47 protein-coding genes (2 of these 47 cut by a window edge) are annotated in these 57,671 nt (G+C 54.2%); 23 read left to right on the top strand and 24 right to left on the bottom strand.

Going from position 1 to position 57,671, the window contains the following annotated elements:
- Positions 1-989, top strand: partial view of a hypothetical protein gene (locus IPH75_09990; protein ID MBK7142399.1) — the 3' portion only. Its footprint begins 634 nt before the window's first position; 989 of the gene's 1,623 nt are visible here — the last part of the coding sequence; its start codon lies off the left edge, out of view; its stop codon occupies positions 987-989.
- A 59-nt stretch (positions 990-1,048) separates the two neighbouring features.
- On the opposite strand, the gene IPH75_09985 is transcribed toward IPH75_09990, so the two are convergent.
- The 14 genes from IPH75_09985 to IPH75_09920 form a co-directional block, all read right to left on the bottom strand.
- Positions 1,049-1,984 (bottom strand): hypothetical protein, encoded by a 936-nt coding sequence (locus IPH75_09985; GenBank protein MBK7142398.1) that lies wholly within the window; start codon positions 1,982-1,984, stop codon positions 1,049-1,051.
- Between the two features lie 129 nt (positions 1,985-2,113).
- Positions 2,114-3,310, bottom strand: coding sequence for a right-handed parallel beta-helix repeat-containing protein (locus tag IPH75_09980; GenBank protein ID MBK7142397.1), 1,197 nt, complete (start codon positions 3,308-3,310; stop codon positions 2,114-2,116).
- Between the two features lie 45 nt (positions 3,311-3,355).
- A complete protein-coding gene (locus IPH75_09975) occupies positions 3,356-4,237 on the bottom strand; it encodes a hypothetical protein (GenBank protein ID MBK7142396.1) in 882 nt (293 codons plus the stop codon).
- Positions 4,237-4,578 (bottom strand): carboxymuconolactone decarboxylase family protein, encoded by a 342-nt coding sequence (locus IPH75_09970; protein MBK7142395.1) that lies wholly within the window; start codon positions 4,576-4,578, stop codon positions 4,237-4,239. The genes IPH75_09975 and IPH75_09970 overlap by 1 nt, the downstream gene beginning before the upstream one ends.
- 183 nt (positions 4,579-4,761) lie before the next feature.
- The gene (locus tag IPH75_09965) at positions 4,762-5,337 is read right to left on the bottom strand and encodes a DUF899 family protein (GenBank protein MBK7142394.1); all 576 of its coding nucleotides are present in this window, start codon (positions 5,335-5,337) and stop codon (positions 4,762-4,764) included.
- Between the two features lie 163 nt (positions 5,338-5,500).
- Positions 5,501-6,442 (bottom strand): orotidine-5'-phosphate decarboxylase, encoded by a 942-nt coding sequence (pyrF, locus tag IPH75_09960; GenBank protein ID MBK7142393.1) that lies wholly within the window; start codon positions 6,440-6,442, stop codon positions 5,501-5,503.
- Positions 6,442-7,362 (bottom strand): dihydroorotate dehydrogenase, encoded by a 921-nt coding sequence (locus tag IPH75_09955; GenBank protein ID MBK7142392.1) that lies wholly within the window; start codon positions 7,360-7,362, stop codon positions 6,442-6,444. Before IPH75_09955 ends, pyrF begins: the two co-directional genes overlap by 1 nt.
- Positions 7,359-8,153: a dihydroorotate dehydrogenase electron transfer subunit gene (locus IPH75_09950; protein ID MBK7142391.1), complete on the bottom strand. Its 795-nt coding sequence runs from the start codon at positions 8,151-8,153 to the stop codon at positions 7,359-7,361. The genes IPH75_09955 and IPH75_09950 overlap by 4 nt, the downstream gene beginning before the upstream one ends.
- On the bottom strand, positions 8,150-10,975 hold the full coding sequence (locus IPH75_09945; protein MBK7142390.1) for a tetratricopeptide repeat protein: 2,826 nt from the start codon (positions 10,973-10,975) through the stop codon (positions 8,150-8,152). The genes IPH75_09950 and IPH75_09945 overlap by 4 nt, the downstream gene beginning before the upstream one ends.
- 60 nt (positions 10,976-11,035) lie before the next feature.
- On the bottom strand, positions 11,036-11,779 hold the full coding sequence (locus tag IPH75_09940; GenBank protein ID MBK7142389.1) for an NAD-dependent deacylase: 744 nt from the start codon (positions 11,777-11,779) through the stop codon (positions 11,036-11,038).
- 59 nt (positions 11,780-11,838) lie between these two features.
- Positions 11,839-14,013, bottom strand: coding sequence for a DUF1926 domain-containing protein (locus IPH75_09935; protein ID MBK7142388.1), 2,175 nt, complete (start codon positions 14,011-14,013; stop codon positions 11,839-11,841).
- 3 nt (positions 14,014-14,016) lie between these two features.
- Positions 14,017-14,922, bottom strand: coding sequence for an MCE family protein (locus IPH75_09930; GenBank protein ID MBK7142387.1), 906 nt, complete (start codon positions 14,920-14,922; stop codon positions 14,017-14,019).
- A 36-nt stretch (positions 14,923-14,958) separates the two neighbouring features.
- Positions 14,959-15,879, bottom strand: a complete 921-nt coding sequence (rsgA, locus tag IPH75_09925; protein ID MBK7142386.1) for a ribosome small subunit-dependent GTPase A — start codon at positions 15,877-15,879, stop codon at positions 14,959-14,961.
- Between the two features lie 65 nt (positions 15,880-15,944).
- The gene (locus tag IPH75_09920; GenBank protein MBK7142385.1) at positions 15,945-16,400 is read right to left on the bottom strand and encodes a DinB family protein; all 456 of its coding nucleotides are present in this window, start codon (positions 16,398-16,400) and stop codon (positions 15,945-15,947) included.
- A 257-nt stretch (positions 16,401-16,657) separates the two neighbouring features.
- Here IPH75_09920 and secA point away from each other — a divergent pair, with 257 nt between their 5' ends.
- The 5 genes from secA to IPH75_09895 all read left to right on the top strand — a co-directional run bounded on the left by secA (position 16,658) and on the right by IPH75_09895 (position 22,683).
- Positions 16,658-19,642, top strand: coding sequence for a preprotein translocase subunit SecA (secA, locus tag IPH75_09915; protein ID MBK7142384.1), 2,985 nt, complete (start codon positions 16,658-16,660; stop codon positions 19,640-19,642).
- A 613-nt stretch (positions 19,643-20,255) separates the two neighbouring features.
- Positions 20,256-20,663: an Rrf2 family transcriptional regulator gene (locus IPH75_09910; GenBank protein MBK7142383.1), complete on the top strand. Its 408-nt coding sequence runs from the start codon at positions 20,256-20,258 to the stop codon at positions 20,661-20,663.
- Between the two features lie 91 nt (positions 20,664-20,754).
- Positions 20,755-21,393 carry a hypothetical protein gene (locus IPH75_09905; GenBank protein ID MBK7142382.1) on the top strand — a complete coding sequence of 213 codons (639 nt, stop codon included), beginning with the start codon at positions 20,755-20,757 and terminating at the stop codon, positions 21,391-21,393.
- A gap of 17 nt (positions 21,394-21,410) precedes the next feature.
- Positions 21,411-22,037, top strand: coding sequence for a hypothetical protein (locus IPH75_09900; GenBank protein ID MBK7142381.1), 627 nt, complete (start codon positions 21,411-21,413; stop codon positions 22,035-22,037).
- A 4-nt stretch (positions 22,038-22,041) separates the two neighbouring features.
- The gene (locus IPH75_09895; GenBank protein ID MBK7142380.1) at positions 22,042-22,683 is read left to right on the top strand and encodes a hypothetical protein; all 642 of its coding nucleotides are present in this window, start codon (positions 22,042-22,044) and stop codon (positions 22,681-22,683) included.
- Here IPH75_09895 and IPH75_09890 read toward each other — a convergent pair.
- The 3 genes from IPH75_09890 to ychF all read right to left on the bottom strand — a co-directional run bounded on the left by IPH75_09890 (position 22,680) and on the right by ychF (position 27,822).
- Positions 22,680-24,242: an NAD(P)H-hydrate dehydratase gene (locus IPH75_09890; protein MBK7142379.1), complete on the bottom strand. Its 1,563-nt coding sequence runs from the start codon at positions 24,240-24,242 to the stop codon at positions 22,680-22,682. The genes IPH75_09895 and IPH75_09890 overlap by 4 nt on opposite strands.
- A gap of 13 nt (positions 24,243-24,255) precedes the next feature.
- The gene (gene lon, locus IPH75_09885) at positions 24,256-26,643 is read right to left on the bottom strand and encodes an endopeptidase La (protein ID MBK7142378.1); all 2,388 of its coding nucleotides are present in this window, start codon (positions 26,641-26,643) and stop codon (positions 24,256-24,258) included.
- 126 nt (positions 26,644-26,769) lie between these two features.
- A complete protein-coding gene (ychF, locus tag IPH75_09880) occupies positions 26,770-27,822 on the bottom strand; it encodes a redox-regulated ATPase YchF (GenBank protein ID MBK7142377.1) in 1,053 nt (350 codons plus the stop codon).
- Between the two features lie 120 nt (positions 27,823-27,942).
- Between ychF and IPH75_09875 the strand changes: the two genes are divergently transcribed.
- The 6 genes from IPH75_09875 to IPH75_09850 all read left to right on the top strand — a co-directional run bounded on the left by IPH75_09875 (position 27,943) and on the right by IPH75_09850 (position 37,943).
- Entirely contained in the window at positions 27,943-31,119 is a 3,177-nt protein-coding gene (locus tag IPH75_09875) for a M1 family metallopeptidase (GenBank protein MBK7142376.1), read from the top strand.
- A 13-nt stretch (positions 31,120-31,132) separates the two neighbouring features.
- Complete coding sequence (locus tag IPH75_09870; protein MBK7142375.1) at positions 31,133-31,621, top strand: GNAT family N-acetyltransferase; 489 nt, start codon at positions 31,133-31,135, stop codon at positions 31,619-31,621.
- A gap of 390 nt (positions 31,622-32,011) precedes the next feature.
- Positions 32,012-35,491, top strand: coding sequence for a DNA polymerase III subunit alpha (locus tag IPH75_09865; protein ID MBK7142374.1), 3,480 nt, complete (start codon positions 32,012-32,014; stop codon positions 35,489-35,491).
- Positions 35,492-35,671: 180 nt separating this feature from the next.
- Positions 35,672-36,091 (top strand): thioredoxin family protein, encoded by a 420-nt coding sequence (locus IPH75_09860; protein ID MBK7142373.1) that lies wholly within the window; start codon positions 35,672-35,674, stop codon positions 36,089-36,091.
- Between the two features lie 81 nt (positions 36,092-36,172).
- Positions 36,173-36,802: a TlpA family protein disulfide reductase gene (locus IPH75_09855; protein MBK7142372.1), complete on the top strand. Its 630-nt coding sequence runs from the start codon at positions 36,173-36,175 to the stop codon at positions 36,800-36,802.
- A 268-nt stretch (positions 36,803-37,070) separates the two neighbouring features.
- Positions 37,071-37,943 carry a hypothetical protein gene (locus tag IPH75_09850; protein ID MBK7142371.1) on the top strand — a complete coding sequence of 291 codons (873 nt, stop codon included), beginning with the start codon at positions 37,071-37,073 and terminating at the stop codon, positions 37,941-37,943.
- A gap of 302 nt (positions 37,944-38,245) precedes the next feature.
- Here the strand turns inward: IPH75_09850 and IPH75_09845 are convergent, their stop codons facing one another.
- The 6 genes from IPH75_09845 to IPH75_09820 form a co-directional block, all read right to left on the bottom strand.
- A complete protein-coding gene (locus tag IPH75_09845) occupies positions 38,246-38,743 on the bottom strand; it encodes a T9SS type A sorting domain-containing protein (protein MBK7142370.1) in 498 nt (165 codons plus the stop codon).
- A complete protein-coding gene (locus IPH75_09840) occupies positions 38,722-39,873 on the bottom strand; it encodes an FG-GAP repeat protein (GenBank protein MBK7142369.1) in 1,152 nt (383 codons plus the stop codon). The genes IPH75_09845 and IPH75_09840 overlap by 22 nt, the downstream gene beginning before the upstream one ends.
- A 69-nt stretch (positions 39,874-39,942) precedes the next feature.
- On the bottom strand, positions 39,943-40,698 hold the full coding sequence (locus IPH75_09835; protein MBK7142368.1) for an ABC transporter ATP-binding protein: 756 nt from the start codon (positions 40,696-40,698) through the stop codon (positions 39,943-39,945).
- Positions 40,699-40,700: 2 nt separating this feature from the next.
- Positions 40,701-41,684: a branched-chain amino acid ABC transporter permease gene (locus IPH75_09830; GenBank protein ID MBK7142367.1), complete on the bottom strand. Its 984-nt coding sequence runs from the start codon at positions 41,682-41,684 to the stop codon at positions 40,701-40,703.
- Entirely contained in the window at positions 41,681-42,577 is an 897-nt protein-coding gene (locus IPH75_09825; GenBank protein ID MBK7142366.1) for a branched-chain amino acid ABC transporter permease, read from the bottom strand. The genes IPH75_09830 and IPH75_09825 overlap by 4 nt, the downstream gene beginning before the upstream one ends.
- Before the next feature lie 8 nt (positions 42,578-42,585).
- A complete protein-coding gene (locus IPH75_09820; GenBank protein MBK7142365.1) occupies positions 42,586-43,719 on the bottom strand; it encodes a branched-chain amino acid ABC transporter substrate-binding protein in 1,134 nt (377 codons plus the stop codon).
- Positions 43,720-44,102: 383 nt separating this feature from the next.
- Between IPH75_09820 and IPH75_09815 the strand changes: the two genes are divergently transcribed.
- Positions 44,103-45,200 carry a beta-propeller fold lactonase family protein gene (locus tag IPH75_09815; GenBank protein ID MBK7142364.1) on the top strand — a complete coding sequence of 366 codons (1,098 nt, stop codon included), beginning with the start codon at positions 44,103-44,105 and terminating at the stop codon, positions 45,198-45,200.
- A gap of 1 nt (position 45,201) precedes the next feature.
- On the opposite strand, the gene IPH75_09810 is transcribed toward IPH75_09815, so the two are convergent.
- The gene (locus IPH75_09810) at positions 45,202-47,202 is read right to left on the bottom strand and encodes a VCBS repeat-containing protein (protein MBK7142363.1); all 2,001 of its coding nucleotides are present in this window, start codon (positions 47,200-47,202) and stop codon (positions 45,202-45,204) included.
- A 239-nt stretch (positions 47,203-47,441) separates the two neighbouring features.
- On the opposite strand from IPH75_09810, the gene IPH75_09805 reads away from it, so the two are divergent.
- The 10 genes from IPH75_09805 to folE form a co-directional block, all read left to right on the top strand.
- Positions 47,442-48,128, top strand: coding sequence for a response regulator transcription factor (locus tag IPH75_09805; protein MBK7142362.1), 687 nt, complete (start codon positions 47,442-47,444; stop codon positions 48,126-48,128).
- Between the two features lies 1 nt (position 48,129).
- Positions 48,130-49,923 carry a HAMP domain-containing protein gene (locus IPH75_09800; protein ID MBK7142361.1) on the top strand — a complete coding sequence of 598 codons (1,794 nt, stop codon included), beginning with the start codon at positions 48,130-48,132 and terminating at the stop codon, positions 49,921-49,923.
- Positions 49,924-50,253: 330 nt separating this feature from the next.
- Positions 50,254-51,537, top strand: coding sequence for a hypothetical protein (locus tag IPH75_09795; GenBank protein MBK7142360.1), 1,284 nt, complete (start codon positions 50,254-50,256; stop codon positions 51,535-51,537).
- Positions 51,538-51,560: 23 nt separating this feature from the next.
- A complete protein-coding gene (locus IPH75_09790; protein ID MBK7142359.1) occupies positions 51,561-52,412 on the top strand; it encodes a phosphate ABC transporter substrate-binding protein in 852 nt (283 codons plus the stop codon).
- Between the two features lie 186 nt (positions 52,413-52,598).
- Positions 52,599-53,495 carry a PstS family phosphate ABC transporter substrate-binding protein gene (locus IPH75_09785; protein MBK7142358.1) on the top strand — a complete coding sequence of 299 codons (897 nt, stop codon included), beginning with the start codon at positions 52,599-52,601 and terminating at the stop codon, positions 53,493-53,495.
- 11 nt (positions 53,496-53,506) lie between these two features.
- Positions 53,507-54,475 carry a phosphate ABC transporter permease subunit PstC gene (gene pstC, locus IPH75_09780; protein MBK7142357.1) on the top strand — a complete coding sequence of 323 codons (969 nt, stop codon included), beginning with the start codon at positions 53,507-53,509 and terminating at the stop codon, positions 54,473-54,475.
- Between the two features lie 119 nt (positions 54,476-54,594).
- On the top strand, positions 54,595-55,434 hold the full coding sequence (pstA, locus tag IPH75_09775) for a phosphate ABC transporter permease PstA (GenBank protein ID MBK7142356.1): 840 nt from the start codon (positions 54,595-54,597) through the stop codon (positions 55,432-55,434).
- A 76-nt stretch (positions 55,435-55,510) separates the two neighbouring features.
- Complete coding sequence (locus tag IPH75_09770; GenBank protein ID MBK7142355.1) at positions 55,511-56,254, top strand: phosphate ABC transporter ATP-binding protein; 744 nt, start codon at positions 55,511-55,513, stop codon at positions 56,252-56,254.
- An 18-nt stretch (positions 56,255-56,272) separates the two neighbouring features.
- The gene (gene phoU / locus IPH75_09765; GenBank protein MBK7142354.1) at positions 56,273-56,962 is read left to right on the top strand and encodes a phosphate signaling complex protein PhoU; all 690 of its coding nucleotides are present in this window, start codon (positions 56,273-56,275) and stop codon (positions 56,960-56,962) included.
- A 178-nt stretch (positions 56,963-57,140) separates the two neighbouring features.
- A protein-coding gene (gene folE / locus IPH75_09760) for a GTP cyclohydrolase I FolE (protein MBK7142353.1) crosses the window boundary here: on the top strand, positions 57,141-57,671 show its 5' portion. Its footprint extends 30 nt past the window's final position; only the first 531 of its 561 coding nucleotides appear in the window; it begins with the start codon at positions 57,141-57,143; its stop codon lies off the right edge, out of view.

Genomic DNA, 57,671 nt, shown 5'->3' with positions numbered 1-57,671 from the left:
TGAAGCAGTTGTATGATCTGCGCGACGGCCTCTGTCACCAGGTTGTGATTGAAAAAGGACATGTTCTTCCCGGCCAGTTGCTGGTCGGGTCAGATCATCAGGCAACCATGTTTGGTTCGGTCGGAGCGCTTGGACTAGGATGTCCCCTTGCAGAGATCCCCCCGATCTGGGCACACGGGAATGTAAGTTTGACCGTGCCGGATTCAGTGCGTGTATCGATCAATGGACGCCGCGGCAAGGCTATTTCCGCTCGGGATATCATGTTCGCACTATATCGCGATCTGCCTTCCGACGGAATTGCCGGAAAAACAATTGAGTATGGCGGCGCGGTCATTTCACAAATGACCCAGAGTGAGCGCATGGCAATCGCCGCCTATTCCTCCGAACTCGAGGTCGCCGGAGCGCTTCTTCCCTATGATGCGACGACGCGCCGTTATCTGACGGGTCGCCACTCAACGACCTACAAGCCGGTCATCCCTGACAAAAACGCCGAATATAGTGAACTGCTGCAAGTCAGTATCGACCATGTCGGCCCCTTGATCCTCACTCCCAACAAATCAGAGCGGATCAAAGCGGTCGCCGAACTGGAAGGAACCTCGGTCAGCCTGATCATTGTCGGCTCCATCTCATCCGGGCGGTTCGATGACCTGCGGGTTGTCGCAGAAATTCTTAAGGGAAAACAGGTGCATGGTGACTGTCGACTGGTGATCATGCCTGCCTCGCGATCGGTCTATCTCGAAGCCCTCAACAAAGGTCTGGTCAGAGTACTGGTCGAGGCCGGCGCGGTGATCACCGCCTCCGGCAACTCCGGTATGCTCGCCTTTGGCGGTACGCTGTCGCAGGGAGAACGGTGTCTCTCCACTACGTGTCAGAATCTTCCGACGTTTGTCAAATTGCCAAAAGCTGAGATCCTCTACTGCTCGCCGGCGACTGCGGCGGCATCAGCGCTGCATGCAGCGATCACCGACCCAACCAGATTCATCCGCTGAATCGACTGCAATAAAAAAGGCCCCGCACCGCAGGGCCTTCACTTAGAAAACTTTCCAATCTATCTAATTCTGACACTCAATGGCTGAGTCAGACCGCATTCAGAGGTCTCAGTCCAGCGAGTGGTGGCATTCTCAAAGACCGCCGTCTGCGTGCCCATGTTATAGGTGAGACTGGCTGACCACTGGCCATTAAACTGCACGGAATCGGCTTCGCTGAAACAGCCGGCATTTAAGCCACCCGACATCCTGATGCTGCCTGACGACGGACAGTCGCCCAGTTCGATCACGTTGAACATATTCAGGGCGACATTATTCCATGAGCCATCCAGATCAAACGCAAACGAACATTCGTAATTCGTTTCCAGATTCTCGACATGTCGGTTGGCCGAGCCATTCAGGGCGGCGCCGCTGTTGATCACCACATCGCCCAAACCGGCGATCTCCCCGGCTTCGCCGACGATGTTGGCTTCCTGATGGATCGAGAGCGAATCCGCGTCAACCTGATTCCATCCTTCGGCGACCCTGCCAAAGCGAAGCTCTGTCAGCAACGCCGAGTCAGGGACTGCGACGGCATCATTGCCGTGTCGGAATTGCAGAGAGTCGCGTACATACCACGCGATGATCGATTTGATCGCGTCGCTTCCATCGACATATTCGGTATCGACCTGGCTATGGACACGATACCAATAGTCGGAGTCAAAGTGATACTCCAGTGTATCGGCCGCGACCGCGCTTGCCGACCTGATATCAATCCGGCCAAGTGGCGCCTGTGCCTGTGAGCCGACAACTTCGGAGACCATGTCGAGTGCTTCGCCGATACCATCGCTCCCAAGTTCATTGGCATCGGAAAAGACCTGTTCCGCCGCTTTGTATTCAGTGGCGGTAGTATCGCCTGCTGTTTTGGCAACCGGGTCAGTTCCATTACTGCTGCATCCAACCAGGCCGACCAGCATGGTCAGCAATACGGACGTGAGGATCATTCGTGATCTGTTCATTCAATTTCCTCCGGTGAAATGACACTGTATCTGATTGTACACAGTATCGGCAGTCTGGTTGGCCAAAGTTACCGTAATATCGTAGAGTAACCAAATCCTCATAGATCCACGAAACCTATTGATCCAGAATTATTTGCGCCTTTGCGAACCACCGTAAATTCCAAGATCGGAGATACTCCCGTCAGGATCATACGTGGTCGAATCGCCACTGTTGATGGCCGGTGATTCCGGCTTGAGATGGAAATCCCCATTCCCCACAAACATCGGGTCTTTGCTTTGATTGAAGTTGTAATCGGTCTGATCCCAGATCGCCTGGTAATTACCTGCCTTGTTGTTGAAGACCAGATTATTCGTGAAAACCCACTTAGACCAATCTCCGTAAAACCAGACACCTACACAGGGGCATACCCATTCATCGCGCCATCCGTTGTCGACGATGATATTATTGACGATCCGTCCGCGGGCATCGGTCGACCAGGGAGCCACGCCGCAATTGCCGTTGTGATAAACGACGTTATTAGTCATGTCCATGAAGGATTCACCGGTTGCGATCATCCCCCAGCCAAGATTGTCATGCACCAGATTATTCCGGGCGATCACCCATGACGTTCCAAACGCGCCGATTCCTTTCCAAAAACCGGAAACATCGTTGCGATAAGCAGTGCAGGTTCCATCCCAGGTCACTCCGATCCCGGCGCCGCGACCATCCTTGATGACACAATCTGTGACGGTGACATTGGCTCCTCGATAAAGCGCGACTCCGTCCCACCCATTGTTGATGATGCCACAATGGCTGATCGTCACTTCGGAAGCCTCACGGCTGAATATCCCGCCGATCCCCACCACCACGCTATCCAGCCGGTGAGTGTTATCACGGACATCGACCTGCTCAATCCGAACCTTTGAAGAACGAATCACTATGCCGGCATCGGTGGCGTTGCCGCTGGTATCGCGGACCCCGCCGGTGATCGTCAGATTGCGGATTAGTGTTTCTTGGGAATTCTCAATATACAGCCCATAGCCGGCGTTAGTGATCAGGCGTGTTCCAGCACGATCTGACCCGACGATAGTGATCGATTTGTCTTTGATGATAAACCCATAGGTCGCGGCGACCGGCGTGCGCGGATCGAGACAGTTGCCGCAAAGCGGCTCGACAAACGAGGTCGGCTTGGCGGAGAACTCTGCCGCAGAAAGGATCAGTGTATCACCGGATTTGGCTTTGTCGATAGCGGTTTGCAGATCGGTATTGACGCGGACTGTCCGCGCGTTTACTGCGCCGGATGAAACCAGCGCGATCAGGAGAAAGAGCGGGATGTATCTTTGCATGCCGCCATCCTACCGATGGCGGCGAGGTGAATCAACTAAAATGGATCATTTCGGCATGCGCAGGCGATAGAACCCTTTATACGAGAACTCTTGGGGCGGCAATCCCTTCAATTCATCGAGGGTGAGCCAGGGATCGTTCTGATTGTCGTGGAAAAGAGGGATATAAAAGTCACATGGCGGATTTCCACCGGTGGCGATCAGGTAACGCTTATCACCCTGGTCATTCTGCAGAATGGTCAGGATCACATACACACGACCGGTTGTCCCGATCTCGGTTCGGGCGATCAGCATATCGCCGGGTCGAAGGTCCGCTTCGCTGACCGAATCGCTGTTTGTTTCCAGCGAGAGATAGTTGCTGTTGTCGGCGACCAGATTGAAAAACCGATTGTATTCGAGCGAGTCCGGCATCCGCACTTCGGATGGCTTCAGGATCAGGCGCATCCGCGAGTCATAGATCGGCGTCGAATTGAGCCAGCGCGCATAACTCATCGTATCCCCCGCTTTCGGGAGGATCTGCCATCGGTCGGCCCGCTGTTCTTTCAACAGCCACTCGAGTTGGATCTGCATCGGGATCACATAGTCGAAAAACTTGCTGGTCCGCCAGGGAAGCATGACACATCGGGATATCTCATCCGCTTCAAACGCCAGTCCCTGTCCCAGAGTCGCCACCCCTTTCAGGGAATGCCAGAGCGGCATCCGCGAAACCCAGGCCTGATATTTGGTCATCTTGGAATCAGGCATCCGCTTGAATCCGTCAGGCCAGGCAAACTCAGATTCCGCGTTGAATATCTTGGTTTTGTACAGGACGTACGGGTAATTCTTGAAAAACTTGTTCAGTTCTTCCTCAGAGACTTTGTTGGGTGTCTGCGACCAGATGGTCGAACCAACCATCAACAACAGCAGCGTTAACAAAAGTAGTTTGCGCATTATCCTTTTAATTCCTCCCAGGTCCGATAGGCCCGGCGAAGGTGTGGGATTGTGATCGATCCGCCGACCACCAATGCGATCGACATCACTTCATCAAACTCAGCATCGGTCAATCCGGCTTCTTTGACCTGGATGACGTGATAGGTGATACAGTCATCACAGCGAAGAACCAGCGAGCCGACCAGACCAAGCATCTCCTTGGTTTTGGCATCGAGCGCCCCCTTGCGGTAGACCGCTGAGTCTATCCCGAAGAATCGCTTGATGTTAAGGTCTTCTCGATTGAGCACGATCTCGTTGAGGCGTGCTCGTTCTGCCTGCCATTCTTTTACCCGCTCAGACATGATTTGCTCCCATCTTTTTTGCGTCGGAATATAGGAGAGTTGAAAGCAAGCGGCAAGTGGCGCCGTCCGTTAGCTTGGAAAGTCGCAGCCACTTCGGATATAAATCGAATGGGCTTATTCTCAACAAAACGCGGAACCGAATCCGGCTCCGCGCTCTATTTCAAATCTGAGTCGACTGAAGACCTAGTATTTGTACATCGGCTCCCAGTCGTTGACCCCTTTCGGCATCAGATCCAGCAGATGCCAGACCGAACAGTAGAGGTCTCCCGGTCCGAAATAATCGTGACAGACCCGCACGATAGAACCATCCGCATTCCGCTTGAAGGTTGAAACTCCGGGGTACGGTGATCCCTTTTCATTCGCAAATCCGAGATCCGGAAAAAAGCTGGTGCCGTGGGAGGAGTAGATCGGGAAAGTCCAGCCGCGGCCGGTCGAAAACTCCTTGACCTTCTCCGCCGAATCAGGCGTGACAACCGCAAACGGCGCACGGTTCGCCAGGTGTTGCCAGATACCATTGAATCCGTCGGCCCAGAGTGTGCAATACGCGCAGCCTCGTCCCATGTTATGGATCACCATTAGCTCATCTTTGCCGGCGAACAGATCGGAGAGCATAACCGGTTTGCCGTGCGTGTTGGTCAACACATAGTCCTTGACCGGAAGCGGTGGTTGGGCGCGACGGACCGCGAGTAGGTTTTCCCGGGCTGCCTTAAACTGCTCTTCGGCAGCCTTCAGCTCTTTCTGCTCATCACCGATCAACATGACAACCTCCTGCAACAGACTTGACAGACTCCGTCCCGATACCCGGGGCGGATAATGGATATAATAAGTATACGATAATCAGAAGAGGATGGAACCCGGAAAAGTGCTGATTCGGACCGGCTCTGACCGCGCCGCAAAGGTGCCGCGCGGTATGCTATTATGATCAATTCGGAGCCGGGTTGTTGCGTTCAGGCTGTTCGCCCGTATTCGGTTCGGGTGAAACAGCTTGCGGGGCATCTGTCGATTCGGCGGCTGGTTCGACCGGTGGCGGTGGTGCCGGCTGGTTCTGGAAGACTTTCGCCCGAAGTTGTGTCACCTGCGCATTGAGACGCTCCAGCTCCGCCCGTGCCCGCTGGGCAAAATCCTTGTCGCTCGACGCATACAACACCGAGCGCGAGACATTGATCACCGCCGGTTTGCGGAAATTGTCGCTCCCTAAAATAGCGGCTTCTTCCAGCGAGCCTCCCTGTGCTCCGACTCCGGGGATCAGGAACGGCATCTCACCGGCAACATCGCGAATCCCTTTGAGCTGATCCGGATGCGTTGCGCCGACCACCAATCCGCAATTCCCTTCTTTGTTCCAGTAGAGCACTTTTTCCGCGACATGCAGATAAAGCGGTTTCTGGTCGATCTCCAGCAACTGAAAATCCTTAGAGCCGGGGTTGGAGGTCAGGCAGAGAATGAACGCTCCCTTATCTTTGAACTCCAGAAATGGCCGCAATGAATCATACCCCATATAAGGGTTCAGCGTCACCCAGTCTGCGCGGTAGCGATCATACATCGCTTCGGCATAATACTGCGCCGTGTTGCCGATATCCCCACGTTTTCCATCCATGATGACCGGGATCTCTTCCGGGATCCGATCGCGGATCACCTTGAGTAATGACAAACCATCCGGGCCAAGCGATTCATAAAAAGCCATGTTCGGCTTGTAGGCACAGACCAGATCTGCGGTAGCATCGATGATTCGATGTGCAAAATCAAAGAGCCCCTTGGCCGAACCGGAGTATTCCGATGGCATCTTCTTGGGGTCGAGATCCAACCCGAGACAGATCATCGAACGATTTTTCTGCTGTATCTTGAGGAGATTGCGAACGGCTGACATTACCACCTCTGTACTTTACCGACCAGGTCAGCGACCGTGGCCAGTTTTCTGCGCTTCATATATGCTTTGAGCCCGGTCGCGATCTTGACCGGCGAATCGGGCTCGACAAACAGATGTGTCCCGATCTGCACGGCGGTCGCTCCGAACAACATGAACTCGACGACATCCTGCCAGGTGGCGATGCCGCCGATCCCGATGATCGGGAGTTTCACTCCACTGCGATAGACGACATCAACCATCAACAAGGCCATCGGCTTGATCGCCGGGCCGGTCAGGCCGCCGCGATTATTGGTCAAGCGTGGGCGCCAGGTCTCGATATCGGCTGAGGTTCCGAATGCCGAATTCATGATCGCCAGTGCATTGGCGCCACCAGCTTCGGCCGCCCGGGCGATCGCCGTGATATCGGTGACATTCGGGCCAAGCTTGGCGATGATCGGACGTTTGAAAACGGCGCGAACTTCTGAGACACATTTCTCGGTCATCACCGGATCAACGCCGAACTCGATCCCGCCTTTGTCAACATTCGGACAGGAGATATTCAGTTCGATCATATCGACGCGCGGTGAATCGGCCAGGCGCGCGGAAACATCAACATACTCTTTGATAGATGATCCGGCGACATTGACGATCACCTTGGTTGGCTGCGTTTCGAGCCAGGGGAGTTTGTCGGTCAAAAACGCATCGATCCCGACATTTGCCAGGCCGATAGCGTTGAGCATCCCCGAGGCGGTTTCTGCTGTGCGGGGCGGACGGTGTCCCATGCGTGGCTTCTGCGTGATCGACTTCGTCACCAGTGCTCCCAACTTTGAGAGCGGAAAGACATTTGCCAGTTCTTCGCCATATCCACAGCAACCGGAGGCGGTCATGAGCGGATTGACGAAATCAACACCGGCAATCGAGACGCGAATATCGGGAGTCATAGCTGCACCTCACCGATATTAAAGACGGGTCCTTCGACACAAACACGGACATATTCACCGGCAGTGGTTTTCACCACGCAACCGAGACAGACGCCGATACCACACGGCATTGGTGCTTCGAGTGAAAGCTGTCCGGCTGTCTGGTATTTGATCCCAAGGTCATTGGTCGCTTTCAGCATCGCTTCCGGACCGCAGCCGTACATGCGAAGGTTTTCGTCACCATGCTCCTGCAGGAACTTCTCGACCGGTTTGGTCACCAGCCCCTTGACGCCGGCCGATCCATCGTCGGTGGCGACATGCAAATTGACGCCAAGTTTTTTGATACGGGTCCGCTCAATGATATCTCCCTCCGAGCGGCCACCGTAAAAGAACTCGATCTTTTTCGGATCATATCCTCTGGCGACCATGTCGGTGGCCAGATACATCAGCGGCGGAAAGCCGACGCCGCCTGCCACCATGATCACTCGTTCATTCTTTTTGGGGAGAGCAAAAGGGACTCCCAGCGGACCGAGGATGTCGATCGACTGGTCTTTGCTGAATTGCGACAGCAGTGTCGTCCCACGTCCGAACACCTTAAAGATGATCTCTATTTCTTTCTTTTTCGGATCGATCGCAGCAACCGACATCGCGCGCCGGAAATAAACATCGGTGTGCGGCAGGCGCACATGGATGAAACTGCCGGGGCGGCATTCTTTGGCGCGAGTGTATGGTCCGAAAGTCAGGGAGAAATAATTGTGTGAGAGATCACGGTGACGGAGTAGGCGGGTTTCCTCACAGGATGGTCGAATCATTTCAAGTAATCCGGTTTTTCAACGATGTATTTGTACACGTACCAGCGTCCCCGCGGATCTTCCTGATCCTCCGGAAGAGTGATCATCTCAGACTTCCGTGTCAACTCCTTGTTGACCTCCAGCGGGTCAAACGACATGGAGCCGACGGTCAGTTCCGCACGACGATTGATTTCGTCGTGAGGCGCCGGTGATTTTAGCTCAAAATCAATCACCTTACCCGAAAAATCAAGCAAGATCTGGAAATAGACCTCAAACTGGTAACCTTCGATGCTCGAAGCTTCAGCGGGATAGTCAAATTCGATGCGAGTTTCGATAGGCTTGATATCGAGTAGGATCAATTGCTCATCTTTCGGCCCCTTGTAGATCCGCTCTTTGGGGTCGATATACCGCCCGGTCGTGTCGGCCTCGTCGGTCTTGATCGGCGTCGCAACCTGCGGATCGCCTTGCTTGATATCATCCCGTTCCGATTCTTTGACCTTGTCCGGCTGAATATACTGCTTTTTGGCGGGCGCCTTATAGGTGATCCGCTTTTCTGCCTCCTGCGCCTGCGGAGTGCCCGGGAACGAGTCGATAATCGCTTCATAGGCAAAGATCACTGAGGAATCACCAGGAGATTGATAATTCTCCAGAATATAAGCGATGTTGAAGCGCGCCTGTACGCCAAGTGACGAGTTCGGGAAACTGTCGATGATGTACTGATAGTAGTAGCGGGCCGAGTCGGCATTGCTCGAATCGATCAGGTAATTCTCGGCCAGACGATAGTAATATTCCGGATATCCCTTATCCTCAGTGGTCCCGACTTTTCCCATCAATCCAAGAATTTCCGGCGCATAGTCAGTATTAGCATAGATCCGGTATGCTTCCTGCAGGATCGAGTCTGCACCCAGTGTGTCGGTCAGATGTTCCCGGTACATGGTGCTGAGCGCCAGCATGGCGCGAGGGGCGTATGAAGTTGTGGAGTAGTCGCTGATCAACCCCTTCAGCTCCGCAATCGCCGAATCCGGCTTATTGAGCTGGAACCAATACAGTTCGGCCAATTGGAAAATGATATCCGCATCCGCTTCCAGTTTGGCGACGCGCTTGCGCTCGGCGGCAATTGAATCCGCTCTTGCCTGCTGTTCGGGCGTGGGAGCTGCTTTGGCTAGTGTTGGAGTCTGCTGCATTGCCTTCATTCGCTGTGACTGCTGCGCGATCTCTTCTGCATCGCTGGTCGCTTTTGTCGAATCTGTAAGAGTGGAATCGACTGCCCCGGAATCCGGCATCACCGCAGGCGTCAGAGAGTCAATGCTCAGGGAATCGGTCGGCACAACCGCTGGAGCGAGAGAATCAGAAGTAACGGTATCTGCATTATTCACAATACGGATCAGGGAATCAACCGAAACCGCGCTGACGGTGTCAGTCGCTTGAGCCGCATTCCTGATACTGTCTGCGATCAATGAATCCGCCAGTCGCGCCGCATTTTTGACACTGTCTGCAATCAACGAGTCCGCCAGTCGCGCCGCATTACTGACACTGTCGGCAACCAACGAATCCGCCATCCTGGTCAGGTTTTCCAGCGAATCCGCAGCTGCGTTGATGGCAATCGAGTCGACCTCATCCACCGTCTCAAACAGCGAGTCGACCGTTACCGAATCGGTCAGAGGTTCGGTGGAGTCTGCGGGCAGTGTTGTATCGCGAGTTGCGCTTGGTACGGCCGTGGAATCGCTTTTCTTCTTGAGAGCTTCTTTCCTGGCTTCTTCATCCGCCTCGCGATTCGCCTTCTGCTTCGCTTCGATCATCTGCAGTTTGGCGATATCCGCCGAGCGCTGCACCGCGTCTTTCCCCGCATCGAGACTCTGATTCCCCCTGACCGCCTTGTCATAATATTCTTTGGCTGTCGTCAGGTCGTCGTAATCAAACTGGTAGATCAGGCCAAGCTGATAGTTGGCGATAGTTGACCAGTTGTTGTTATCCGATGTACTGATGACATCTTCGTAGGTCGCTTCAGCCATCGAAAGGTCACCCAGGTATTCATATCCGGTCGCTTTGGTCAACTTGATAGCGCCGAGCGAATCATAATAGATCTGATCCTTGGCTAATTCATCCAGATAATCAAGACCGGTGTTGATCCGTTGGAGGCGATACGAGCAGACGGCCGAGCGGTGCAATGCGCGATATTTCAGATTTTTGTCCGGCTTCATCCCGAGGATCTGCAGATATGCCTTGAGAGCGTCGGAAAAAGCGAATTGATCGAAATAGCTGTCCGCCAGGTGGCTCTGGGCAGTCAATTTCTGCTGATCGTTGCCTAAAGAATCGCGGATAGAGAGAAAGAATCCGCGCGCCCGTTCCGGGTCCTTCTCTTCGGCATGATACAGCCCCAACTCCATGGCGGCATCCGCCTTGTAGGACTTGTCATAGTCTCCGGCGAAGATCTCTTCGAACAGCTCGATCGCGGCATCATGGTCGCTCAGCTTCAGTTTGGACTGCGCGAGATAGACCATCGACTGCCGGGCAAACTCGGATTCCGGAAAGTTAGCCAGCAGCTCGCGGAATCGGCGTTCTGCCTTGGAGTACTGCTGGGTATGATAGTACGAGGCCCCTACAACATAGAGCGCGTCATCGTAATACTTGGAATTCGGGTGATCTTCGAGCACCTTGAGAGACTTCTCGATCGCATTCTTGTAGCTCGACTGGCTGCCGGTGCCGGACTGCTTCCGCATCTTTTCCGCCGTGTTGAATTCCTTCTTGGCATTGTAGAAGGTGTTGTAATACACACAACCTGTCAGCCCATAGAGGAGCAGGAGCGAGAGAGCAGTGAAAAGAGTAGTTCGGCGCAGCATCATGAGATTATAAGTAGCTTCTTCCTCAGTTGTACACCCCGGACCGGTTCCGGATGCCCCAATTTACTGAACCCGTCCGACTTGCGACAGCTTTTCCACCAATTGGGGAAGTATTTCACCCGATTTCGCCGGAAAATAGTAGTCTGCCAGGGAGGTAAGCGGCGTTTCGTCCGGGTTGATCTCCACCAATATCGCCCCATGCCGCTTGGCCACAACCGGGAGGGTCGCTGCCGGGTGAACCAGAGCTGAGGTCCCGATCGAAAAGAAAATATCCGCCGCCTCGGCGGCGTCAAAGGCCGCCTGAATTGTCTCTTCGGGGAGCATTTCGCCAAACCAGACAACATCGGGGCGGATTTTCCCGCCGCAGGCTGGACATTTTGGGATGGCTGACGGCTCTATTTCGTTCTCCAACTCAATTGGACGGTTGCAGTCCGCACACTTGTTTCGCAGGATATTGCCATGGATCTCCAGCACATGGTCAGATCCGGCCATCCGATGCAGATTATCCACATTCTGAGTCACCAGGGTGAACGAAGGGAACCAACCGGCTAGTTCCACCAGCGCATAATGTCCCGCATTTGATTGTACCTGGCGAATAAGATCGCGGCGCCAGTTGTACCATTCCCAGACCAGCTTGGAGTTGGCGATGAATGCGTTCATGGTGGCGAGGTCTTCGGGGCGAAACTTGGCCCAAAGCCCTTCGTTCCCGCGGAAAGTTGGGACACCGGATTCGGCCGACATTCCGGCACCGGTTAATACAACGCCGGCACGGCTCTGCTGAATGATCGAGGCCAGTTCTTCAAGCACGAGAAGAAGATACGGCAATTCCCCCCTCCCCACAAAAGAAAAGTGGGCGACCCAGAACCCTAGAAATTGCCCGCCAGAGCTGAGCTGGCTATCTCACGAAGAACCGACTCTTTACTGCCGGCATGCAGGGTGAATTTCATCTGCATCGGCTCGGGTGAGATCGATATATGGAAGCAATTGAGAATCGTGGTTCCCTGATAGACCTTCTCGAATCCAGCCTCGGAGAGTGAGACCGTGTGTATAGGATGATGCCAGATCTCTCCGGCCCGTTGCGATTGCAGCACTACCGCCAAACCTCGCCAATCATCCACCATGCCGACACTGGAGACTTGCTGATGGCTACCGACAGAGTCAAGGAATGATTCGCTCGGACGCTGGCTGTCGATCAGGAGGTAGCGGTCATGGGCATGACCGGCTTGGAAGCTGAAACTGTTTTCAATCGCGAAATGAGTCGACACGGTTGAGCCATCGGTAGTCCGAAGCTCGTATGTGATCTCCAGTCGGTCGGCTTCTTCGAGGAAGTAGAAGTTTTTGGTCAGCCTTACCGCGTGCTGTCGTCCGTGGGAGCCAACCTTTCCGTCGCGCGTCAGAGTCACCCGTCCCGAATCTGCATCAAACTCGGCCGCGTATGCCCCGGTGGCAAAGTCTCCCAATTCTTCGACCTGCGCCGACTGGAACAGCTCAACCGAGGTTTTCTCCGCGAGGAAATGATCGATAAAACAGCGCTTCAAGTACTGGTCCTCGACAAGTATCTTCTCGAGCCCCGGCTCCTTGGCAATTACCAGGTCATGGATAGAGGCGGTCCCGTCATGCGGGGTCTCGCTCTGCGCCACTGCCAGTTTACGGTGGTACCCTTCCTTGCGTCGCGCGAGTGTATCTGTCAGGTCAAACGCATGTCTGAGAAGTCCAAGGTCGACCAGCATTCCGCCGCGATCCGGCTTAAAGACGGCGGAGAAGGCCGCAGACTCAACCAGGATCTCATCGCGACGATCCGCATCATGATCTTTGGCTGCGATCGTCACGACTCGGGTATGCGCAAGCTCCCTCAGTTTTGACTCTGCTTCCAACAGTGCGGCATAGATCGCCTGGCGAAGGTGCGGCAAGTAGAGTCCCCCGAATACGCCATGCCAATATGCGCAGTTGCACTGCGCCGCATACAATCGATCGCGCACCGGCTCCAGTTGCGCGTTCATTTCAGGATGTGCTTTATCAAAAGTCGCTAGCCGCTCGGAAACAGCCAGCATCTTCTTGTGCATCAGATTGGATTCTTCGTATTTTGTCAAAAATCCGCGCCAATGCCCTGCGCGCACGAATCGCTCGTGCTCCTCGGCCTTCTGCATCGTCTTCAGCCAATGCTCAAATGCCTCGTACTTGAGGAATCCGGGAGTTGGAAGTGCCCAGTGCCCCATCTCTTCGTAAGAGGCCGAAGGAAGGTATACCCGCCCTACCGGCGTCATATCGGCCGCGACCTTCAATGGGACAACTTCGAGCCAGTCGGCGTTTCGTTCGAGAGCCTCAAAGAACTCAGCCAGCCAGCGATCATCGTAACAATGTTTGTGCGTGTTGGGCCAGACGCCGAACTTCTCACCATCATCGGCATAGACCGCCACACCCGAGAGAGATATCTCCGCCTGACGCTTTAGCTCGCTGATCACCTCTTCTACTTTGCCGAACGGGATCAAGTAGCGAAGCTTTTTCTGGATCGGAAGTAGCGTGACAGTCTCCCCTTCGAATTCGGTCACGAACGGCCCGGTCAACTGGGAGCGCTCCATGCCGGCAAAGAGGAAATGCGTATCATCAACGGGCAGATACCCGACACCGGACTCGGCGAGAACTTTCGGCAAATGCGGCTCCCAGACTCGCTCGGTGAGCCAAAGCCCGGAGATATCGGCACTAAACCGATTGCGCAGGAACCCGGTCAGTTTTTCAATCTGACCGCGCAGATCACGTTGTGGGATGGAAGTCAGGATCGGTTCATAAAAACCGCCGGTCATCAATTCGATCCGACCATCAGCGACCAGCCGCTTCACCTGCTCCAGATATTCCGGATGGTGTTTCTCCTGCCAGTCCCAGAGGATGCCGGACTGGTGCAATGAGAGCGAGACTTTCGGGTATTGCGCTAGCAGTTCGAGGAAAGGTTTGTAGGCCTGCTGGTGAGCCTCTTCAAACACATGATCAAAATTCCCCACCGGTTGATGGTTGTGCAGTCCAATTGCCAGGCGGAATCTGGTCATAAGCTAAAAGATCTCTACTTTCAGGTTGATATATTTCTGCGGGTTGGCGCGAATGTCGCTGATCAGTTCATCGATATTGTCGGCGGTGCCGCGCAAGTCGTCATACAGGCGGCGGTCTTTCATCATGAGCTGCAGTGTCCCATCGCCGTTATTCAATTGATCGGCGAAATACCGAAGATCAGACGAAAGCGTATCCAGGTTTTGGACCAGGGTATCAACACCAAATGACAGTTGATGGAATTGGCGGATGGTCGAATCAACGATCTGGGCATTGCGGGCCACCAGATCCGACATCTGTTGCGACGCCTTGACGACATTGTCGCTGGTTCGATCGAGCTTTGCTTCGTTGCGATCCATAAAACCGACCAGCGACTTCGAAAGCGATTCCAGATTAGCGACAGTCCGGTCGAATCTTGCCAGCGAGGTATCTGAGGCGACCGTCTGACGGATCCCACTCACCATGTTGCGCAGTTCGATCACGATATCACCCACGACCCCCATCAGTTCGGGGATCCCGACCTCTGCCTTGCCGATCGCCACCATGGCAGTGTCAAATCGTTCGATCGCTTCGCCCGGATGGATCGCGATAAATCGCTCGCCCATAACACCCAGGTTTTTGATGACGAACTGGGCATCCCGGTGCAGTTCAACATCGCGATACAACAGCAGTTCCACCATCACCCCTTCGCCGGTCAACTGCAGTTGGTTCACTTTCCCTTTGTGGACACCGGAAACAGTTACTCTGTCGCCTGCGGAAAGTGTCCCGACATCACCAAACAGGACTTTTATCCGCTGGGCATTCCGCTCCATTTTGTAGCCTTGCAGCCAATAGAGGGATGCCAGCAGGAGGGCAAACCCGAGCAGGGTGATCACCCCGACACGAAATTCGATGTGACTTGTCTTAGCCATCTTCTTCTATATCGGTAACTTAGCCCAAATCTACAGTCACCACGGTTCCTCCTCAAGGGAGTTCGCTATGGCGATGAAATTGTCATATCGAAAGCGCCGTATCTCCCCTTTTTCAACCGCCTGCTGTACAGCGCACCCCGGCTCATGAAGGTGGCTGCACGGCTGAAATTTGCAGTTGATATGATATTTCCGGAAATCCGGGTAGTAGTCGGCCAAGTCCTCTTTGCGCACTTCCCAGAGCCCCATCACTTTGAGCCCCGGAGAATCGACCGCAAATCCGCCGGTCGGAAGTTCATATAGCTTGATCGTAGTGGTCGTGTGCTGACCCCGGTTGGTTCGATCGGAAAGTCGGCGGGTCTTGAGGTCGAGTCCCGGAATCAGGTAATTCAGGAGGGTCGATTTCCCCACCCCTGAATGGCCGACAAAAAGCGTTCGATGATCCGTGAGCAGCCGGGTCAACTCCTCTATCCCCTGGCCGGATTGCGCCGAGGTCGCCACGATCTGGCAACCCAGGGAGCGGTACTCCTTTACGACTCCATCCAGATCATCGGGTTCCCCCAGATCGATCTTGTTGATGATAATCAGGGGTGTAAGTGTTCCCAGTTCCGCGGCGATCAGGAACCGATCGATCAAGCCTGTTTTGAGAGGCGGAGCGATGACAGAACTGACAATTGCCAACTGGTCGAGATTGGCCGCAATAACTTGCTTGGTCCCCTCTTTCCCCTTGGCGGGACGGAAAAACGAGGTCCGGCGGTCCAGCACTTTCTCGATGACGCCGTTGGACTCGTCGACTCGCGTTACCAGAACATCATCACCCACGGTAACAGGCGACTGATGATCGGTGTGGAATTTAACGCGCTGGCGAACCTCACAAGAGAGATGTTGCCCATCCGGAAGTCGTACTTCGAACGACTTCCCCTGTGTGCCAATGACTACTCCTGGTTCCGGACTTCCCATGCTGGTTAAGCTACGGGGCAGCCTGAACTGCGGCAAGGAGAAAGGCGCATAGGTGAGTCCCGAGCCTATTCGTTCCGGGCATGCACGATATAGTCCAATACGGGCGGTTCGATCCCGGCCCGCCGCATCAGCACGATGATCTGGCCGCGATGGTGGGTCGAGTGATTGATAGTATGAGTCGCAATCTCCTGCAGGCTGTTCTGGAATGCTATCCCTTTGGTGTTCACATACGAAATCTGTTGCTTGAACTGCTGGTCGGTCAGCGTGGACAGATACTGGCTCCACTGCTGGGCCGCCTGATTGAGATGACGGATCAATTCCGGCAGGGGAATCGGGTCCCAGATAGCGAAAGTTTCGCCGGTTCGAAGTATCCGGCTCAGCCAGACCTTTTCTACAATCACCAGATGACTGAAAAGCGTCAGGGTGAATGGATCTTTGTCCACTACCTCAGGGAGCCTGACAAACAGCCGCCGGTTGGCCCACTCGTTATAGCGAAAGAGGTTATCGAAGTGCTCTCGCATTGAAAAATCCTCCTGTCATACTGTAACAGCAATTACTGCCGCAAGTGTCATACTATCAACAGCCTGATAGCTCCGATCTGATCTGATGACTGGAGCCGCACACCCAGAGTCGTGTATAATCCCTTGATCCTGAAAAAGTTGGGCCGGATGCAACCTTCCGGTCCCCAGACCGGTTTCAGAAGAGATAATTTGTACTCCGCGACTGGATATGTTATCCTTCCGGCAGTTTATAACAGCAATATGGACAGATCAACGACATGAAGAATTTTCTGACCAAACTTTTCGGTACCAAGCACGAACGGGACGCCAAGCGACTTCGCCCCTACGTGGATGAAATAAATGACTTTTTTGCCGAGTACGAGAAGCTCTCCGACGACGAGTTGCGGGCGAAAACCGACGAATTCCGGAGTCGCGTAGCCGCTGGCGAAACGCTCGATGAGATCGCTACCGAGGCCTTTGCCCTGGTCAAAGAGGCATGCCGCCGGCATGTCGGACATGCCTGGAACGTGGTCGGACAATCCGCCACCTGGAATATGGTCCATTTCGATGTCCAGTTAATGGGTGGCATGGTACTGCATCAGGGGAAGATCGCCGAAATGGCGACGGGTGAAGGTAAAACGCTGGTGGCGACCCTGCCGACCTACCTCAACGCCCTTTCCGGCAAAGGCGTGCATATCGTCACCGTTAACGATTACCTGGCGATGCGCGACCGCGAGTGGATGGGTAAGATCTACGAATTCCTCGGCCTGACAGTTGGCGTCATCCAAAACCAGATGAACAACCTCGAGCGGCGCGAACAATACGCTAAAGATATCACCTTCGGCACCGCCAACGAATTCGGCTTCGACTACCTTCGTGACAATATGGCGCAACGCGCCGAAGACCGTGTCCATCGCAACTTCAACTATGCGATTATCGACGAGGTTGACTCGATCCTGGTTGATGAGGCCCGCACACCGCTCATCATCTCGGGAATCGTCGAGGAATCCAATGTCCATGACCGTTACCGGGAAATGAAATCGACCGTCGATACCCTGGTCCGCAAGCAGACGCAGTTGATCAACGACATGATCGCCCAGGCGGAGACGATGATCCAGGAAGGGAAGGCGGAAAACGAGTTCGAGGCGGGCAGCCTTCTATTAGCAGCCCAGCGCGGCGCGCCGAAAAACAAGCGACTGCTTAAACTGGTCAAAGAACAGGGGATGAAGCGGCTGATCACCGATGTCGAGTCGGCCTACATGCGCGATAAAAAACTGCATGAGATCGATGACCGACTTTATTTCTTTATCGATGAGCGCGAGCACTCTATCGCCCTCACCGACAAAGGGAATGCGCAATTCCCTACCGATGTTCAGAAGCTGTTCGAGATCCCCGATCTCTCTACCCTGTTGTCGGAACTTGACGGTAACGAGGGGCTGACTCCGGAAGAGCGAAAAACCAAGACCGACGAGTACTATCGACTGCATGCCGAGCGTTCAGAGAAAGTCCACGCCATCAACCAGCTCCTGCGGGCATACTCCCTGTATGAAAAAGATGTCGAGTATGTGATCCAGGACGATAAGGTGATGATCGTCGATGAGTTCACCGGCCGTATCCTTCCGGGACGCCGGTACTCCGACGGCCTGCACCAGGCGATCGAGGCCAAAGAGGGAGTTCGGATCGAGGCCGAGACGCAGACGCTCGCCACGATCACTCTCCAGAACTATTTCCGCATGTACGAAAAGCTGGCCGGTATGACCGGTACCGCAGAAACTGAGGCCGGCGAATTCTGGGAGATCTACAAGCTCGATGTCGCCGTTATTCCGACTAATCAGGAGTGTATTCGCGATGATCAGGACGACCAGATCTTCCGCACTCGCCGAGAGAAATATAACGCCATTATCGAAGAGATCACCGCAAAGTACAAGGAAGGTCAGCCGGTGCTGGTCGGTACGATCTCGGTCGAGGTCTCGGAAACCTTGTCGCGCATGCTCAAGCGCCAGGGGATCCCGCACAATGTCCTCAACGCCAAACAGCACCAGCGAGAAGCGGAGATCGTGGCCGATGCCGGCCGACGCCAGGGTGTGACCATCGCCACCAACATGGCCGGCCGCGGTACTGATATCAAGCTCGGCCAGGGTGTGACTGAGGTCGGCGGCCTCCATATCATCGGCACAGAGCGTCATGAGTCCCGACGGATCGACCGGCAGTTGCGCGGTCGTGCGGGACGTCAGGGTGACCCGGGATCTTCCATCTTCTACCTCTCCCTTGAAGACGATCTGATGCGGCTGTTTGGCGGCGACCGGCTTGGCTCCATCATGGATCGCCTCGGGGTCAAGGAAGGTGAAGTGATCACCCACCCCATGGTGACGCGCGCGATCGAACGGGCCCAGAAGAAAGTGGAAACCCAGAACTTCGCTATCCGCAAACATACGCTGGAATATGACGACGTCATGAATGTCCAGCGCAAATGGATATACGAACGACGTCTCGCGGCGCTCGAACGCGAGTCGATCCAGGATGAAGTTCTTGAATTGATCGACAATGTACTGGATGTCCTGATCGACACCCACTGCGCCGAGAAAGAATACCCCGAAAACTGGAATATCTCGGGAGTACAGGAAGACCTTCGCAAGATCTTCCTGTTGCAGTTCACGGTCAGCCAGGAAGAACTGGTCAAGCTGGACCGTGAATCGCTGAAAGAACATCTGAAAAATGCGGTGATGGGGATCTATCGCCAGAAAGAATCCGCCTACGGCAGCGACATCATGCGACAGCTTGAGCGGTTTGCCGTGCTGTCGACGATCGATCGCCACTGGCGCGATCATCTGGCGGAGATGGATGAACTTCGCACCGGTATCGGACTGCGCGCTTACCATGGCGGCATGGGAAAGCCGATCGATATCTACAAACGCGAAGCGTTCAAGACGTTCGAAGAGATGATCGTCGAGATCGACCGCGATATCGTCAACCTCGTTTACAAACTGCAGGTGAATGTCCCACAGCAGGCGCGAACCACCCGGCGCGAGCCGGCAATGGTGGCCACGCATGCCGACTCCACCAACATGGGACTTGCCTCGCAAGCCCAGTCGGCGGTAGCCGATGCTTCCGGTGGCGCCAATCCGATGGCGGCCGCATCACAGGCCGGGACTCAATCAACTCAACCGGCCAAGCGCAATCTCGCCAGGGTTGGACGGAATGATCCCTGTCCCTGCGGCTCCGGCAAAAAATACAAAAAATGCCACGGGGCTGACGAAGTCTGATCTGAAAGGCGGCCACTGGCCGCCTTTTTTTATTCGGTAAATCAAACAACATTCTCCTGTCGTAGCTGTGATCATCCGCTATTCCAGTGATTCAATTCCTGGGATTTGCCCTGTCCGTGGAAACAATTCCTGCGTCTGTGAAAAATTGGACCTCTAAAGTCGACCGACCGATAATTTTCGCATAAATGATCAGCGCGAAACAAAACAGCGAGTACGTATACCTATATTGTCAACTTGGTACACGCTCGCTTGCATTATACGTCAATGCCGCAATCGGTTTCACAAACACGTCACTCGACATTTCGAAATCTGAAATAAAGTAATGTCGATTACATTATCTGGCTGTCCAACTTTTAGCGTATAGAGAATACTCGTGCCGCTATCACTTGTATCGAAACGTGGGCAAAAAAGGCATTGACAGGGCGACGACAGAAATGGTTTAATGTGTCAGTTTTTGGCCGCGGATATCCATTTTCTCGATCACCATCACCCGAGAGCTGTGGTAAGCGGCATGAACATTCAATCCAATCGAATTTGTCAATGTCTGGCCGGGGGCTAGTTGGAAAACACCGGTGGACAAAACGGGCACCATTTACAACATTGGACGGACAGCATGGATCTGAAACTCAGTACCTCGTTGATGTACGGACTCTCTGCGCTTGGCTATCTCGCTGCGGCAAATTCAGAGCGACCAGTTATGGTTCGCGAGATCTGTCGTGAATGCAATCTGCCGTATGATTCGACGATGAAGGTGATGCGTCAATTGACACGGGCACGACTGGTCAATGCCCATCGCGGCTCAAAGGGTGGCTTCACGCTTCGACTCCCCTCACACGAGATCAGCTTCCTCAAGATCATTGAAGCGATCGAAGGTCCGTTGGAGACCGGCGATCGTTCTGAAAATGGCGAACTGCAGCCGATCTGCCGCAGTGCGATCGGCATCCTCAACGACGCCCGCGTGGCAGTCGAAGCGGTCTATGGCAAGCTCTCCCTCAAGGATCTGGCTGCCTCCCGCAACTGACCGTTTCCTCTTACTCCGGAAAGCGGATTGACTTATCCCCGATCAAGCAGTATGATATCTGAAATATCGTACTGCTTTCCGGGAGGTAACGGTGAAATGTCCAACCCTCTTGTTTCTGCTCTGCCTGGTGGGAGCCTCTTCCGCCTATTCCCAATCCGTTTCGCTCGCTGATGGTTCCAGCGGTTCGCTCGTGACAGTCGGTCCGGCCTTTGCATTCGGCAGTGATGGCTCGGTTCAAGGATTGTCCGTCGAGTTCGGCTATTCCCATCAGGGACGACTGGATGCCGGCGGGCGTTACAGCGCTGTCGGTGGACTGACTCCCACTGTCCACAACTGTCATGTGATCACCACCTACTTTGGCTACTCCGTGATCAAACAGAATCGGGAATCGAAGGACCCTATCTCGCTTTCCATCCGAACAGAGTTTGATATTCTGCTCCCCGATGCCGGCGTATATAGCTTTGATCGAGCAGAAGATCCGGATGGGATCTTCAGGGTTGGACTGTCCATCTCCCATGCAATCGGCAATTGGTCAAGTCCGGTCTCCCCGGTCCTGACAGTTCTTTACTCCAAGCCGATTTCCAGCGACGTTGAGGCCAAGATTGCGATCCGCGCCGGACTCGCTATTCTCTTCCCGAGCACGGGAAAGGCGCATTTCATGATCTTCCCTCAGGTGGAAAAGCACGGTGAAACCGGTAGTGCCAGATTCAACATTGGCTTCATGTTCTAATACCAGGAGATCGGACTATGTATCGTTCAAGAGTATTTCTTTGCCTGGCCATACTACTCCTGGCCATTCCCGGAGCAGTCTTCGCCCAAGGTGAGTATCTCTGGGGAAGTAACAGTGGATGGCAGCTAGGGGCCGGCATCGCAGGGGGAAACGAGGTCACCAACTACTACGGCGCCTTGGGTACGTCTATAAAAGGCATTGCTGATCTGGCAGTGTACTACGGCCGGCAGGACAAGAGTGGCTGGAATAAGGGTGTCGGAGGTGTCCAACTCTCTTTCTGGCTGTTGAAAGAAGGTCGTCGCGGCAACCCGCTATCGCTTGGTCTTTCCGGTTCGTTCGAAGGTACCAGCGGTCACGGAATATCGACCGTCTCCGTCGGCTTGGCAAAACGGATCAACATCCCGGAAAGCAAAACTTTCCTACTCCCCTCTCTCTCGCTAGGATCTGTCTGGGGAATCGAGAAGGGCGGGTATTACTACAGCGAGAGTGATCGTCTGTATAGTCTCTCACTCGGGCTCGGTCTGGCAATTCCGCTTCATCCCAGGAGTTGTCTGGTTTTTTCTGTGGGACACACCGCAGTCGAGGACGCCAGCGCTACCGGCGGAATGGTGTCTATCGTCTTCGGCCGATTTGGAAAGGAATGACCATATGAAAACGTCAATCATGATCCGTACGACCTTTCTCGTACTTCTGTCCGCCTTTGTGATCCCAACGAACTCCTTTGCCCAGGGAGAGTACATTCTCGGCAATGAAAGCGCCGCCGCCTTCAATATGGGTGGTTATCTGGGGAGTGATGATATCCTGGGAGGAAGTGCATCGTTTGGATATTCGGTGAATGGAATTTACGATATTGGTATCACCGCCGGATCTCAGACAATTAACGACGAAGGCAAGTTCTTTGGCGGCTTCGGTGTTACCTTCTGGCCGGCCAAACGAGGCAGAGGTGATTCAGAACTCTCTCTGGGATTTTTCGGACAGATCGGCGCCGCATCGGATATAAAGACGTATTCCGGCGGGGTTGTGCTTCCGTTGCAGATCCCGGTCGGCAAAGAAACACTGATCGTCACTTCATTCGGCGGCGGTATGACCAAGGTCGATGGAATGGGTTATCGGGGAGAATACTCTTATGGATTTGGCCTGATCGACTTTGCGGTCGCTTACCCGACAGGTCCAAAATCGAAAATGGCGTTCTCAGCAAATGCGACTCTGGCGAAAGAGGGAAACAATACGTTTGGAATTTCGATCTCTTTCCTCTTCGGATGGCAGCGAGCGAACCGTAGCGATATCTAGCGCTTCTCCAGCGCCATGAATGCTTCCGGGAGGCAGTCGATCATGTCTCCCGCGATCATCGCACGTTCCGTCAACATATCCGCGGCAATATCACCAGCCGCTCCATGCAGGTAAACAGCCGTCACTGCCGCCTTGAATGGTTCTACCGATTGCGCCAGCAATGCGCCGATCATTCCTGACAGCACATCGCCGGACCCGCCGGTCGCCATACCTGAATTGCCGGTCGGATTGAGATAACAGGCGCCTTCTTCCGATGCCACCAAAGTGGGGCTCCCTTTGAGGACAAGTGTCACGCGCATCCGCTTGGCATACTCGATCGCCATATGTGATCTCGCATGGATATCCAGCGGCGCCACCATATTGGTCAGCCTCTGGAATTCCCCCGGATGCGGTGTAATGACCAATGGCCCGTTACCCGACCGCATCTCCAGAAGTTCAACAACCCCCTCAAAGGCGTTCAGCCCGTCTGCATCCAGAATCGCGGGGATCTCCAGTTTGTCTATCAGTCGGCGGATCAGCTCGCGGGTTTCGTGGTGTTTGCCTATTCCGGGACCGATCACGATCGCGTCATGCTCTGTCATATAGCGCCTGATCTCACCGAGCGACCGGAGAGCCAGCGCACCGTATCGTTTTACTTCGGGAAGTGCAACCGAGGTTGGCTCGGTCGTTTTGAGGGAGATGATAGGTAGAAGCGACGAGGGACAACCGATCTTCACCAATCCCGTGCCGGTGCGCATGGCTGATTGTGCCGCAAGACAGGCCGCACCAGTCAGACCGGTCGAACCAGCCAGCACAAAAAGCTTTCCGAAATCTCCCTTATGCCCATCCGGCTTGCGTTCGGGAAGCCAGCGTTTGACATCATCTTCGGTGGTGAGATCCAGATGGAGCCCCATGGCCGCAACCGGTTCATCCGGAATTCCGATCGGAATGATCGCTACCTGACGGCCAGCCAGTTCACGGCCCGGCGAAAGATAAAGTCCGTATTTGGGAAGTCCGAGTGTGCAGGTTTGGGTTGCTCGCACGACGGAGCCTTCAAACAGCCCGGTGTCGGCATTGAGTCCGGACGGAAGGTCCACTGCGACTACCTCGCGACCGGTTTCTCCCTGGCGATTGATATAATCTATCGCCAGCGCCGCCACACCATTCGGAGTGCCGGTGAATCCGGTGCCGAAGATCGCATCGACAATGATATCTGCAGAGAGTGTTTCCGGGAGTTCGGCGAGCGAGCTGACTTCCTGCATCGGCACGCCGACTCGGAGAGCACGGTCGTAATTGAGACGGGCATCTTCGGTCATCGCGGCGGTCGCGCCAAGCATGTAGACCGTCACGGGAATTTCTGCTTCAAGCAGATACCGGGCGACCACCAGGCCATCGCCGCCATTATTCCCTTTACCGCAGAAGATGGCGACCGAATGATGATCGCCAGTGATCAGATTGGTGAGAATATAGTCGGAGATTCCCCGGCCGGCGGTCTCCATGAGAGTCGCGCCGGGAATACCGTATTTATCGATCGTCTCGCGGTCGATGGCTCGCATCTGAGCCGCGGTGACCAATTTCATGCTGTGTCCTTGATCAGTTGCGTTTACCAGCCGTTGGCTTCTTCGGGTGAGCCACTACCGGCTTATCCAACGCAAACTTAATGGCAGCCAGGACATCCGAAAAGTACTTTATCTCAAGTTTCTTCCGAATATCCGGCGGAATCTCCGTCAAATCCTTCCGATTTTCTTCCGGAAGTATCACGGTCTCAATACCGGCCCTTACCGCCCCGAGTAGCTTCTCTTTTAAGCCGCCGATCGGAAGCAATTCTCCGCGCAACGTGATCTCGCCGGTCATCGCCAGACGGGCTTTCACCGGTCGACGAGTAAAGATTGAGGCCAACGCCACCGCCATCGTAATACCGGCCGAGGGTCCATCTTTGGGAGTTGCGCCAGCCGGGACATGGATATGAATATCCCGTCCATCAAACGCCTCGGGCGGCAAACCGAGATCAGCCGCATTGGTCCGGATGAATGACAGCGCCGCCTGCGCAGACTCTTTCATCACATTCCCCAGATGCCCGGTCAAGACGACCGAGTTTTTTCCCTGCATGACGGTCGCTTCGATAAACAACACATCGCCGCCCACCGAAGTATAGGCCAGTCCCGGGACAACCCCGATCCGCCCATGCCGCGCGAGTACTTCACGCGTGAAACGCCGCGGTCCGAGTAGTTTTGGTACATCGGTTTTGGTCAGGGTAGTTTTCCCTTTGTATCCCGATGCTACTTTACGCGCGACTTTTCGTGTCAGCGAGGCGATCTCGCGCTCGAGATTGCGGAGACCCGACTCGCGCGTGTAATTATCTATCAACGCCTGAATGGCGCTATCTTCGAATACCAGTTCGGCGGCCGTCAATCCATGATTCTCAACCTGCTTGCGAATCAGATGCTGCCGTGCGATCATCAGCTTTTCGAGATCGGTATACCCCGGAATAGTGATCACTTCCATACGATCCAGCAACACCGGCGGGATCGGCTCCAGCATATTGGCTGTGGTGATAAACATCACCTTGGAGAGATCAAACGGAAGATCCAGATAGTGATCAGTAAAGGTATCATTCTGCTCCGGATCCAGCACTTCGAGCAATGCAGAGGCTGGGTCGCCACGGAAATCTGAACCGAGCTTGTCTATCTCATCCAGCATGATCACCGGGTTATTGGTGCCACAGCGGCGGAGCGATTGGATTATCCGTCCCGGCAGTGAACCGATATAGGTTCGCCGATGTCCGCGAATCTCTGCTTCATCCCGCATGCCGCCGAGCGACACACGAACAAATTCACGTCCCATCGCACGGGCGATCGACTTGCCGAGTGAGGTCTTGCCGACTCCGGGAGGGCCGACGAAACAGAGGATCGGTCCCTTGATATCAGATTTCAGTTTCCGGACAGCCAGATGTTCGAGAATGCGCTCTTTGACTTTGACCAGATTGTAGTGGTCTTCGTCGAGCACCTTTTTCGCTTTCTTCAGGTCGAGCAGATCTTTGCTCGTCTTCACCCACGGCAAACTGACCAGCCAGTCAAGATAGGTGCGCGAGACCGTGTATTCCGCCGACGACGGCGACATATGCGACAGACGTTCCAGCTCTTTGCGCGCAGCCTGTTCAGCCTGTTGCGGCATGCCGGATGCTACTATCTTCTTCTCAAACTCCTCAACATCCCCTTTTTCATCGAGATCACCCAGTTCGCGGCGGATCGCCTTCATCTGCTCGCGCAGGATGTAGTCGCGCTGCGATTTCCCCAATTCACTTGCCGCCTGCGCCTGGATCTTTTGCGACAGCTCCAGCACCTCGATCTCTTTGTTGATCGACTGGTGCAGAGTCTGCATCCGGCGATAGACATCCAGCTCTTCGAGCAACGACTGTTTCTGTTCGATTGCGATATTGAGATTGGAAGAGATGAAATCGACCAGCTTGGATGGCGTATCCTGATTGATCGCCGTCACATGGAACTCTTCGTTGAGATACGGCGCCAGTTCAACCAGCGTTTTCACTCGCTCGATGATATTCCGCTGCAACGCTTCCATCCGGACATTTTCGCGCGTGCTTTCCGGCATCTCTTCGATCTCGGCCATCAGATATGGCTGGGTCGAAGTGAATCGCTTGATCTTAATGCGGCTGATCCCCTGCATCAGGAAACGAACCGTCCCATCCGGGAAGCGAAGCATCTTGAGAATATTCCCTGAGGTCCCGACCGAATGCAGGTCGTCCGGACCAGGGTTTTCAATCTTGGCGTCTTTCTGGAGGAATAGCCCGATACGGGACCCGCGCATCAATGCGTCATCAACCAGCCGGGTCTGATCGACCTGCTGGATCATGAGCGGCACTACCAGATACGGATAAACGATCGTCCCGCGAAGCGGAAGGATCGGCAAGGTCTGGTTATCTACCTGGGTTCCACGAGCGATATTGTCAATGACTGTCGACACTCTATCTCCATGCTGTTCAGTGTCCTTGGTTACCTCTTATACTATCGGCGGGCAGTGCAAAAAATGAACAGTCCGGCCGGGCATGTTCCATAGAACCGGCCAGGTCACAGACGGTTCCCTTCGCCGTTACACGTTGAACCGGAAGAGGATAACGTCACCGTCCTGGATTATATACTCTTTCCCCTCGAGTCGCTGCTTCCCGGCTGCTTTGAGTGCCGCAGGAGTTTTCAGTGCTATGTAGTCGTCATACTTGGTCACTTCGGCCCGAATAAACCCGCGCTCAATATCAGAATGGATCACCCCCGCCGAATGCTGGGCGTTGGTCCCTTTGCGAATTGTCCAGGCGCGCACTTCGGGTTCGCCGGCGGTAAGGAACGAAATGAGGCCAAGAAGTTCATACGATCGTTGCACGACCTGGATCATCGCCGGACGTTCAATCCCCAGCTCCTGCAAAAATGCATTCCGTTCGTCGGGGTCAAGGCCGACCAGTTCCGCCTCGATTTTCCCACAGCAGACCACCACTTCGCGCTTCCCCGGCTCTTTCAAGCTGGCATACTTTTCAGCGATCGTCGACGCTTTAGCCAGGTCATTCTCCCCGATATTGATGACAATCAGGATCGGTTTCTGCGAGAGGAACTGGTAGCCACGGATCAGCTTTGCTTCATCTTCGTGAAGTTCCATCTCCAGCAGCGGCTTCTCCTGCTCCAGGAAGGCGAGACAGCGCTTCATGATATCCATCTCGCGCTCTTCGGACTTGTCGCCGGTCAGTCTCGTTTTGCGCGCACGCTTTTCGATACTTGATTCGATCATCGCCTGATCCAACAAGATCATCTCTTCGATAAGGGCGCGAATATCCGCCTCCGGTTTCGCTTCACCGGAAAAAGCGTCGATCACCAGCATGAAGGCATCCATCTTCCGAAGGTCCGGGTGGATCTCCAGCCCGGATGACTTTTTCCCCTCGCCGGAAAATCCGGGAGCATCGAGAAACTCTATCTCCGCATAGGTGATCTTTTTGGGGTTGACGATCTCCGCCAACCTGAGAAGCCGATCATCGGGTACTTTTATGACTGCCCGGTGAACTGCCTGTGAGAAATCTCCGACCGTCTCCTGCGCGCCGGCGGCGGCGTTAAAGAGGGTCGTTTTGCCGCTCTGCGGCTTGCCAATTATACCTAGTTTCATATCCGGTACATGGTACGGCAAAGGGGGGAATGATGCAAGATATCACTTGTTTGACATACAGCCTTGCCGAGCAAAGAATCGCTTACTATCTTGGCAAGGGTATCAGGGATAAGGGAATCTATGGCAAACCGGCTTATTCAACTCGCCTATCTATTCACACTACTTTTCGCTAGTTCACTTCTCGCTACGCCTCCGGGATACTGGCAACAGGAAGTGAATTATAAGATCGATGTGACACTGCAATCCGATCTAAGGACTATCACCGGCACTTGTCAGATCGTTTACATTAACAACTCGCCGGATACGCTGCGCGAACTGTTTATCAAGGCTTTTCCGAATGCGGTGCAAAAGGGATCGTACGCCGATCTGAAGGCGCGGGAGACCGGGGATTATTCGTTCGCCAACTTGAAATTACTTGAACATAGTTCGCTTGCAATCGATTCGCTACAAGTGCGCATCAGACCTGAACGTGTTATCTACGTTGAGGCTCACGACCCCGTGGAAGGCAAAACTCGGCTCTGGAAATCCTGGAGTGTCGACAACACAATTGTAACTGTTGACCTTTCGCCGCAACCTTCGCTTCCTCATGACACTATTGAGATTAATATACGCTTCACCACCGTCCTCCCCGCTCCCCACTCAATGCGCATGGGACTATACAGGGGTGTCACTAAAGCAGCCTACTGGTATCCCCAAGTTTGCGTTTATGATCGGAAACTCGGATGGAATAGCGGGCAGTATCTCGGCTGGGGTGAGTGCTATGGCGATTACGGTCGATTCGAAGTAAGCATTACTGCGCCGGAGGATGTCATTGTCGCCGCTACAGGATACTGTTGGAATCAGGATGTAGTGCTGCCTGAGTCACTCAAGACCGCTCTTGAATTGAACAACTACCTGAAACCGCGCAGTGAATGGCCAAAGCTGCAGTACGATATCACTCGCACTAGAAGATGGGAATTCGCGGCAGATAATGTCAATGACTTTGCCTTTGTTGCATCCCGCGATTATTGTATAAGCTGGGACACTTCCGATGCCGTTGATGTCATTGCTTATGTTCTCAAAGAGAATGCTCAAAAATGGCAATCCGCCACCCAAGACGGCGTTGATGCCATCACCACTCTCTCCGAGAAATTCTTCCCGTATCAGTACCCTGTCATGCGGATCTGCGATGCCTACGGCGGCATGGAATTCCCGATGCTGGTCCACTGCGCCGGCGGCCCACCCTCGCCCGGATGGTACATTGTCACCTATCACGAGATCGCACACAACTGGTTTATGGGGATGATCGGTTCCAACCAAAGTGACCGACCCTTTCTTGATGAAGGCTTCACCACCCATGCCGAGCATGTTGTGATGGAGAAATACCGCGGACGATATGACAATGTCTCCAATCCGCAGGGATGGTACGCCCGAGCCTTTGCCCCCGATGATGAAGTCCGCAACACGCGCGGCTTCCGCCCTCAGCTCGAGTTGATGACCCAGCAATATGACAAACCAATGGTTTTTTCCTATGACCAGGGAGAGGAATACTGGCCCTACCGCGTCTCGGCGTACTACAAATCAGCCGTGATGCATTACAATCTGCGCGCTATACTCGGCGACTCCGCCTATTTCACCGCCATGCAACACTACTGCCGAGAATGGCTGTTCGCGCATCCTTACGAAGAAGACTTTGTCGCCTCTATGGAGCAGGCAACCGGGCTTCAGCTCGACCCGTTTTTCCAGCAATGGTTTTACGGCCGCGAGCGACTAGACTACGCGGTCAAATCGGTCAAACGCCAAACCGATTCATCAAACAACGAAACTGAAATAACACTGGAAAACCGTGGACGCTTCGTCTCTCCCGTCCCGGTTGCAGTGATTCTTGAATCCGGCGACACGCTTTTCTATATGGCCGCGCCGGAAGGGATGACCTTCTCCCGCCCCGGCTATACATCGCTACCGACCTGGCATCAGTTCAGACGTTTTGATGAAAAGTACACTTTCTCTGTCAATGACAGCCGCAAGGTGAAGAAAGTTGTAGTCGATCCGGAAAATTTGTTGATGGATATCGACCGAACCAACAACAGATCCTCATTTTGGTGGCCGACTGAGATCCGCTTTGACAACATGAAATATGACCGTGTCCCGGTCAACGAATACGCTCTTCGCTGGCGGCCTGATCTCTGGTATGACAAACCGAACGGCATGCAGATCGGCGGGCATCTGCACGGCTCCTATCTTGGACGGCTCAACAAATTCTCGCTCGATGCCCGCTATAGCGTCGATTCGAAACGTCCGTTCATCGATCTGGAGGGCTCTCTCCCGATCGTTACGCTCGGCTCCGGCCCGGATTTTTCATATCGACTGCTCTTGGCCGACCACCGCCTGTACACTCGATCGAGCTACTTCACACAATCCAAACCGCGCTGGTCGCGCCTGGACCGCGAAGAGCTGCGGGTCGACATGGAGATGCTCTCCATAGGAGAAAAACAGGCTACACCGCGAAGCGCTCCTGACCCAGATATCCTTCCGTATATCAGCGAACCAAACTGGGATAGCGGCGAAACATACAGCTTCTCCGTCTCCACCGGTATCTATCGCACATTCCGGTATGGTGAATGGTCCGTGACTGACCGGAGTACGGTCGGCATGCACGACTACGAGGAATCAGCGCGTGGCTTCCTGAAAAACGAAATTCGCGGCACCTTCTCGTTGAAGCGCTCCGATGAAGGCGGCGGGAACTGGCTCTTCAGCCGTTTTGTCATAACTAATCTCGGCGGCCACCCGCCGGCGCATCTGCTTCAGCATTTGACACGCGCGTCGGCGTATGATCAGTTTGTCCGATCACAGATGTTCCGTTCACCCGGCTCTTTCCCGACCGACTGGCTAAACGAGTTTTATCAATCGGCTGAACGGGTGCGCGGCTACCAGGATCGACTGGTTTATCTCGCTGAATCGTTTGGCGGAACAATCGAACTGACACCATTCAAAAGACTGCCGATCCCGTTGATAGACAAAACACCCCTGATCGGCAAATTCCTCGCCAAAGCAAACCTGACGCTGTTCGCCGATGGCGCAACTGTTTCAATGGAAAAAGCCGAGCCGGATTACCGCTTCCCGATTACCGCAAACGAGACTGTTTTAAACGAAGGAAAATTCTACGCTTCGGGCGGTTTTTCTATCACTCTCCCGCCGGTCTGGTCGCACCATTCTATTCGGCTTGATTTCCCGCTCTTTTTGAGCAAACCGCTCCCGACCGAAGAACGTTTTGATTTCCGCTTCTCTGTCGCCTGGCTGATCGGACAGACCAAGTAGAAAGGAATGCGCCATGATCGGAATAACCATACATTCCCTCACCCGCTCCGACCGCGAGTGGGTCACCCAGATCTGGCGCGAATACTGGGGAGCGGATTATATCGTCAACTGCGGACAGATCGTCCGGCCGCACGATGTTGACGCTATCTACGCCGCCACTACCAACAACGAACGAGTCGGTCTCCTGACCTATCGTATCGAAAACGGCCAATGCGAAGTGGTCACCATCGATGCCTTCAATCAATTTGCCGGTGTCGGGACCGCGTTGATCGAGGCGATCACCAAGATTGCCGCCGCCGAAAACTGCCGACGGCTCTGGCTTATCACCACCAACGATAATCTTGACGCCCTTCGGTTTTATCAGCGTCGCGGGTTCCATCTGGTGACGATTCATCGCAATGCACTTGACCGTTCGCGCGAGTTGAAACCCTCTATTCCAATGGTCGGCGAGTATCACATTCCCTTGCGCGATGAGATAGAGCTCGAGATGGTGCTGTCGTAAGTAATTGAGCGAAGAGCGCGTCAGGTCACACTTCGAAGCAACTCACCGATATCGCGGTACATAAATCAACTTCAGCTAAGTCGGCTTCGAAGCAGGACCTGACGCAACATCTGTTGGTTATAGCCAGCAGACGGCTGCAATTCCATCGGTCTCCGTCAAGTTCCGTCAGTTCCTAGCGTTCGCCTGGCTTCTCAAGAACTCTTTTAATTCACAATCGCACGAACGCGAGAACTGACGGAATTCCTGATCCTGATTGTGATTGCAACTTTGCTCCGAAAAACTCTTGTTTGAAAGGCGACCCTTCGCCACATTCCTACAGTTCGGGCAGTCAGGAAGTCTGCTCGCTGGTACAACAGTTTTCTAACCGCACACGGAACAGCAGTCAGTTATATGAAATTCTCGAACTTCGTTCATTTACATACACATAGCCAGTATTCGCTGCTTGACGGCGCCTGCCGCCTCGACTCGGTGATCGAACTCGCCAAGAACTTCAAAATGCCCGCTCTGGCGATCACCGACCACGGCAACATGTTTGGCGCGATTGAGTTCTACAAAAAAGCGACCAAAGCCGGAGTCAAGCCGATCATCGGGACCGAAGCTTATGTCGCCGCCACCAGCCGCTTCGACAAAAAGCCATCGACTACCTACCCCAATGGCGGCTTCCATATGGTGCTGTTGGCCAAAAACCTGACCGGCTATAAAAACCTGATCAAACTCTCCTCCTCGGGTTATCTCGAAGGGTTCTATCACCGGCCCCGCATCGACAAAGATATCCTGAAAGAGCATTCCGAGGGTCTCATTGCCACCTCCGCTTGCCTTGCCGGCGAGGTCAACTGGCACCTTCAGCGCGGAGATACCGAAGGTGCGGTTGCCGCCGCACGGTTCTATCAGGATCTGTTTGGCGAAGGAAATTTCTTCATTGAAATACAAAACCATGGTCTGGAGCAGGAAGCAATAGTCCTCCCCAAGCTGGTCGCCATCTCCAAAGAGACCGGAATCCCCCTCGTCGCGACCAACGACTGCCACTATCTCCGCCAGCAGGATTGGCAGGCGCATGACGCGTTGCTCTGTATCCAGACCGACAAGAAGGTCGAAGATACCGACCGGATGCGCTATAACTCCGACCAGATCTACTTCAAGTCTCCCGAAGAGATGTATGAGCGGTTTGGCGATTTCAAGGATGCGCTGGAAAACACTATCCGCATCGCCGAATCCTGCAATCTGGAACTGGAACTCGGCCAGCTCAAGCTCCCGGTCTTCCCGATCCCCAAGCCGTATGTAGACCCCGACCAGTACCTTCGGTATTTATGCGAAGAAGGGCTGAAAGTTCGCTATAGCAAGATCACTGAAGAGATCAAAAAGCGCCTCGACTACGAACTGGGTGTCATCAAGCAGATGGGGTATGCTGGCTACTTCCTGATCGTGAAAGATTTCTGTGATTATGCCCGTTCGCAGAAGATCCCGGTCGGCCCGGGCCGTGGCTCGGCGGCCGGTTCACTCGTCTCGTACGCGCTCAAGATTACCAATGTCGACCCGATCCGGTTTAACCTGCTGTTTGAGCGGTTCTTGAATCCGGAACGTATCTCGATGCCTGATATCGATATCGATTTCGCGGACCGCGGCCGCGATAAGATCATCAAGTATGTTATCGAAAAATATGGCGCCGACAACGTCACCCAGATCATTACGTTCGGTACCATGGCCGCGCGCGGCGTCGTACGTGATGTCGGCCGAGTGCTCGGCCTCCCCTATTCCGAGGTCGACAGAATCGCCAAGCTGATTCCGGCCACGCCGGACATGACTCTCGAGAAAGCAATCGAATCCACCCCGGAACTTCGTCAGCTCGGCGAAAACGACAAGCGAATCGAGCGGCTGCTGGCATACTCGCAGACCCTCGAAGGTCTGGCCCGACATTGCTCGACCCACGCCGCCGGAGTTGTGATCGCCCCATCGGCCCTGACCAACTATGTCCCGCTCTTCAAAGGCTCCCGAGACGAAATCACGACCCAGTACGATATGAAGATGGTCGAAGAGATCGGCCTCCTCAAGATGGACTTCCTCGGACTCCGCACTCTGACGGTTATCGATGATGCCGAGCGAATGATCCGTGAGAACTACCCAAGCTCCAAGGTCGATTTGGATAACTTGCCGCTGGATGACCCCAAGGTTTTCGAGATCTTTGCAAGAGGAGAGACAGTCGGGATCTTCCAGTTTGAATCGAACGGAATGCGGGACTATCTCCGAAAGCTCAAACCGGAGACCTTCGTTGACCTCGCCGTGATGAACGCGCTCTACCGCCCGGGGCCGTTGGATGCCCGCGTGGCGATGCGCCCCGGCGAAGAGATGAACATGATCGACATTTATATCGAGCGGAAACGCGGGACGCTCGATGTTAAGTTCATGCACCCCAAACTCGAGAAGATCCTGGGCGAGACCTACGGCGTGATCGTCTTCCAGGAGCAGGTGCTCCAGATCGCCAACCAGTTGGCCGGTTACTCACTTGGTCAGGCCGACCTGCTTCGCAAAGCAATGGGTAAAAAAGATGCCCAGCTTATGGCGAACCAGAAGGAAGAGTTCATCAAAGGTGCCGAGGGACATAAGGTTGAGCACAAAGTCGCGGCGGATATGTTCGACCAGATTGAGACCTTCGCACGCTACGGCTTCAACAAAGCCCACTCCACCTGTTATGCTCTGGTCGCCTACCAGACAGCCTGGCTCAAATGCTACTACCCCCACGAGTTTATGGCCGCCACCATGACCTCGGAAATCAACGACACCGAGCGGATCTACACACTCCTCGAAGAATGCCGCCGTCTTGGTATCAAGGTCGAACCGCCGGATGTGAATGAATCCAAGTCGGACTTCACCGTGGTCGGCGGGTCTATTCGCTTTGGACTTCAGGCGGTAAAGAATGTGGGCGGCGACGCTGCCGTGGCGATACAGGAAGCTCGCAAGACAACCGGGATTTTTGGTTCGCTCGCCGATCTCTGCTCCAAAGTCCCGCTCCGGCAGATCAACAGGCGTACTTTGGAGTCGCTTATCGCAGCCGGTGCGTGCGATTCGCTCCCCGGGAATCGGGCCCAGAAGTACGATATAGTCGAGGGATGTCTCGAATACGCACACAAAGTACAGGAACAACAGAACTCGCATGACCTCTTTGCCGGAGCCGGCCAGGCGGTCCAGCGGACCGAGCCGCCGCTGAAGGAGATTGCCGACTGGCCGACCTCGCAACGGTTAGCCCAGGAAAAGGCGATGCTCGGTTTCTACCTTTCCGGCCACCCGCTCGACAAATTCCGCGATGAATTGATCTGCTTCACCACCACCAGCGCAGGCGGACTCAAAGGGACCCCCGATGGCCGCGAGGTGACGGTCGGCGGAATCGTGACCAATCTCAAAAAGATGCCGGATCGCAAAGGGAATATGATGGCCTTTGTGACGCTTGAAGATTTCTCCGGGTCAGTCGAGTTGGTCTGCTTCTCGGATTGTTACGATAAAGGCAAGGAGCACATCGAGATAGACCGGATGATCCTCGTCACCGGACGGGTCTCCACCCGAGAGGGCGAGGCACCTAAAGTTGTTGCCGCAGAAACACTTCCGCTGGAAAAACTGACGGAACGTTTCTCCTGCCAACTGGTTATAAAGGTAGCCAAGGATTGCTCCGATGAAACCCTTGACCGGGCTTTGTCTATACTAGATGAGTATCGTGGGACAGCCCCGGTTCTCCTCGCGGCTCGCGAAAACGGCTCCGAAGTGTACATCAAGTCAAAGAAGTACGCCGTGACAGTCGATTTCAAACTGCTCGATTCACTCAAAGGGATGCTGGGTGACTCCGCCGCCTACCTTCGACCGCTACAAGCGAAAAACTCGTAGCCAAGGTATGCTGACAGACCAGAGATTTGAACAACTTGACGATAGGTGATTGATGAAAGCGTTCCGATTCCTGACCTTCCCGGCTGTTCTGCTGCTCGCGGCGGCATTGGTATATGCCGTCGACAAACCAGCCGAAACTCCGCCGGCGTTCAAAGCCACCGATACGACATCGGTCCAAGATTGACCTGGGTCTCCTACGACGAAGGGCTGAAGCGCGCCACTACCGAAAACAAGTACCTGCTGGTGGACATCACCGCCTCCTGGTGTGGCTGGTGCAAAAAGATGGACAAAGAGACATTTGCCGATACCGCGATCATCAAGATGATCAATGAGAAGTACATTCCGGTCAAGCTCTGGGGAGATTCTGACAAGATTCTTGATCTGAACGGTTACAAAATCTCTGAAAAGGACCTGGTCCAGAACAAGTTCGGCCCGTCCGGCTACCCGACTTTTGTGTTTATGTGCTCTGATTCCATCGGCATAGCCAAGCTGCCCGGCTACCGTGGCCCGGACGATTTCAAGAAACTGCTCGCCGCTGTCAACAATATCAGTTGCGACAGTATCAAGGCGATCGCTGAAGCCCAGAAGCAGATGAAATAGCAGGAATATTCAGTTTGACAGAAATGACCGCCTGTGCTATTTCTGTGCGAATGAGATAACTCGACTATAAGGGATGTATGAATGCGTAGACTCGCACTATTTGGAACCGCTCTCGTTTTTGCCTGCTTGGTTTTCGGATGTTCCGCTGAAAAGCAGGAAGCTGCCAAGCCGGAACCGACCACCAGCGAACCGTCGATCAAGGTGACTACCACCGAAACTCCGGCTGGGACGACCACTGAGACTCCTGCCGGTACCACTGCCGAGACTCCGGCCGTCGAGTTTGCGGTCTGGTCTGCAACCGACACCTACGGAAATCTCCGTCAGGCTACCGAGTGGGTCGGCAAGCGCCCGACTATTATCAACTTCTGGGGGACGTGGTGCCCGCCCTGCCGCAAAGAGATCCCGGACCTCATTAAGCTGTATGCCGAGTACAATCCGAAAGGGGTTGAGATACTTGGGTTTGCCGTGCGTGATGAAGCCACCAACGTCAATATCTTCACCAAGGAAGCCGGCATGAAGTGGGTGATGATGATGGGGAACGAAGAAGTTCTCGACAAGTACGGCCCGATCACCGGTGTCCCGACTACCGTCTTTCTCGATGCCAACGGTCAGGAAGTTGACCGCTATATCGGACCGCCGACCCTCGAGCAGTTCCGAGCCTCGGCCGAAAAGGCGCTCGTTGGCTACGAGCATAAGTCTGAAGCTATGTAGTTTTCATTCGCTCAACAAATTCAGGGCGTTTGGTCGACCAGCCGGACGCCTTTTATCTGCACCGCCCAACCAACCCCTTGACAGTCCTCAACTAATGCGTATCTTATCCTATCTGCATTGATAACTACTGATGTCCTACAACGATTCGAGCTACTGATCGCCAACTGGTAACGAAGGCTGTATTTTTTTCACATTCAGAGTCTAACTCTGTTGGAGCGTTGTCATGGTCTCTTTATGCCCGATTCGTACCATTGGTCGATTCGTATTTTTGCTTTTCTTGATTTCGATCTTTTCGAGCAAGCTGGATGCCTCCCCGGTTCTGATTGTCCAGACCGGTGATGCCGTTATCCCTGCCGGCCAGACCAGCGGCTTTATTCCAGTTTACCTGCTCAATACGGTCGACTCGGTCGAGGGATTCGAACTGGTGCTCAGAGTCTCGGACTCAGACGCGGTCCAGTTTTCGGGCGGGCTGGACACCACCGGCACACTTATCTCAGGCTGGCAATTCAGTATTGTCTCATCTTTTCCCGGCGGGATCCATATGCTCTGGCTGCCGAATCAGTTTGGGCAGGATGATATCCCTCCGATCGCCCCGACCACCCAGATCAGGACGCTGGTGAAAGTCCCGTTCCTGCTTAACGGGCTCAACCCCGGGCTGAGTTACACGTTTGATATCACGATAGACACTTCGCTGGATGATTTCGGTTTTTCCAATCCGTTGGGTTACCTGATCGGTATCCATACCGACACCGTGGTCGATACCAGTTGTTTCCAGTGTATAGACTGGAACGGCACGATCTGCGAGCAATGGATCCTGGTCAACGATCCGCCCTGCGACTCCAGCTATTTTGATACGACCCGAACCTCATATCTCGATACCGCCAAGACCTGGGTGTTTGGGAGTACTATAAATGTAGTGGCCTGTTGTGTCGGGATTCGCGGCAATCTGAATGGTGACCCGCAGGAGCTGGTCGACCTGAGCGATCTCTCTTACATGGTCAGTTTCCTGACGGCGGGCGCGGCTCCACCGGCCTGTATGGCCGAGGCGGATGTCAATAACTCTGGGAATATTGACCTGACTGATCTTTCGATGATAATCAACTACATGACTGCGGGAGGTACATTGCCGAACTGTATCTAGGGGCCTATACAGTAAAGCCGTACCTTTTGCGGCGTGTGCGAAAGTCGGGTCGAGGGTGCCTTCTAGTCATATCGAGAGCCAATCAAGGATGATGCGAACCCCCAGACCCGGTTTTCTTTTTATCGAGAATGGGTTTTGGACCAGCCATCTTCGGGTCTCGTCCTCGCCTTCGTGGGGCAGGCTCCGCTCGACCCGACGGGGTTAAGTTCAGCCCAAGAATAGTAGTGCTAGCAAAAATGCATTAATCCAGTTTCTAAAACCTGTCGCCTCGAGCGAAGACGAGAGGCGAAACCAATGCTTCCCTACTTCAACAGCAGCATCTTCCGCGACAACACTCCATCGTCTGTTTCCAAACGATACAAATAGACCCCGGATGCAACCACTTCACCCGATATATCCCGCCCATCCCATTCGACCGAATGCGTACCGGCGGACACTTCGCCATTCACTAGTCGCGCAACCTCCTGCCCCAGTATGTTCACAATAGCCAGGGTCACCTCACTTCTCCTCGGCAAATCGAACGAGATAGTTGTCGAAGGATTAAAGGGGTTAGGGTAGTTAGGGTGGAGAGCGACGGCGATAGGCAGAACAGACGGATCTCCTGGGACATCCACTGGCACTTGGCCGAATCCGGAGTAGACAAGGGCAACTCCTGGCCACCAACCAAAGGACGACAACATCGCTCCGGCTGCGAAATCCTCCAAGCCATCACCGTTTACATCGCCTATGCCACTGACCTCACCACCAAAATTGACAACATCTATTGGTGGGAACACTTTCATATCGACGATACCATCCATGGCCGTACCACCGTAGTAGATCCAGACTCTGCCCTGGAAGGGGATTCACAAATCAGTAAGTCAGAATAGCCGTCAGTGTTCAGATCACCTGCTGACTCCATTCCGCCAAAATTTGGCAGAATAATAAGATCCGAAGTAGTGTCGGTTGGCTGTTCACCAAGGTAGAGATCACCTGGAGTACCGCTCGCGTGAACGACGAAATCAGTAAGACCATCTTGATTAAAATCGGTGGACACAATCTGGTAGCCAAATGCGAAGCTCGCAGGATCGACTGGATCATGCAGGATAAACTCTGGCACAGTATCCAGTGAGGAACTCGCTCTATAGAAGCAGACGGATCCGGGAGTCGTGGGATCACCGCCATAGCCCGGTACGCCCAATAAGATATAGCTCATGCCATCAAAGTTTGGCAGAAATCCGACGGCGGAACCACTTTGCTGAATATCTGGAAATGCCCCAAACGCAAAGTGGTAATCCGCGATGGTATCAAAGACCGGGTCACTTGAATAGAGATATGCGCCGTTACCGCCGTTTCCAGTTGGCTCACCAACCAGCAAATCCGGTTTGCCATCGCCGTCCATGTCCTTTCCGGCGCATACCATATGGCGGGAACCAATCGGTTCGCCAAATCCTTCATAAGAGTGGATTGGAAATCGCATGGCAGGTGAAGACGACAAGAGCGGCCCGCCGTAATGCAGATCAAAATTGCTGGGCGTCCATGTTACCGTATCGTGGCAAGCGAGCAGGAAGTCGTCGAACCCGTCAGAGTTGAGATCGCCTACGTCATAGATACGCAGAGAAGGTGCGCGCAACACGAAGTCAGGGACAGAATCTATCTCGTCACCGCCGAAGTACAGTCGAAATTCCGACCAACGACCGTCCGAGGAACGCGAAACCCAGAAGTCGTCATAGTCGTCCGAATTCACGTCTCCGGCAGGGGAAATGCACCGTCCGAAGTTGTCCAGTGTATCACCGACCATAAGGCGGGCTATTAACTGTGGTGAATCAACTACGATAAATTGTGAGAAACAGAGACTCGGAAGCAAGACGAACAGTACAAAGGCCATCCAAACGCGCATAACAGCATATTCTCCCACCCACAACATACCACCGGTCATCCATTTTACCAAGGAGAATAAGATAAGAAAACTGGATCCCCGCCTCCGCGGGATGATGCGGCTGGAGTCGTTTTGGGCTGGTCAGCCCGCCCCGAGATAGGCTTCAATCACTTTCGGGTTCTTCTGCACTTCGGATGGTTTCCCCTCCGCGATCTTCTCCCCGTAATCCAGCACTACTATCCGATCAGAAATAGACATCACCACCTGCATCCGATGCTCAATGATGATCACCGCGATATTTTTCTGCCGTATCTTCTGCAGCAACTCGATCAGTTCATCGCACTCTTTCGGATTCATCCCGGCAGTCGGTTCATCCAGGAGCAACAGCGATGGTTCCGTCGCCAGCGCGCGCGCGATCTCCAGCCGACGTTGATTCCCGTACGACAGGTTCCGCGCCAGATCATTGCCGCATTTGAGCAGGCCGACAAAATCCAGCGCCGCCTTGCCGGCATCGCAGATCTCCCGTTCTTCCCGCTTGAATAACGGTGTACGGAGCATCGCGGAACCAAATCCGGATTTTGTCCGACTATGGCGCGCCACCATCACATTTTCGAGCGCGGTCATGCCGTGGAACAGCCGAAGATTTTGGAATGTCCGTGCAATACCTGCTTCAACCACGCTATGTGATGTTGCACCGTTAAGCAGTTTTCCTTTGAATCGAACCTCGCCATGGTCTGGCGCATACACGCCGGTCACGACATTAAAGAAAGTCGATTTCCCCGCGCCATTCGGACCTATCAATCCGAGGACCTCATTGCTTTCGATCGTCACACTGAGATTGGTCAGCGCCTTGAGTCCGCCGAAATGTTTGGTGATCTGGTCCGCCTGGAGAAGCATCGCTAATGCGTCTCCTCGGATTTGAGTTCAAGTGCACGACGTTTGGATGGCAATATCCCCTGTGGGCGGAAGATGATGGCGATCACCATTACCGCCCCGAATAACAACATTCGATAATCGACAAAACGCGACCCTAGGGTCGAACGGAGCACTTCCGGCACGCCAACCAACAACAGCACACCAAGGATCACCCCGGCAATATTCCCCATCCCGCCGATGACGAGCATCGACACCAGCAACACCGACTCCATGAATGTGAACATCTCGGGTGAGATAAATCCGATCCAGTGAGCATAGATAGTCCCGGCCACCGCGCCGAACATCCCGCTGATCGTGAACGCGATCGCTTTGGTTCGGGCGACATTGACTCCCGCAAGTTCCGCCGCCAGTTCATCCTCGCGAATCGCCACCAGCGCGCGTCCGAGACGAGAATGCTCCAAACGAGTGCTGATGATGATGCCGACTATCACAAACGCGAGAATGAGATAGTAGAACTGGATATCTTCTCGAAGTTCCAGGCCAAAGACGTTCACCGGAAGGATCCTCTCCCCAACCCGCGGCAACCCCTTTGGGCCATTGCTGAGGCCATCGTAATTATTCAGCACCAGTCGCGTGATCTCGCCGAATGCGAGCGTGACAATGGCAAGATAATCACCGCGCAATCTGAGCACCGGTGCGCCGATCAGTAACCGCGCCGCCCCACCGACAATGATCGTGATCGGGATGATCATCCAGAACGACAACCCAGCTATCGACAACAATGCACCGGTATACGCACCAATGGCATAAAATGCCATAAAGCCGAGATCCAAAAGACCGGTATAGCCGATCGTTATATTGAGACCCAGACAGAGCAACGCATAGATCCCGACCAGACCGATCACATGGACCGTGTAGTAACTTCCGGTGTAATGCAGGATCAACGGCCCGACAATGACGATCAACAGCAGTATGCCATAGATAAGCTGGTTGCGGGAGATGGTCATATCTTCTCAGTCACCTGCTCGCCAAAGATGCCGGTCGGCCTGAAAACCAGCACCAATATCAGCACCACAAACGCGATCACATCTTTGTATTCAGATGAAATGTAGCCTGCGGCGAGCGCTTCAAGAATACCGAGCAGGAACCCACCGACCATCGCACCCTTGATATTACCAATCCCGCCGAGTACCGCCGCGGTGAATGCTTTGATACCGGGGAGAAACCCCATGTTGTATTTGATACTGCCGTAGTAAAGTCCGTTCAGCACACCGGCCACACCGCCAAGTCCGCCGCCGATCAGAAAAGTGACGGCGATGATCGTGTTGGTATTGATCCCCATCAGTTGCGAGACGATATGATTCTGCGAGACCGCGCGCATCGCTTTGCCGAGTTTCGTCCGGGTGATGAATAGCTGGAGCGCAACCATCAGTACGATCGCCAGCGTGAAGATCAGAATTTGCAGCGAATTGACATGAATTCCGGAAAACTCATACTGCGTGACGCCGAATGTTTCCGGGTATGGTTTCGATTCTGCACCGACAGTCAGCATGATCAAGTTCTGCAGAAAGATAGAAACACCGATCGCCGAGATGAGTGGAGCAAGGCGAGGCGCATGACGCAGTGGACGGTACGCCATCTTCTCGACCGCTACCGCCAATATCCCGGTGAAGAGAAGCGCAAAACCAAAGATGATCAGGAAATAGAGTGGGATGACCGGCGGCAGGACACCCGGCAGAAGCGCCAGCACCCAGAACCCGATATATGCGCCGACCATGAAGATCTCGGAATGCGCGAAATTGATCATCAGCAACACGCCGTAGACCATCGTATACCCCAGCGCAAAGAGGGCATAGATGGAGCCGAGCGTTAATCCGTTGATGATCTGCTGGACGAACATCGATTCAGCTATTGAACCTGAGGTACATGCTCATAGAAGTTGAACCGGCCATCCTGCACGCGATTCATCGAGATCGCCTTGTTTCGATTATCCCCGTTTTCATCGAAGGAGACCTCGCCGATGATCCCGTTGTGCACGATCCCGGCGATAGTCTGATTCAACTTGGTCATATCTTTGCCGCAGGCGATATACGCATCGAGCAGGAGCATAGTCGCTTCATAGGTGAGCGGGTCGTATGGTTCAACATCATCCCCCGGCCAGCGTTGGGCATAGCGCGCCAGAAAATCTTTAGCGAGCGGAAGTTTGCTCGGCGGAAGTCCAACCATCGAGGCAAGGTCGCCTTCGGCGGCCGATCCGGCGATACGGGCGTATTCACTGGTGAAGATCCCATCCCCACCCATCAACGGCACAGCAAGGCCAAGTTCTTTCATCTGCTTGGTGATCAAGCCGGCCTCGGCATACAAACCGCCGTAGTAGACCAACATCGGCCCCGATGACTTCACACGGGTCAACAATGCCTTGAAATCTTTCTCGCCACGGTCAATGCCGTCAAATGAGGTAACTGTCCCGCCGATCGCGAGAAACTGCTTCTGGAATTCTTCAGCGAGTCCCTGACCATAAGCGGTCTTGTCATGGATGATAGCAACGGTATTCAGGCCAAGCGTATCATGCACATAGTTTGCACCAAAACTCCCCTGGACATCGTCGGTGCCACAGACGCGGAAGACATTTTTGTATCCCTGCTGGGTAAGTTTTGGATTGGTCGAGGCCGGAGTGATCATCGGCAGATCGCGCTTTGCATACTCTTTGCTGGCTGGGATCGAGCAGCCGGAGTTGAGATGGCCGATTATCCCGATAATAGCGCGATCCGAGATCACTTGCGTTGCTACCGTGACAGCTTCTTTCGGATCGGAACGGTCATCCATCGGGAGCGCCTCGATGACGATATCGCCGAGCATCTTGGCGGCATTGGCATCCTCGACAGCCATGATAAACGCGCGCTTCATCCCCTGTCCATGAGCAGCATCGTCCCCCGTCAGAGGGCAAACGAGCGCGATCTTCACTTGATTGGATCCGGCGCCACCGCATCCGGCGACCGCCAGCAGAGCGCATAAGATCAGACAGAGATGCAGAACCTTCATCGGATACTCCTTACCTGACAGTAAAAGACTGTGGGCGGTTCGGGGATACCTGGCGGATGCAACGGCATCCCGGGATCGGCAGTCTCCCGACGGCGCATGCGGCGTTTGGCATGCGTTCGCCCTGCTGAAGCTGGTGATAAACATGGCAGATAAGCGACTGTCTGTCAACGAGAAATTCCCCTCCGACGGAGCGGCCGGTGACGATGAAGAGGCATCTGGTCCACCCTTTGGGCTTGACTTTTGGATCCATTCTCGATTCTCTATGTAGATAAGAGAGGTCTCCGAAAGCCATTTCCTCACGCCTGCCGGGGTACCCAAACATGTCGCGGATGATGTAGCCGCCCGTCGTGCTGCACTTGACCCTCAATTGGAGACTGCTGAAAATGAAACAGACTCTGCTCACTCTTGCAATGATACTTGTTCTGGCTGGCTGCAGTTCTGACAAACCGACATCATTGACGCCCAGGATCATTGGTCCCGAAGGCTCCATCTATGTGCTCAATCAGGAAGACGGAACGATCTATGTGTACGACTCCGAGACCGGCATACGGACCGATTCAATGGATGCGGCGGTCCCCAAGCCACATCACATGGAATTCTCTCCCGATCACACGTACTTCTACGTGGTCAGTCGAAGCAATCCCGGCTGGGTAGCCAAGTTCGCGCACGAAACTGGGACGTTAATCGATACGGTAGAGATCCCCGGAGCGCTCCTCCCGACGGCGATCGCTGTCTCGCTCAACGGCGGCATTGGGTATGTCGCGGATTTTACCCCCAGCCCGGTAACCGGGCATGTGGCCAAGTTGGATCTTTCCGCAATGAGCGTCATTTCGAATACCCTTCAATCCGGCTCCGGGACGCATGATGTCAAGATATCCAACGACGGCGCGCGAGTATTCGCCTGCAACCGCTTCACTGATAACCTGACGATCATCACCACTGTCAATGACGATGTATATATCCGTCCGCTCAACGATGCTGACCCGTCAGTCCCCGGCAGTCCGAAGTATGGCCCGTATGGCCTGGTGGTCGACACCAAGGATTCGCTTCTGTATATCGCCTGCCTGGACAGCCTCGCCGACCAGGTCAGAGTGTACGACATTGAGGCCGATTCGATCGTTGATTCCATCATGATCCCGTTCAGCAAAACTGCTGAAGGTCCTGGGAAATTCGCCGGCCCGACTCTCATGGATATGACTTCGGATGACAGCCAGCTTTGGGTGACGACTCAGTGGGGAAATTCAGTGGTGGTGATCGATCCGCAGACCAAAGCGGTGTTGGCCAATATCCCGTTCTCGACACCGCTTGCTTTTGGGGTGAATATCTCCGATGACGACTCCCGCGCGTATGTCGCCTGCGCCAACGAACCCGACCAGCGCGGTCGGGTCTATGTGATCAATACGACCACGTTCCAGAAGGTCGATTCGATTTTAGTTGGGAAAAATTCCTTTATGGCCCACTACCACGCCCATCACCACTAGGCTACTTGCAGGCGGGAAGTTGGGACAACTGCCCCGTCAGGAAGGCGATGAGGTAGATCAGATCCCCCATGTCGATTGTCCCGCCGCCGATCTCGAAAAGATCGGCTTCGCTGGGACAGGGGAACGTGACAGGTCCGAACGGCTGCGTGATATGCTGGATCAGCATCGATAGATCGGAGAGATCGGTCAGCCCATCCGGACTGCTGTTCAAATTGCCGCGCCTCCCCACACAACAGTCTCCATCCGATCGATAAAAGTTTAGCCCACCATCCAGCTCACCCACAAACAGATCTCGGTCCCCGTCGTTATCGATATCCGCTTCGCGGATCAGCGCGCGAAAACCGTCATCGTTGCCGGGTATCTCTGCGTCCTCTAAAAGCATGGATAGCGAGTCCGGAAATTGCCCCGAATCAGCGGTATTGCGGTAGAGCGTCACTCCCAGTTTATCGGTCCCGATCAGCAGATCAGAACGGCCATCTCCATCCCAATCCAACACTGAAGGAACCACAAACGCGCGCGAGGTGTCGCGAGTAAGCAGCGAGGCTGTCTGCAGCGTGAGCGCCGGATTACCTGAAGTACCGTTATTGCGATAAAGTAAAACATTCGCACGATTATTGAAATCCCACTCTCCGATCACTAGGTCGAGCAGGCTGTCTCCATTCATATCGACCGGAACCGGTATGGCGAGTTGGTCAACCTTGATCCCCCCAAGCTGGGCATCAGCTTTGACAAATGCATAAGAATTGGCGGTGCCGTCATTGCGCCAATACTCAACTCGCCCGGCATTGGTCCCAACCAGCAGGTCCAAATCGTTATCCGAATCCCAGTCGACCAGGGCAGGCGCTGAATAAAGGAGTACGGAGATATTGGCAAATGAATCGGTGACGAACAAAAACTCCGGCGCGTCGGCTGAACCTGTATTCTGATAGTAAGTCAATCGCCCGGAAACCCCGCCGATCAACAGGTCAAGGTCGCCATCGTCATCCAGATCCCCAAGCGTGGGCACCGCCGCCGAACCAACATCGATCGATCGAATGATCGAACTGTCGATCAGATCCCAGGCCGCCACCGTACCATCGCCCATATTCTCATAATAGCGCAGGCAGTTCAAGTCTGCCGAACCGGCAACTCCCAGAACCAGATCAAGGTCATTGTCGTTGTCCAGATCGGCAAATGACGGATGATTAAATCCCTGGGTCGCCTGCGGAAGATAATTCTCGGTCTGGAAGGTCAGATCCGAGAGGATGCTGTCACCCAGATTGACGAAATAGTAGAGATTTGGATTGAAGAAATCCCCGTAAAAAAGATCAAGATCATGATCCGCGTCCATATCGACAAACCGGAGCGCAGAAAAGCCGTGATTCACTCCGCTCGCCAGCGTGCCGCGCGGAAATGCCAGCACCGAATCGTATGCATCGGTCTCAAACTGGAACTGGGGCGTGGTTGCGGTCCCGACATTGCGATACAGTTCCAAAAGTCCGCTCGGTGCGCCAAAGAAGAAATCCAGGTCGCCATCTGAATCTATATCCGCCAACGCCGGAGTATTAAACTGCCCGGTCAGAATTCCGGAGAATGCGCTATCCGCCAATTCAAACGTGATGCGCTCTTCGCTGGAGATATTCCGCCAAAAAGCTACTTTCCCCTCGCGGCTGTCGCAAAACAGATCCAGGTCGAGATCTCCATCAATATCCCCGAGAATATGCCAGGTGCCGATATCGACCTGTCCCAGCCGCTCCGTGACCAGCTCCCACTCTGGCTGGGACACACTGCCGATATTGCGGAAATACGTCAGCTTGCCGGATGGATCGCCAAACAACAGGTCAGTCAGACCATCGCGATCAAAGTCGACCAATGTTGGCTTTGGCGTATTGATGCCGCCCCAAAAAGGGAGTCCCAACGTCGCAGCCCCCCGCGTGACGGAGAACGGAGTGAGCTCTTTCTCATATCCGGCAACACCGGAACTGGAGAGGAGGAGTATGAAAAGCAGCAGTCGTTTGAGCATTCTTTCGCCATTTGAACAGGTTACTTATCGGACCAACATTATCCTGAATATAGGAACGGGCGACCGGAAAGCAATGTTCAGCCTACTTGTCAGGATATCCGCTTGTACCATATATTACTTGCGCCGGAGACCATGAAAGTCTCATAGTATACTAACGAAAACTGAACATCCAACCACTCGATTAGCACTGTTACTAAGGCGATGGCAAACCGAACCACAAGTCTGATGTAGAGGAAACCATGGCAAGAGAAAGTGTGCTGATCATCGAGGACGAAGAAGATATCCAGGAGCTGATCAATTATAGTCTCAGCAAAGAGGGGTATCTGACCACTGCGGTGATCTCCGGCGAGGATGGGCTGAAAACTGCTAAATCAAAGCAACCCAACCTGATAGTACTCGATCTGATGCTTCCAGGGATGGATGGCCTGGAGATTTGCCGCTTGCTCAAGAACGACCCGAAAACACAACACATCCCTATTGTCATGTTGACCGCTAAGGGTGAGGAATCTGACGTAATCACCGGCCTGGAACTTGGCGCCGATGACTACATCACCAAGCCGTTCAGCCCAAAAGTGCTGGTGGCTCGGATCAGGACAATCCTCCGCCGGAAGGTAAAGCATGATGTCGGCGACGAAGCAGTACTGTCGATCCACGAGATGACGATCCATCCCGGCCGCCACGAGGTCGTAGCCAAAGGAAAACAGGTCGATCTTACCCTGACTGAATTCAAGATCCTGCACCTTCTGGCCCGTCGTCCCGGATGGGTTTACACCCGCTACCAGATCGTCAACGAGATCCGCGGCGACGAAGTGCTGGTGACGGATCGTGCGGTTGATGTCCAGATTGTCGGACTTCGCCGAAAGCTTGGCGTGATGGGAAAGTATGTCGAAACGGTTCGAGGAGTAGGCTACCGGTTCAAGGAGTGAAATGCCCCGCAAACGAGTCCTCTGGCAACTTTACCCCGCATATCTGATCATCACGTTGGTATCGTTGCTGGCGGTAGCGTGGTATGCCTCACGTTCACTCCGGCAATTTTATTTCGATCAGACCGCACTCGATCTTGAGGTGCGAGCCACACTCCTTTCCGGCCAGGTTGAACCATTCTTCCTTGATTCCCCTCTGAACACAACAGACAGCCTTCAATTACAGTCGATAGTCAGCGAACTGGGACTCAAAACCGATACACGCCTGAGCGCGATCTCACTCTCCGGACGGATCATCGCCGATTCGCACGAACCCTCAGTCGCCTGGCAAAACCAAACCCCCAATCCCGAGTTCGCCGCGGCCAGGGCCGGAGCGATCGGAATCGACTCACGATTTCGTAAGCAATCTAATGAGCCGGTGATGTATGCCGCAGTGCCATTGACTATCAATGGAGATATACGGGCGGTCATCCGTGCTTCAATTCCGATCGGATTTATTGAGGACGCACTCTGGGAAATTCGGATCAAGATCGGCGTGGCCGCACTGCTGATCGGGATCATTTCGGCGATGATCAGCCTCTGGGCCTCCCGCCGTATCAGCCGTCCCTTGCAGGAACTCCGAACGGGAGCGAGCAAATTCGCCGCGGGCGATCTGAGCAACCGAATGCCGATCTCGGACTCCGAAGAGATAGGCGGCCTGGCCGAAGCGATGAATGAAATGGCGCTCCAACTGGATGAACGGATCCAGACGATCACGCGCCAGCGAAACGAACAGGAAGTCATCCTGGCCGGCATGATCGAGGGAGTGATCGCGGTAGACACCGAAGAACGATTACTGATCGTCAACCGCGCCGCCTCAGAACTACTGCAGATCAACGCCGACACCGCGCGGGGACGAACTATCCAGGAGGTCGTCCGCAACACCGATCTGCTGCGTCTCATTGACAGCACGCTGGCGACCAACGCGCCGACCGAAGGCGAGATTGCGATGGGAGAACGTGGCGAGCAAACCTTGCAGGCGCACGGTACTCTACTGAGAGACCAGGAAGGCGCCACGATCGGTGCGTTGCTGGTCTTTTATGACATCACCAAACTTCGCAAACTGGAAAACCTGCGCCGTGAGTTTGTGGCCAACGTCTCCCACGAACTGAAAACGCCGATCACCTCGATCAAGGGATTTGTCGAAGCGCTCCAGGATGGCGCGATCGACAACACCGAAGACGCCAAGCGCTTCCTCGGGATCATCACCCGCCAGGTCGACCGACTTCATTCGATCATCGAAGATCTCCTCGCTCTCTCGCGCATCGAACAGGATGCCGAGAAGTCCGGCATCCCGCTTGAACTCGGGTCAATCTATGAAGTCTTGCACTCCGCCATGCAGGCATGCGCCCACACCGCGACAACCAAGAAAATGCAGCTCTCCCTCACCTGCGATCAGTCATTGCGGACCCGCATCAATCCTCCCCTCCTTGAACAAGCCGTTGTCAACCTGATAGATAATGCGATCAAGTACAGCGACTCGGAAAAACCGATTGAAGTTGCGGCCGGTGTGGTCGGCGGCGAGCTGATCATTGCAGTCAGAGATCACGGCAAAGGGATCGGCAAAGAACACCTTCCGAGATTATGGGAACGCTTCTATCGGGTAGACACCGCTCGCTCGCGATCGATGGGAGGAACCGGTTTGGGGCTAGCCATAACCAAACATATTGTGTTAGCCCATAACGGTCGGGTCTCCGTCGAAAGTGAGCCCGGCATCGGCTCGACTTTCAAAATCCACTTGCCCGCCAGTCAGTTCTGAGGATATCCACACAATGACGGGCCACCCTCCGCTCCAACAAAGACCTCGAAGTCCGCTAACAATTAACGTTGCGCTAACCAAGAGCTAACATTTGACCGGTTGACTTCCCTCTGTCGGACAGTCGCTGAGCGCGAATCGGGCCGACAGTGGGAAGAGAACAGTTGAATCAAAATGGCCTTCTGCTTGAGGTGAGCTTGCAGGAAGCCGATTCCGCAGAACCGATCCGGTTCGCTCTCTCCCGCTTGATCCAGATGACAGTAAGTTAACTTGGGGAACATACGTGAATCAACCATCGTCCGTACCCCGGACGTAGGAGGAGACAGAGCGATTATGAAGAAAATCTGGGCAGCAGTGGCCTGGCTGGCGATCGCGTCGGCAAGCGGCGTCACGGCACAAGATTCGAAGGACAGCACTGAAGTTGCGGTCGACAGCCTTCGCGAAGCAATGCTGCAAACGAAGGACCGTCTTGACGGCATGAACGAGAATCTTGCAGTGCTTAACAGTGATGTCAGCATTCTCAAGTGGGTAAAAACCTCCGGATACCTGCAGGCACGCTGGGAATACATGGATTCCCTGGCCAATTTCACGAGCGGTCCGGACCTCAAGCAGAACAACGGCGCCAGCAATCTCTATATCCGTCGCGGCCGTATCAAATTCCAGGTCACGCCAAACACCACCAGTAAATATGTGATCTACTTTGATGCTTCCAAGAACAGCGTCTCTCTCAAAGAGGCCTATGCGGAGTTGAGCAAGACCGTCAATTTCCACACGGTGGCCCTGACAGTCGGGCAGTTCAACTGGCCGTTCGGCTATGAGATCGAATATTCATCTTCACAGCGGGACTTCCCTGAGCGAAGCGCCGCCGAAAACGCGCTCTTCAAGGGTGAGCGGGATCGCGGCCTCAATCTGACCTACACCGCCCCGAAATATTTCTCGGCGAACATCGGCGTTTTCAACGGCTACGGGATCGACGACAAAAACTACAGTTGGTGGGACCCGACCAGACAGAAAGATGTGATCGCGCGCGCCAAAGTGAAATTGGGGATGCTCGATTTCGGCCTCTCCGGTTACTGGGGAGAGTATTTCCAGCCCGGTACCGCCGCAGTGGCAGCTTCAACCGTTTGGCGGGACAATGATGGAGATCATGTGGTTGATTCTACCGAAGTGACCAACACTGCCGCCAAGGCGGCCGTCCCCGGCTTCTCCAAAGACAAGAACCGCTACGGTATGGATGCCCAGCTCTATCTCGATTTCCTCCCGATCGGCGGCACGGCAGTTCGCGGTGAATGCTACTGGGCCACGGATTACGACAAGACCGGCGGTTCTGATTCACTGGTAAACCGCCAGGGATGGTACCTCTGGGTCTCTCAGGCGATCACGACCAAATTCGGTGCGGCCCTTCGTTACGATTATTGGGACCCGAACTCCGAGACCGCCATCAATGATGCACTCGGTACACTCTCCATGGCCATGCACTATTACTGGGATCCAAATGTTCGGATCACGGCGGCGTACGATATGCCGCGTAAACTAGAGGGTACATCGAAGTTCTCCAAACTGGAGAGCGACCCGGAAGACAATCGATTCACCCTGCAATTCCAGTTCATGTTTTAGATCAGAGCAAAGGAGATATCAATATGAAAAACAGATTAGTCTCACGGTTCATCTGGTCAGCGGCAGTTGCACTGCTGATGGTGGCCAGTATCGGCCTGTCACTCAAGGCGGGACAAACAGTCACGCTCAAAGGATCCGACACCATGCTCATGCTCGGGCAGCGCTGGGCCGAAGGATTCATGGCGGATAATCCTGAAACGATCATCCAGGTTACCGGCGGCGGTTCCGGTGTCGGATTTGCCGCGCTGATCAACGGTTCAACCGATGTCTGCGAAGCTTCCCGACCGATCAAACCGGGCGAGGTAGACAAGCTGAAACAGCGCTTTAATACCCCGGGAGTTGAAATACCGGTCGCACGCGACGGTCTCGCGGTTTACCTCCACGCTGAAAACCCGGTCTCCGAGTTGACTATTGAACAGCTCAAGAAGATCTATCTTGGGACCATCACCAACTGGAAAGAGGTTGGCGGGCCTGACCAGCGAATCATCATGTATGGCCGCGAAAACAGCTCCGGCACCTATACCTATTTCAAAGACGAAGTGCTTAAAGGAAAAGACTTTGCGGCCCAGACCCAGACCCTTCCCGGGACGGCGGCAGTAGTTAACGCGGTTGCGAAGGACAAGTTTGGGATCGGCTACGGCGGCGCGGCCTATGCCAAAGGGGTAAAATTCGCGAAACTGAAACGAAATGCGGAATCCCCCGCTTTCGAGCCCTCGCTGGAAACTGTCCGTTCAGGTGATTATCCACTCTCCCGCTTCCTTTACTGGTATCTGCGTAACAAACCGCAGGGAGAGATCAAGAAACTGGTAGAGTTTGTCCTCTCCGACAAAGGGCAGGAAGTTGTGAGCAAAGTTGGGTATTTCCCTGTAAAGTAAACGGTTAGTAGATCCGAGAGAACGGGAATCCTTTTCCCGTTCTCTTCAAATTCATTCCGTAGGTGAGGGGAATCCTGACAGTATCCTAACAGAAACCTAACATCACCCAGGTTACCTTGGGTGTGTAAAGTGCGAAGCTAACATTCGGGCTGAAAACAGACTACGCGCTTTTTTTGGAGGTAGAAGATGATTAAGAAGTTCACCACGGCCGCAGCCATCACGTCACTTCTGATGGCACTCGTCGCGGTCGCGTTTAGCACATCCGTCGCTCAATCCGGCAAACCAACCAAAGCCGGTACAATCACTATCAAAGGATCCGACACCCTCGTCCGACTCGGTCAGCGATGGGCCGAGGAGTATATGAAGTTGCACCCGGGCGTGGTGGTTCAAGTGTCTGGCGGTGGCACCGGTACGGGCATTGCGGCACTCTTGAACGGAAGTACTGATATCTGCGAAGCCTCGCGCGATATGGAAAAGAAAGAGTATGCGATGGCTGAGCAGAAGGGGATCAAGCCGACCCGTTACGCGGTCGCCCTCGACGGTATCGCGATCTTTGTTCATAAGGACAACCCGATCAAGTCGCTCACTCTCGGGCAGCTCAAAGACATCTACACCGGCAAACTCACCAACTGGAAAGAGTTTGGCGGACCGGACAAACGCATCATCATTTATAGCCGCGAAAATAACTCCGGAACCTACGCCTTCTTCAAAGAGCATGTCCTGCTCAAACGCGATTTTGCACCCGAAGTCCAGACACTCCCCGGAACCGCCTCGGTCGTTAATACGGTCGGCAAAGACCTCTACGGCATCGGCTATGGCGGCATCGCCTGGGAATCCAATGTTCGCCACCTGGCAGTAAAAGTTGATGACGCTTCCCCGGCTATCGAACCGAACATGGAAACGATCACCAACGGCACCTACCCGATCGCGCGCGAACTCTATTGGTTCTTTAACGGCGTGCCGACCGGTGAAGCGAAAGCCCTGCTCAACTGGGCGCTCTCCGAGGCCGGCCAGACAGTCGCTGAGTCAGTCGACTACATTCCGCTGCCGAAAGAGATCGCAGCCAAAAACATGGTGCCGTAGGCGAATCAGATATGGAACAACTTGATCGCTTTCAGTTTAAGCCGAAATCCAAACTCCGTGAGTTCCTGGGCGAAAAATTCATTGCCCTGAATGCCTACGCGGCCCTGATCGCGATCATCCTGATCTTCATCTTTATCTTCAAAGAAGCCATCCCGATCTTCGCCGACAAAGTGACACAGGAAGAAGTCACCATCGACCGGATGATCTTCAAACAGGCGTTCTATGAAGATGAAGATCCGAAGTTTATCTGGCAGCCGAATTCCGATATTCCAAAGTACTCGTTGATGCCGCTCTTTATCGGCACACTCAAGGCGGCGCTCGTTGCCATGCTGTTTGCCGTGCCGCTCGGAGTCATGGCCGCCATCTACACGTCCGAATTTGCCAGTAAACGAACCAAGGAGATCATCAAGCCGGTGATCGAATTGCTGGCCGGGATCCCTTCTGTGGTATTGGGATTTTTCGCCCTGATCGTTCTCGCCAGTTTTCTGCAGAGTGCATTCGGGCTAACCTATCGGCTTAATGCCCTGAATGCCGGACTCGCCCTTGGCATCACCATCATCCCGGTCATCTTCACGATCGCCGAGGATGCCATGTCCGCGGTACCGCAGTCATTGCGCGATGCCGCTATCGCCCTGGGCGCCAATCCCTGGCAGGTCTCTTTCACCATGGTTCTCCCTGCCGCCATGCCCGGCATCGCCGCAGGGATCGTCCTGGGGTTCGGTCGCGCTATCGGCGAAACCATGATCGTCCTGATGGCCTCCGGCAACGCGGCGATCTCTTCCACCAGTTTTACCGATTCAATCAGAACATTTTCGGCCACGATCGCGGCGGAACTTGCCGAGGTCGTTTTTGGCAGCCCTCACTATAGTGTCCTTTTCCTGATCGGAACTCTCCTCTTCATCTTCACTTTCCTCACCAATCTGGGCGGGGATATTATCCTGACCAAGCTTCGTGAGCGGTTGCAGGGGAAAATGTCGTGAACCAGCCAACCGACAACCTCCCGTTCAACACATCGGATCTGGGACACCAGTACCAGTTTGGGGCGAAGAGTTCCGGGGCGATTCCGCGCGGCCTGCTCTTTCTGGCAGTCGTGATCATTATGGCGATCCTGGGGATCATCCTATTCGATGTGGTTGTCGGCGGTATCGGTACCCTCAGTTGGGATTTTGTCAGTTCCCCTCCTGAAAACGGGATGGAAGAAGGCGGCATCTTCCCGGCAATTTTCGGTACTGTTTTCTTAGTGATACTGATGGTGATTGCGGTCGTACCAGTCGGTGTTTTGACCGCCGTATATCTTCAGGAGTATACCGATCCGCAGTCCGGAGTAACTCGATTGCTCCGTATCGCCATCAACAACCTGGCCGGTGTCCCTTCAATCGTGTTTGGCCTCTTTGGCCTCGGCTTTTTTATCAGCTTCGTAGGCGGAAACCTTGATAAGTTTTTGCATGCTGGCGAAGGTCCGGTCTGGGGACAGCCCGCTATCATTTGGGCTTCGCTGACCATGGCCCTTCTGACCCTGCCGGTAGTGATCGTCTCCACCGAAGAAGCACTGCGCAGCATTCCGCGCGAACTGAAAGAAGCGAGCTACGCACTCGGCGCCACCAAATTACAGACGATTATCCGGGTGATCCTCCCGCAGGCGATGCCCGGTATTTTTACCGGCGCCATTCTGGCGGTGGGACGCGGAGCGGGCGAAGTTGCTCCGATCATGTTCACCGGCGCCGCGTACTACCTCCCCTATCTCCCCGCGAAACTCAGCGACCAATTCATGGTTTTAGGATATCACACCTATGTAATGGCGACACAGTCACCGGATGTCGAGAAAACCAAGCCGATCCTCTATGGGACCGTGCTGGTCCTGCTCCTGCTGACCTTTATGCTGAACTTTGTCGCTATCCTGATCCGGTCAAAAATCAGAACGAGGCGTGTCAGTGCGTGAAGAAAACCTTGAGCTTGAGGACGACCGCGTGCAATCCGAGTTGATCCCCAACGGGAAACCACACCCCGTCTACAAGATGACGGCCAGTCACCTGAACTTCTTCTATGGCAAACATCAGGCACTCCATGATGTCTCGCTCGATATTGAGAAGTTCCGGGTAACCGCTTTGATAGGTCCGTCCGGCTGCGGAAAATCGACTTTCCTCCGCACCCTCAACCGGATGAATGACACCATCCCCGGCACTCGAATGGAGGGGACGATCAAGCTGGAAAATACCGATCTCTATCGGGATGTGAAGGATGTCTCCTCGATCCGCACCCGAGTCGGGATGGTTTTCCAAAAGTCCAACCCTTTCCCGAAGTCGATCTTCGAAAACGTCGCTTACGGCCTCAAAGTGAACGGGATCTCCGATAAGAACCTGATCACCGAGGCAGTTGAGACCACCCTGAAGAAGGCATTTCTCTGGGATGAAGTGAAAGACAAACTGGAGAAGAACGCCTACCTCCTCTCCGGTGGTCAACAGCAACGACTCTGTATCGCACGAGCGCTGGCGGTCCGTCCCGAAGTGCTCTTGATGGACGAACCCGCATCGGCCCTCGACCCGATCTCCACCTCCAAGATCGAAGATTTGATCGGCGAGCTAAAGAAAAACTACACGATCGTGATCGTCACTCACAATATGCAGCAGGCCGCCCGCGTTTCGGACACTACCGCCTTCTTCTACGAGGGACAGATGGTCGAGTGCGGCGAAACCAAATTGATCTTCACCAAACCGACCAAGAAACGAACCGAAGATTACATCACGGGACGTTTCGGATAAGAAGTGTAAGGACCATTCATGTCAACCCATCTCCGTCGGGAAATCGAGAAACTCAAACGCCAGTTGCTGACGCTCTCAGCCATTGTGGAGGGGTCCGTTCAGAAAGCCGTCCGCTCCATTTCGGAACGAGACGCTAAACTGGCGCGTCAGGTTCTGGATACTGATGGCACGATCGACCAGATGGAAGTTGATGTCGAAGAAGAGTGCCTCAAGATACTCGCTCTGCATCAGCCAGTCGCTACCGACCTTCGGTTTATTATCGCCGTCCTCAAGATCAACAATGATCTCGAACGGATCGGCGACCTGTCGGTGAATATCGCCGAACGCGCGATCTACCTCTCCGGTCAGGAGAAGATCGAGATCCCGTTTGATTTTCCGAAAATGTCGGCGCTGACACAGTCGATGCTTCACCGTTCGCTGGATGCACTGGTCAATGCGGATCGGGCGCTGGCCGATGCCGTCTGCGCCGCAGACGATGAATTGGACAAGATCAATCGCGAGATGTACTCGCGGGTCAAAGCGGGTATCCGCAATCAACCGGAACGGCTCGACTCGCTCATCCATCTCTTGGCGGTCTCCCGCCAGCTCGAACGGATCGGTGACCATGCCACCAATATCGCCGAGGATGTCATCTATATGATCGAGGGGACGATCGTACGCCACGGTGGACCGGAGAATAACCAGATCCCGAACGGCCAATTGGTTTAAGCCGATAACTCCGCCAACCCGTTACTGCACAACAGCCTCTATAGATTGACGGACTCGTCCGTCGGTCTGGTTCGACCAGACAATCAATCTCGCTTATTCCTGACAGCTGGAAACCACTCCCCTTCCGGCTCTGTTAAGCAGATATTGCAGGAAAGGCTTACCAATGGAAAAGACCACGATGATCGTCAAAGGGCATGAACTGGAACAGCTCTACGCGCAGCTTCTTGATAGTATCGGTGAGGACCGCAACCGTGAAGGACTCCGCGCCACACCAAAACGCGCGGCCAAAGCGCTCCAATACCTGACCAATGGGTATCACCAAAACCTCGACGAAGTGATCAATAACGCGCTGTTCGAGTCGGATATCCAGGAAATGGTCCTGGTCAAGGATATCGAGATGTATTCGATGTGCGAACACCACCTATTGCCGTTCATCGGGAAATGCCATGTCGGCTATATGCCCCAGGGACGAGTCCTCGGGCTCTCCAAGGTTGCACGAGTAGTCGATGTGTTCGCTCGACGCCTGCAGATACAGGAACAGCTCACCAAGCAGATTGCCGACACGATCATGAAATATACCGATGCCGCCGGGGTTGGTGTGGTTATCGAAGCGCAACATCTTTGCATGATGATGCGTGGAGTCGAAAAACAGAATTCGGTCATGAAGACCTCCTGCCTGCTGGGGACTTTCCGCGATAACCCGCAGACC

Source organism: bacterium (assembly GCA_016708025.1).
GTDB lineage: Bacteria > Zixibacteria > MSB-5A5 > GN15 > FEB-12 > FEB-12.
The sequence above is the reverse complement of the archived record's forward strand: the minus strand, read 5'-3'. Positions and strand labels throughout refer to the sequence as shown.

Coding starts and splice junctions, on each gene's coding strand:
- IPH75_09985 (MBK7142398.1), bottom strand. CDS start 1,984: ATGAACAGATCACGAATGATCCTCACGTCCGTATTGCTGACCATGCTG.
- IPH75_09980 (MBK7142397.1), bottom strand. CDS start 3,310: ATGCAAAGATACATCCCGCTCTTTCTCCTGATCGCGCTGGTTTCATCC.
- IPH75_09975 (MBK7142396.1), bottom strand. CDS start 4,237: ATGCGCAAACTACTTTTGTTAACGCTGCTGTTGTTGATGGTTGGTTCG.
- IPH75_09970 (MBK7142395.1), bottom strand. CDS start 4,578: ATGTCTGAGCGGGTAAAAGAATGGCAGGCAGAACGAGCACGCCTCAAC.
- IPH75_09965 (MBK7142394.1), bottom strand. CDS start 5,337: ATGTTGATCGGTGATGAGCAGAAAGAGCTGAAGGCTGCCGAAGAGCAG.
- pyrF (MBK7142393.1), bottom strand. CDS start 6,442: ATGTCAGCCGTTCGCAATCTCCTCAAGATACAGCAGAAAAATCGTTCG.
- IPH75_09955 (MBK7142392.1), bottom strand. CDS start 7,362: ATGACTCCCGATATTCGCGTCTCGATTGCCGGTGTTGATTTCGTCAAT.
- IPH75_09950 (MBK7142391.1), bottom strand. CDS start 8,153: ATGATTCGACCATCCTGTGAGGAAACCCGCCTACTCCGTCACCGTGAT.
- IPH75_09945 (MBK7142390.1), bottom strand. CDS start 10,975: ATGATGCTGCGCCGAACTACTCTTTTCACTGCTCTCTCGCTCCTGCTC.
- IPH75_09935 (MBK7142388.1), bottom strand. CDS start 14,013: ATGACCAGATTCCGCCTGGCAATTGGACTGCACAACCATCAACCGGTG.
- IPH75_09930 (MBK7142387.1), bottom strand. CDS start 14,922: ATGGCTAAGACAAGTCACATCGAATTTCGTGTCGGGGTGATCACCCTG.
- rsgA (MBK7142386.1), bottom strand. CDS start 15,879: ATGGGAAGTCCGGAACCAGGAGTAGTCATTGGCACACAGGGGAAGTCG.
- IPH75_09920 (MBK7142385.1), bottom strand. CDS start 16,400: ATGCGAGAGCACTTCGATAACCTCTTTCGCTATAACGAGTGGGCCAAC.
- secA (MBK7142384.1), top strand. CDS start 16,658: ATGAAGAATTTTCTGACCAAACTTTTCGGTACCAAGCACGAACGGGAC.
- IPH75_09910 (MBK7142383.1), top strand. CDS start 20,256: ATGGATCTGAAACTCAGTACCTCGTTGATGTACGGACTCTCTGCGCTT.
- IPH75_09900 (MBK7142381.1), top strand. CDS start 21,411: ATGTATCGTTCAAGAGTATTTCTTTGCCTGGCCATACTACTCCTGGCC.
- IPH75_09895 (MBK7142380.1), top strand. CDS start 22,042: ATGAAAACGTCAATCATGATCCGTACGACCTTTCTCGTACTTCTGTCC.
- IPH75_09890 (MBK7142379.1), bottom strand. CDS start 24,242: ATGAAATTGGTCACCGCGGCTCAGATGCGAGCCATCGACCGCGAGACG.
- ychF (MBK7142377.1), bottom strand. CDS start 27,822: ATGAAACTAGGTATAATTGGCAAGCCGCAGAGCGGCAAAACGACCCTC.
- IPH75_09875 (MBK7142376.1), top strand. CDS start 27,943: ATGGCAAACCGGCTTATTCAACTCGCCTATCTATTCACACTACTTTTC.
- IPH75_09870 (MBK7142375.1), top strand. CDS start 31,133: ATGATCGGAATAACCATACATTCCCTCACCCGCTCCGACCGCGAGTGG.
- IPH75_09865 (MBK7142374.1), top strand. CDS start 32,012: ATGAAATTCTCGAACTTCGTTCATTTACATACACATAGCCAGTATTCG.
- IPH75_09855 (MBK7142372.1), top strand. CDS start 36,173: ATGCGTAGACTCGCACTATTTGGAACCGCTCTCGTTTTTGCCTGCTTG.
- IPH75_09845 (MBK7142370.1), bottom strand. CDS start 38,743: ATGGATGGTATCGTCGATATGAAAGTGTTCCCACCAATAGATGTTGTC.
- IPH75_09835 (MBK7142368.1), bottom strand. CDS start 40,698: ATGCTTCTCCAGGCGGACCAGATCACCAAACATTTCGGCGGACTCAAG.
- IPH75_09830 (MBK7142367.1), bottom strand. CDS start 41,684: ATGACCATCTCCCGCAACCAGCTTATCTATGGCATACTGCTGTTGATC.
- IPH75_09825 (MBK7142366.1), bottom strand. CDS start 42,577: ATGTTCGTCCAGCAGATCATCAACGGATTAACGCTCGGCTCCATCTAT.
- IPH75_09820 (MBK7142365.1), bottom strand. CDS start 43,719: ATGAAGGTTCTGCATCTCTGTCTGATCTTATGCGCTCTGCTGGCGGTC.
- IPH75_09815 (MBK7142364.1), top strand. CDS start 44,103: ATGAAACAGACTCTGCTCACTCTTGCAATGATACTTGTTCTGGCTGGC.
- IPH75_09810 (MBK7142363.1), bottom strand. CDS start 47,202: ATGCTCAAACGACTGCTGCTTTTCATACTCCTCCTCTCCAGTTCCGGT.
- IPH75_09805 (MBK7142362.1), top strand. CDS start 47,442: ATGGCAAGAGAAAGTGTGCTGATCATCGAGGACGAAGAAGATATCCAG.
- IPH75_09800 (MBK7142361.1), top strand. CDS start 48,130: ATGCCCCGCAAACGAGTCCTCTGGCAACTTTACCCCGCATATCTGATC.
- IPH75_09795 (MBK7142360.1), top strand. CDS start 50,254: ATGAAGAAAATCTGGGCAGCAGTGGCCTGGCTGGCGATCGCGTCGGCA.
- IPH75_09790 (MBK7142359.1), top strand. CDS start 51,561: ATGAAAAACAGATTAGTCTCACGGTTCATCTGGTCAGCGGCAGTTGCA.
- IPH75_09785 (MBK7142358.1), top strand. CDS start 52,599: ATGATTAAGAAGTTCACCACGGCCGCAGCCATCACGTCACTTCTGATG.
- pstC (MBK7142357.1), top strand. CDS start 53,507: ATGGAACAACTTGATCGCTTTCAGTTTAAGCCGAAATCCAAACTCCGT.
- pstA (MBK7142356.1), top strand. CDS start 54,595: ATGGCGATCCTGGGGATCATCCTATTCGATGTGGTTGTCGGCGGTATC.
- IPH75_09770 (MBK7142355.1), top strand. CDS start 55,511: ATGACGGCCAGTCACCTGAACTTCTTCTATGGCAAACATCAGGCACTC.
- phoU (MBK7142354.1), top strand. CDS start 56,273: ATGTCAACCCATCTCCGTCGGGAAATCGAGAAACTCAAACGCCAGTTG.